The sequence below is a fragment of the Streptomyces sp. NPDC104381 genome (assembly GCF_055583745.1).
The window spans coordinates 170,494-226,579 of record NZ_JBVJNK010000004.1; the positions used below are offsets into that span (position 1 = coordinate 170,494).

The following is a 56,086-nucleotide window of genomic DNA, read 5'->3' on the forward strand; positions in this document are numbered from 1 at the left end:
GGCGTCGCCGGCAACCAGCACCTGGACACCGACGTGTTCAAGTTCGACCCGGCCAAGGCGAAGCAGCTCATCAAGGAAGGCGGCGGCGTTCCGGACAACAAGCTCTGGATCCAGTACAACGCCGACGGCGGGCACAAGGAGTGGGTGACCGCGGTCTGCGAGTCCATCCGCAACTCGACCGGGGTCGACTGCATCCCGGACGCCAAGCCGGACTTCCAGACCGACCTGGAAGCGCGTGACAACGACCAGGTCAAGTCGATGTACCGCGGTGGCTGGGTGGCCGACTACCCGCTGAACGTCAACTTCATGCGTGAGCTGTACGGCACCACGGCGGAGGCCAACAACGGCCGGTTCTCCGACAAGGAGGTCGACGCGGAGTTCAAGAAGGGCGACAACGCGGCGACCCTGGACGACTCGATCAAGGCGTACCAGGAGGCCGAGAAGCTCGTCCTCCAGAAGATGCCGGCGATCCCGCTCTGGAACTACAAGATCAACGGTGGTTACGGGAAGAACGTCGACAACGTCGCCATCGACTTCCGCGGTGACTACGTCATGACCGACGTCACCGTCAAGTAACACACGCCTGAGGGCCCCCACTCGGCCATCAGCCGCCCACACCAGGCAGTAGGTCCCGGGGGCCGCTCTTCCTATCGGTAGAGCGGCCCTTGGGCTGCATTACCCCTAATCGGAGGCAAACATGGGGCGTTATGTCGCGCGGCGACTGCTCCAGATGATCCCGGTCTTCCTCGGTTCGACCATGCTGGTCTTCGCCATGATGTACGCGCTGCCCGGCGATCCCGTGCGCGCGCTCGCAGGCGAGCAGACGGTCGACCCGACGCAGATCGCGGCCATGAAGAAGGACCTGGGTCTCGACCTGCCACTCTGGCACCAGTACTGGAACTACCTCACAGGCCTCTTCCAGGGTGACTTCGGCACACAGATCGCCAGTGGGCGACCGGTGGCCGACATCATCTCGGAATCGTTCCCGGTGACGGTCCGGCTGGCCCTGTTTGCCTTCATCTTCACGGTCGTCGTCGGCATCTCCATGGGTGTCTTCGCCGGTCTGAAGGCCGACACCCTTCGCGACCGCGGACTGCTGGTCCTGACGCTGCTGCTCATCTCGGTGCCCTCCTTCGTACTGGGCTTCCTCGGGCAGTACTTCTTCGCCTTCCAGCTCGGCTGGGTGCAGCCCAACGTCAGCCTGGAAGCGAACTTCAGCGAACTGATCCTGCCCGCCGTCGTACTCGGGTCGCTGTCCCTGGCGTACGTCGCCCGGCTCACCCGTACCTCGGTGGCGGAGAACCTCCGCTCGGACTACATGCGCACCGCGGTGGCCAAGGGGCTGCCGCGCCGGCGCATCATCGGCGTGCACCTGATGCGCAACTCGATGATCCCCGTGGTGACCTTCCTCGGGACCGACCTCGGCTCGCTGCTCGGCGGCGCGGTCATCACCGAGGGCATCTTCAACGTCAAGGGTGTCGGCTCCGCCGTCTTCGACGCGCTCCGGCACCGTGAGGGCGCCACCGTCGTCGGCATCGTGACGCTGATCGTCGTCGTGTACCTCGCCGCCAGCCTGATTGTCGACCTGCTCTACGCGGTCCTGGACCCGAGGATCCGGTATGCCTGAGACGCTCAAGGAAAACACCGCGGACGCGTCCGCCCCGACGGCCGCCGTCCCGGCCCCCGTCGTCGAGGTCGGCAAGGCCCGCAGCCTCTGGTCCGACGCCTGGCACGACCTGCGGCGCAGCCCGCTGTTCGTCATCTCGGCGATCCTGATCGTCTTCCTCCTGGTCATCGCGATATTCCCCGGCCTCTTCACCGGCGCGGACCCGCGCTACGCGGACCTGGCCCACCACTACCTGCAGAAGCCCAAGTGGGGGAACTTCTTCAAGGAGGACTGGTTCGGGTACGACATCCAGGGACGCTCGATCTACGCGCGTGTCATCTACGGTGCCCGTGCCTCGATCACCGTCGCCATCGTCGTCACCGCCCTCGTCACGATCCTGGGCACCCTGGTCGGCATGCTCGCCGGTTACTTCGGCGGCTGGATCGACACGATCCTGTCCCGCGTCACCGACATCTTCTTCGGTGTCCCCTTCATCCTCGGCGCGATGGTCGTCCTGACCTCGTTCGAGGAGCGGCACATCTGGGTCGTCATCCTGGCGCTGGCCTTCCTCGGCTGGACCCAGATCGCCCGTGTGGCGCGTGGCTCGGTGCTGACGATCAAGCAGGCCGACTACGTGATGGCCGCCAAGGCGCTCGGTGCCTCGACCAGCCGCATCCTGCTCCGGCACATCCTGCCCAACGCGATCGCCCCGGTGATCGTCGTCGCGACCATCGCGCTCGGTGGCTACATCTCGGCCGAGGCGAGCCTGTCCTTCCTGGGCATCGGCCTCGCCGAGCCGACCGTGTCGTGGGGTGTGGACATCTCCTCCGGCCAGGAGCAGCTGCGTAACGCTCCGTTCGTCCTGATCATCCCGTCGGTCATGGTGTCGATCACCGTTCTGGCGTTCATCATGCTCGGCGATGCGGTGCGCAACGCCCTCGACCCCAAGCTGCGCTGAGGGAGGCGTACATGACCATCATCGACAAGACGGCGGATGTTCCTGCTCCGCGTGGTTCGGACGACGCGGGCGGCCCGCTGCTCGAAGTCCGCGATCTGCACGTGGAGTTCCACACCCGCGACGGCGTGGCCAAGGCCGTCAACGGCGTCAACTACAGCGTCAGCGCGGGCGAGACCCTCGCCGTGCTCGGCGAGTCCGGCTCCGGCAAGTCCGTGACCGCGCAGGCGATCATGGGCATCCTGGACATGCCCCCGGGCCGCATCCCCAAGGGAGAGATCTTCTTCCGCGGCCAGGACATGCTGAAGATGTCCAACGAGGAGCGCCGGAAGATCCGCGGCCAGAAGATCGCCATGATCTTCCAGGACGCGCTCTCCTCGCTGAACCCGGTCCTCTCCGTGGGCTACCAGCTCGGCGAGATGTTCCGCGTGCACCGCGGCCTCTCCAAGAAGGACGCCAAGGCCAGGTCCATCGAGCTGATGGACCGGGTGCGCATCCCGGCGGCCAAGGAGCGGGTGGGCGACTTCCCGCACCAGTTCTCCGGCGGTATGCGCCAGCGCATCATGATCGCGATGGCGCTGGCCCTGGAGCCCGACCTGATCATCGCCGACGAGCCCACCACGGCGCTCGACGTGACCGTCCAGGCCCAGGTCATGGACCTGCTCGCGGAGCTCCAGCGCGAGTCCAACATGGGTCTGATCCTGATCACGCACGACCTCGGCGTGGTCGCCGACGTCGCCGACAAGATCGCCGTGATGTACGCGGGCCGGATCGTCGAGACCGCTCCGGTCCACGAGATCTACAAGCGCCCCGCGCACCCGTACACCAAGGGCCTGCTGGAGTCGATCCCGCGCCTGGACCAGAAGGGCCAGGAGCTCTACGCGATCAAGGGCCTGCCGCCCAACCTGCTGCACGTGCCGTCCGGCTGCGCCTTCAACCCGCGCTGCACGATGGCGCAGGACATCTGCCGTACGGACATCCCGGCGCTGCGCCCGGTGACCGAGCAGGACGGCACCGAGCTGGTCGGCCGCGGCAGCGCCTGCCACTTCTGGAAGGAGACGATCCATGGCTGAGCTCGACAAGGAGTCCGTGGACGCCACCCCGAACGTCACCGAAGTGGCGACGGTCAACGCGGCCACCGAGACGGAGGCCGTCGCGGCCATCGAGGCCCCGGTCTCGCAGGGCGAGCCGATCCTCCAGGTGCGCAACCTGGTCAAGCACTTCCCGCTGACCCAGGGCATCCTGTTCAAGAAGCAGGTCGGCGCGGTCAAGGCCGTGGACGGCATCTCGTTCGACCTCTATCAGGGCGAGACGCTCGGCATCGTGGGCGAGTCCGGCTGTGGCAAGTCCACGGTCGCCAAGCTCCTGATGACGCTGGAGCGGGCCACCGCCGGCGAGGTCTTCTACAAGGGCCAGGACATCACCAAGCTGTCCGGCCGCGCCCTGAAGGCCGTACGCCGCAACATCCAGATGGTCTTCCAGGACCCGTACACCTCGCTGAACCCGCGCATGACGGTCGGCGACATCATCGGGGAGACCTTCGAGATCCACCCCGAGGTGGCCCCGAAGGGCGACCGGCGCCGCCGGGTGCAGGACCTCCTGGACGTCGTCGGGCTGAACCCGGAGTACATCAACCGGTATCCGCACCAGTTCTCCGGCGGCCAGCGCCAGCGCATCGGGATCGCCCGCGGTCTCGCGCTCAACCCGGAGATCATCATCTGCGACGAGCCGGTCTCCGCGCTCGACGTGTCGGTGCAGGCGCAGGTCATCAACCTGATGGAGAAGCTCCAGGACGAGTTCAACCTCTCCTACCTCTTCATCGCGCACGACCTGTCGATCGTCCGGCACATCTCGGACCGGGTCGGCGTCATGTACCTCGGCAAGATGGCCGAGATCGGTACGGACACGCAGATCTACGACCACCCGACGCACCCCTACACCCAGGCGCTGCTGTCGGCGGTCCCCGTCCCGGACCCCGAGGCCCGTGACGGCCGCGAGCGGATCATCCTCGCCGGTGACGTCCCGTCGCCGGCGAACCCGCCGTCGGGCTGCCGGTTCCGTACGCGGTGCTGGAAGGCCCAGGACAAGTGCGCCACCGAGGTGCCGCTGCTGGCGATCCCCGAGCGCTTCAAAGCCTCGGAGACCCCGGCTGCGCACGAGTCGGCGTGCCACTTCGCCGAGGAGAAGGATGTCGTCCACGCGGCGTAACACCCGGTCAGCACCACCAGGACGCCCGGCCCCCCTCGCGGGGGGCCGGGCGTTCCGGCGTTCCGGCGGACCCGTACGGCGTACGGCGTAGGCCGACATGCGACGCAGTGTCATATGGGGTGATATGAGGCATTAAGCCACTCAAGGGAACCCTAGGAGGCACTCGATGCGCGGAGCCACACAGGCCAGGTGGGCCGCATGCGCCGTCGCCGTCGCCCTCGCGGCCACGGCCTGCGGCGGCGGGGACAGCGGTGGCGGCGGTGGCGCCGACGGGATCGTGAGCTCGTCCTGGGGTGACCCGCAGAACCCGCTGGAGCCGGCGAACACCAACGAGGTGCAGGGCGGCAAGGTCCTCGACATGGTCTTCCGGGGACTCGTGCGGTACGACCCCAAGACCGGCGAGGCCAAGAACGAGATCGCCCAGAAGATCGACACGAAGGACTCGCAGAACTTCACCGTCACGATCAAGGACAACTGGACCTTCAGCAACGGCGAGAAGATCACCGCCAAGTCCTTCGTGGACGCCTGGAACTACGGTGCCGCGCTGAAGAACAACCAGAAGAACGCCTACTTCTTCCAGTACATCGACGGCTACGACAAGGTCCACCCCGAATCGGGCTCCGCGTCCGCCACCACCCTCTCCGGGCTCAAGGTGGTCAACGACACGACCTTCACGGCCAAGCTGTCGCAGAAGTTCTCGCTCTGGCCCGACACCCTCGGCTACGCCGCCTTCGTGCCGCTGCCCAAGGCCTTCTACACCGACCACGACGCCTGGCTCTCCAAGCCCGTCGGGAACGGCCCGTACACCATCGACACGTACGCCAAGGGCTCGTCGATGAACCTGCGCCGGTGGGACGACTACCCCGGCACGGACAAGGCGCAGAACGGCGGCATCGACCTCAAGGTCTACACCGACAACAACACCGCCTACACCGACCTGACCGCGGGCAACCTCGACCTGGTCGACGACGTGCCCGCCTCGCAGCTCAAGAACGTCAAGGCGGACCTGGGCGACCGGTACATCAACACCCCCGCCGGCATCATCCAGACCCTCGCCTTCCCCTTCTACGAGAAGGCCTGGGACACCCCCGGAGCGATCAAGGTCCGCCAGGGTCTGTCGATGGCGATCAACCGTGACCAGATCACCAATCAGATCTTCCAGAAGACGCGCACCCCGGCCTCCGACTGGACCTCGCCGGTCCTCGGCGAGGAGGGCGGCTTCAAGAAGGGCCTCTGCGGCCCCGCCTGCGAGTACGACAAGGCGGAGGCCAAGAAGCTGATCCAGGAGGGCGGCGGCATCCCCGGCGGCCAGCTCAAGATCTCGTACAACGCCGACACCGGCTCCCACAAGGAGTGGGTCGACGCGGTCTGCAACAGCATCAACAACGTCATGGGCAACAACAAGGCGTGCGTCGGCGGGCCCGTCGGCACCTTCGCCGACTTCCGCAGCCAGGTCTCCACGCAGAAGCTGACCGGAGCCTGGCGCGCGGGCTGGCAGATGGACTACCCGCTGATCCAGAACTTCCTCCAGCCGCTCTACTACACCAACGCCCCGTCCAACGACGGGAAGTGGAGCAACCAGAAGTTCGACGACCTGGTCGACAAGGCCAACGCGGAGAGCGACAAGGCCAAGGCCGTGAGCACCTTCCAGGACGCGGAGAAGGTCCTGGTCGAGCAGATGCCCGTCATCCCGCTCTGGTACCAGAACGGCAGCGCGGGCTACTCGGACCGGGTCGAGAACGTCTCGCTGAACCCCTTCAGCGTCCCGGTGTACGACCAGATCAAGGTCAAGTGACCCGCTGAAGCCGGGTGGCCGGTGCGGCAGCCCGCACCGGCCACCCGGCTTTCCGGTCCCTCCGCCCGCTTGCCGGCCCCCGACCCCCGGAGCCCCTCATGGGACGTTATGTGATCCGGCGGCTGCTGCAGATGATCCCGGTCTTCTTCGGCACCACACTGCTGATCTTCCTCATGGTGAACGTGATGGGCGACCCCATCGCCGGCCTCTGCGGCGACCGGCAGTGCGACCCCGCGACCGCCGCCCAGCTGCGCAGCGAGTTCGGCCTCGACAAGCCGGTCTGGCAGCAATACCTGACCTACATGGGCAACGTCTTCACCGGCGACTTCGGCACCGCGTTCAACGGCCAGAAGGTCACCGAGCTGATGGGCACCGCCTTCCCCATCACCATCCGGCTCACCATCGTCGCGATCGTGTTCGAGATCGTCATCGGCATCAGCCTCGGCGTCGTCACCGGCCTGCGCCGCGGCCGGCCCGTGGACACCGGGGTGCTGATCCTGACCCTGGTCGTCATCTCCGTACCGACGTTCGTCACCGGTCTGCTGCTCCAGCTGCTCCTCGGCGTGGAGTGGGGCGTGATCAAGCCGTCCGTCTCCTCGGAGGCCCCCGTCGACGAGCTCATCGTGCCCGGGCTCGTCCTGGCCTCGGTCTCCCTGGCCTACGTCACCCGGCTCACCCGGACCTCCATCGCCGAGAACGCCCGCGCCGACTACGTCCGTACCGCCGTGGCCAAGGGACTTCCCAGGCGGCGGGTCGTGGTCCGGCACCTGCTGCGCAACTCCCTCATCCCCGTCGTCACCTTCATCGGTACGGACGTGGGCGCCCTGATGGGCGGGGCGATCGTCACCGAGCGCATCTTCAACATCCACGGGGTCGGCTACCAGCTCTACCAGGGCATCCTGCGGCAGAACTCCCAGACCGTCGTCGGGTTCGTCACCGTCCTGGTCCTCGTCTTCCTGGCGGCCAACCTGATCGTCGACCTCCTGTACGCCGTACTCGACCCGAGGATCCGCTATGCCTGAGCAGCAGCCGTGGGACGAGACGACGGGCAGCGGAGCGATCTCGGGCGCCGGTGCGGGCGGCGCGATGGACCTCGCGATGGACGAGGGCGTCACCCTGGAGAGCACACCGGGCGGCCCCGAGGGCACCGGGCCCACGGGCAAACCCCGCAGCCTGTGGTCCGACGCCTGGCGCGACCTGCGCCGCAACCCGGTCTTCATCATCTCCGGGCTGGTCATCCTCTTCCTGGTCGTCATCTCGATCTGGCCGTCGCTGATCGCCGACCAGGACCCCCTCAACTGCGACCTCGCCAAGGCCCAGGAGGGCTCCCAGCCCGGGCACCCCTTCGGCTTCGACGGACAGGGCTGCGACGTCTACACCCGCACCGTCTACGGCGCGCGGACCTCGGTGGCCGTCGGCGTCCTCTCCACCCTCGGCGTCTCGCTGCTCGGCGGGGTGCTCGGCGGCCTCGCCGGCTTCTTCGGCGGCGCGTGGGACGCCGTGCTCTCCCGCATCACGGACGTCTTCTTCGGCATCCCGGTGGTCCTCGGCGGGCTGGTCTTCCTGTCCGTCGTCACCAGCTCCACCGTCTGGCCGGTGATCGGCTTCATCGTGCTGCTGGGCTGGCCCCAGATCGCCCGTATCGCCCGTGGCTCCGTCATCACCGCCAAGCAGAACGACTACGTCCAGGCGGCCCGGGCGCTGGGGGCCTCCAACAGCCGGATGATGCTGCGCCACATCACGCCCAACGCGGTCGCGCCGGTCATCGTCGTCGCCACCATCGCCCTCGGCACGTACATCTCGCTGGAGGCGACCCTGTCGTTCCTCGGGGTGGGCCTGAAGCCGCCGGCGGTCTCCTGGGGCATCGACATCTCCGCCGCCTCCCAGTACATCCGCAACGCGCCCCACATGCTGCTCTGGCCGGCCGGAGCACTGGCGATCACGGTGCTCGCCTTCATCATGCTCGGCGACGCGGTGCGCGACGCCCTCGACCCCAAGCTGCGCTGAGGAGCCCGCTGCCATGTTGCTCGAAGTGCGCGATCTGCACGTGGAGTTCCACACCCGGGACGGAGTGGCCAAGGCCGTCAACGGGGTCAACTACTCGGTGTCCGAGGGGGAGACGCTCGCCGTCCTCGGCGAGTCCGGCTCGGGCAAGTCCGTCACCGCCCAGGCGATCATGGGCATCCTCGACATGCCGCCCGGGCGGATCAGCGGCGGCGAGATCCTCTTCAAGGGCCGCGACCTGCTGAAGCTCAAGAACGACGAGCGCCGGCGGATCCGCGGCCAGGAGATGGCCATGATCTTCCAGGACGCGCTGTCCTCGCTGAACCCGGTCCTCAGCGTCGGCGCGCAGCTCGGCGAGATGTTCGTCGTGCACCGGGGGATGTCGCGGGGCGACGCCAGGGCCAAGGCGATCGAGCTGATGGACCGGGTGCGCATCCCGGCGGCCCGGCAGCGGGTGGGCGACTACCCCCACCAGTTCTCCGGCGGCATGCGCCAGCGCATCATGATCGCGATGGCGCTCGCCCTGGAGCCCGACCTGATCATCGCCGACGAACCCACCACCGCCCTCGACGTGACCGTCCAGGCGCAGGTGATGGACCTGCTCGCCGAACTCCAGCGCGAGCTCAACATGGGCCTGATCCTGATCACGCACGACCTCGGCGTGGTCGCCGACGTCGCCGACAAGATCGCCGTGATGTACGCCGGCCGGATCGTCGAGACCTCGCCCGTCCACCCGATCTACGAGGCGCCCGCCCACCCGTACACCAAGGGCCTGCTCAGGTCGATCCCGCGCCTGGACCAGAAGGGCCAGGAGCTCTACGCGATCAAGGGCCTGCCGCCCAACCTGCTGCACATCCCGCCCGGCTGCGCCTTCCACCCGCGCTGCCCGCTGGCCCAGGCCGTGTGCCGTACGGACGTGCCTCCGCTCTACACCGTGGACGAGGAACGCCGGAGCGCCTGCCACTTCTGGAAGGAGACGCTCGATGCACGCTGACGAGACCGGCGGTGGGGGCGGCGGCTCCACCCTCCAGGCCGAGGCGCCCACCCGCCCGTACGCCGGGGGCGACCCGATCCTGGAGGTGCGCGGGCTGGTCAAGCACTACCCGCTGACCCGGGGCATCCTCTTCAAGAAGCAGGTCGGCGCGGTCAAGGCCGTCGACGGTGTGGACTTCGACCTGGCGGCGGGCGAGACACTCGGCATCGTGGGGGAGTCCGGCTGCGGCAAGTCGACCGTCGCCAAGATGCTGGTGCACCTGGAGCCGCCGACCGGGGGCGCGATCCGCTACAAGGGCGAGGACGTCACCAAGCTGTCCGGACGGGCCCTGAAGGCCGTACGCCGCAACATCCAGATGGTGTTCCAGGACCCGTACACCTCGCTCAACCCCCGTATGACCGTCGGCGACATCATCGGGGAGCCGTACGAGATCCATCCCGAGGTGGCGCCCAAGGGGAGCCGGCGGCAGAGGGTGCAGGACCTGCTCGACGTGGTCGGGCTGAACCCGGAGTACATCAACCGGTATCCGCACCAGTTCTCCGGCGGCCAGCGCCAGCGCATCGGGATCGCCCGCGGTCTCGCGCTCAACCCCGAGATCATCGTCGCGGACGAACCGGTCTCCGCGCTGGACGTGTCGGTGCAGGCGCAGGTCGTCAACCTGCTGGACCGGTTGCAGGCGGAGTTCAACCTGAGCTTCGTCTTCATCGCGCACGACCTGTCGATCGTCCGGCACATCTCGGACCGGGTCGGCGTCATGTACCTGGGCCGGATCGTCGAGATCGGCACGGACGAGGAGATCTACGACCACCCGACGCACCCGTACACGCAGGCGCTGCTGTCGGCCGTGCCGGTGCCCGACCCGACGGCCCGTGAGCACCGGGAGCGGATCATCCTCCACGGGGACGTGCCCTCCCCGGCGAACATCCCGTCCGGCTGCCGCTTCCGCACCCGGTGCTGGAAGGCGCAGGAGCGGTGCGAGCTGGAGGTGCCGCTGCTGGCGGTCCCGGCGGTCTTCCGCGAGTCGGAGACACCGGCCCGGCACGACTCGGCGTGCCACTTCGCCGAGGAGAAGCAGGTGGTTCCGCCGGAGGACCTCCGTGACCGGCCGCAGGGGACGCCCGAGGGGGACAAAGAGGGGTGAATGGTCCTCATGACGGTTAACACAGAGGCAACTTGACCGTCGTCACACCGATATACGGACGCCCCACCATGGACAACGTACGGCCGTGCGGGTGCCGTGAACCGGCCGGGGCGTTCATCACGCCGCCCCGGCCGGTTGCAGGTCCCCTTGTCCATCGGCGGACCGCGGTGGAGTATCGCCGGTGTGATACTCACACGGGGAGCCAGAATCACCGGAGCGGTGCTCTGCGCCGTGCTCGCGGCCCTGGTCGCGGCGTGGATCGTGCGGGACCTGCGGGCCGTCGGCGATCCGCCGGCCCTGGTGCGCTACTGGGCCGGCTACACGGACGGATGGCCCAAGGCACTGCCCGCCACCCTGCAGGCCGACCCGGTACTGCTCGTGGTGTACGTCCTCGCCCTGATCGCCGCGCTGCGCTCCTCGGTCGCCGCCTCCACCCTCGTCGTCACCGGACTGGTCACGCTCGCCCTGCGGCTGCCGGGCGTCTGGACCATCGGCTCGTCCTGGACGGACGGGCGGTTCGGCGACGAGCTGCGCACCCGCGCCCTCATCGGAACCTTCGTCGCCCTGGCCGCCGGACTCGCGCTCGTCGTCACCGGGGCCGCCGGCCGCAGGCGGCCCGTCGACCCCTACGAGCCGCTGCCCACCCGGCCAGGACGCGGAGCCGGGACCACGGCCTTCCTGGCGCTGGGCACCTCGGGTGCCGTCCTGATCGCCTGGGAGATCCGCCAGTTCTTCACCCTGCCCGACACGGTCTACCCGGCCTGGTTCATCGGCGGGAAGGGCCTCACGCTCGGGCTCACCGCCGCCCCGCCGGGCTGGAGCAGCGTGGCACTCGGGGTGATCTGCCTCGTGGTGGCGTGGACCGCGCTCTTCCGGGCCGTCCACGCCCGTCCGCTCGGCATGATCGCCGCCGGGTTCCTGCTGGTCTCCGGCGCCTGCGGAATCGCCCGGCTCCTCCACAACTCCTGGCTGGAACACTTCGGTGACGCACCGACCGAGCAACAGCTGGTCATGCTCACCTCGTTCCTCCTCGCCGTGTCCGGAGCGGTGGCCCTGCTCGTCCTGGCCCGCCGGGGCTTCGAGGCCGACGACGGGCGGAACCAGGGGTACGGAGGCTACGGCTACCCCCGGCCCGCGGAGCCGGACTTCGGCCACCGGCGGTCCGGGCCCTCCGCGTACGGCTATCCGCAGAGCGGCGGATCCGGGTACGGCTATCCGCACGGCGGCGGATCGGGGTCCCCGCCGCCGCCCGCGTCCCCGCCGCCCGGCTGGTGAGGGCCGTGCCCCCGGCCGCCGTCACGGCCGCGGCAGCCCCAGGGACCGCCTGAGGAAGTCCACCTGGAGCAGCAGCAGGTTCTCGGCCACCTGCTCCTGCGGGGTCATGTGCGTCACCCCGCTCAGCGGCAGCACCTCGTGCGGGCGTCCGGCGGACAGCAGCGCGGAGGAGAGCCGCAGCGCGTGGGCGACCACCACGTTGTCGTCGGCCATCCCGTGGACGATCATCATCGGCCGCACCTCGTCGGCCGGCTCGGAGAGCCCCTCGTCGGTCACCAGCGAGTTGCGGGCGTAGACCCCGGCCCGGTCGGCCGGATCGCCGAGGTAGCGCTCGGTGTAGTGGGTGTCGTACAGCCGCCAGTCCGTCACCGGTGCGCCCACGACGGCCGCGTGGAAGACATCGGGGCGCCGCAGCACCGCGAGGGCCGAGAGATAACCGCCGTACGACCAGCCGCGCATGGCCACCTTGGAGAGATCCAGCGGGAAGCGCCCGGCGAGGGCGTGCAGCGCCTCGACCTGGTCGTCGAGGGTGAGGGTGAGGTCGTCCCGTACCGCCTTCTCCCAGCCGGGCGAACGGCCCGGCGCGCCCCGGCCGTCCGCGACGATCACCGCGAAACCGTGGTCCGCGAACCACTGGGACGTGAGGTGCGGATTGTGCGCGGCCACCACCCGGCGGCCGTGCGGGCCGCCGTACGGGTCCATGAGGACGGGAAGCGGACCGTCCGACTCCTTGTAGCCGGTGGGGAGCAGCACGGCGCACGGGATGCGCCGTGCGCCCCCCTCGGTCAGATGGACCTTCGCGGTCAGGACCGGCTCCTGGGCGAGGTTCGCCACCTCGGCGATCCGCTTGCCGTCCCGCAGCACCTGTACGGCCGTCCCCGGGCGCTCCGGGGACGCCGAGACCAGCACCGTCACCCCGCCCGCGCGCACCGCCGAGTGGACCCCGACGCCCTCGCTGACGCGCTCCACGCCCAGCTCGTTGACCCGGTACACATGGCTCTGCCCCGTCTCCGGGTCCGCCGCGTCCTCGCCCGCGGTCGCCTGCACCAGGATGTCCGACTCCCCGATGTCCAACACCGCCTGGACGTGCAGCTGGCTGCCGGTCAGCGGCCGGTCGCCGACCGAGAGCACCCGCGCGCCCCCCTCGTCGGCGATCCGCACGAGCCGGCCGTCGGGAGCCCAGGCGGGCACCCCGGTGAACAGATCGAGCCAGACGGCGTCCTCGTCGACATGCACCGTGCGGGTCGCGCCGGTCTCCGTGTCGACGGCCAGATACAGCTGGCTGCGCTGGTCACGGGCCTGCACCAGGAGCAGCGGCGCGCCGTGCGAGGACCAGTGCACCCGGGCGAGGTAGGGGAAGCGGGACCGGTCCCAGACAACCTCGGTGCGGGTCCCGTCCAGGTCCGTCACGAAGAGCCGCACCTCGGCGTTGGCCGTCCCCGCCGCCGGATAGCCGACCTCGGCGGGCTTGCTCCCGGGATGCGCCGGATCGGCGATCCACCAGCGCTGTACGGCGCTGTCGTCGACCCGGGCGACCAGCAGGCGGTCCGACTCCGGCGACCACCAGAAACCGCGGTAGCGGCCGATCTCCTCGGCCGCGACGAACTCCGCAAGGCCGTACGAGACGTGGTCGTCCTCCGGCTCGGCCACCGCCCGGTCACCGTCGCCCTCCGCTCCCACCACGCGCAGCGCGCCCCGGGCCACGTAGGCGATGTGCCGGCCGTCGGGGGAGGGACGGGGGTCGATCACCGGGCCGGGCACCGGCAGGGCACGCGCCGTGCCCGCCCTCAACTCGGCGACGTACGCCTTGCCGGAGAGCGCGAAGGCCGCCAACTCGGCCGTGTCGTCCACCGCGTAGCCCACGATGCCCGCCGAACCCTCCCTGGTCCGCTCGCGCCTGGCCCGCTCCTGCGGGGACAGCTTCTCCGCCGAACCGCCCAGCAGGGCGCCGGGGTCGGCCGCGATCCGCTCCTCGCCCGTCACGGTGTCGAGCACATGGAGCCGGTTCGCCCGGTCCGTGCCGGAGGCCGAGCGGAGGAAGAGCACCCTCGTCCCATCCGGTGAGACGGTGAAGGCCCGGGGTGCGCCGAGAGTGAACCGCTGGGTCCGGGCGTGCTGGCGGGGAAAGGTCAACTTCTGCGAGGTCATGGCCCCGAACCTAGCTCCCGGCGGGCGGTCCGTGCGCCCCTCGTGCTGCTGTGCCCCGATCAATGCGTCGGCACGGATAGTTATGATCCGTAGCGCTCGGTGGGTAAGAACCTGCTGGCTCCATGTGTGCTGCCCGTCCCGACCGTACTGATGGAGGTGAACCGCCGTGGCACTCTCGATTTCGGCGGTGGTGCTGCTGGCGATCGTCGTCTTCCTGCTGATCCGGAAATCCGGACTGAAGGGCGGACACGCGGTGGTCTGCATGTTGCTCGGCTTCTACCTCGCGAGCTCGTCGATCGCCCCGACCATCTCGGAGGTGACGTCGAACGTGGCGGGCATGATCGGGGGGATCAAGTTCTGACCGCCACCCCGCCGGGCGCCCCGGGCTCCGTGGGGCGTTCGGCCGGTGGGGCGGCGTGCTCGTAGGGTGGTCCCATGAAGGACCTCCCCGCCCGCCGTCTGCTCCTCGTGCACGCGCACCCCGACGACGAGTCGATCAACAACGGCGCGACCATGGCCAGGTACGCGGCCGAGGGCGCCCACGTCGCCCTGGTGACGTGCACCCTCGGCGAGGAGGGCGAGGTCATCCCGCCGGACCTCGCACACCTCGCCGCCGACCGTGACGGCGGCCTCGGCGACCACCGCGTCGGTGAACTGGCCGCCGCGATGCGGGAGCTCGGGGTCACCGACCACCGGTTCCTGGGCGGCCCCGGCCGGTTCCGCGACTCCGGGATGATGGGCACCGGGCAGAACCACCGGCCCGGCGCGTTCTGGTCCGCCGGCCTCGACGAGGCCGCCGGTCATCTCGTCCGGGTGATCCGCTCCCTGCGCCCCCAGGTCCTCGTCACGTACGACCCCGACGGCGGCTACGGCCACCCCGACCACATCCAGGCGCACCGGGTCGCGATGCGCGCCGCGGACCTGGCCGCCGATCCCGCGTACGACACCGGCGCCGGAGCCCCGCACACCGTCGCCAAGATCTACTGGAACCGGGTGCCCCGCTCCGTGGCCGAGGAGGCCTTCGCACGGCTGCGCAGGACCGCGCCCGACGCCTTCCCGGGGATCGCCGCGATCGACGACGTACCCGGTGTCGTGGACGACGCGCTGATCACGGCAGAGATCGACGGTTCCGCGTATGCCGCGGCGAAGACCGCCGCGATGCGGGCGCACGCCACCCAGATCGCCGTGGACGGCCCCTTCTTCGCTCTTTCGAACGACCTGGGGCAGCCCGTCTTCACCACCGAGTACTACGAGTTGGCGCGGGGCGTCCCGGGCCGGGACGACGGTTCCCGGGAGCACGACCTCTTCGCGGGCGTGCCGGACGAGGGCCTCGCACCGGGAGCAGAGGCATGAGCGGCAGCAAGAGGCAGCGCGCCACCTCGCACGCGCCCCGCACCAACGCCCCGCCGAGGAGCCCCGAGCCCACCGGCCTCGCCGCGCGGCCCAACCCCGCGCGGATCCCCGTGTACGTGGGCCTGGCGGTGCTGGGTGCGGCGGTCGGACTCGCGGGCACGCTCGTCCAGGCGGCCCTGTTCCCGGGCGGGTTGCTGCTCGCGCTCGCCGCGTCGGCGGGCCTGTTCTACGGCGGCCGGGTGCTGACCGGGACACAGCTCGGGGCGCTGGTGCCCGCGGTGGGCTGGTTCATCGCCGTCGTCGTCCTCCTCGGCGGGCGGCCCGAGGGCGACTACGTCTTCGGACAGGAGCTCGGCCTGGCACTCTTCATGCTCGGAGGGATGGCCGTCGCTGTGATCTGTGCCACGATGTCGCGGCTGCCGTATCCGGCCAACGACACCGGCCGAACCGGCACGTGATGTGGTATGTCCGCTCCCGGACCGACCCTCCGCGCGGTGCCGGGCGCATCCTTGTTCCCCCCGGGCGCGAAGAGTCTTACGGTGGCGGCCAGTATGGTGGTGCGCGCGCCGAGCCGTCCCCTGGCCTGCGGCATGGGGGAAGTACGGGCGGCGGAGCCAATCGGGAGAACCTGCTTTGAGTCGTGAAACTGACAGTTCGTCGTCCGGGCCCCAGGGGCGCGGAGGAGCCGCGTACCCGTCGGGTACGCCGCCGTACGGATCACGCCAGTATCCGTCGCTGCACCCGTCCCAGGACGGGCCGGAGGAGACTCCGGAGCCTGCGGATCCGCCTCAGCCCGAGGAGCCCAGAACCGAGACGACGCTGACGACGCGCATCCGGATCAACATCCCGGGCTCGCGTCCGATCCCGCCTGTCGTCATGCGTACGCCGATGAGCGACACGGATCCGACGGGCGGCCGTCCGGACCCCGAGCGCACCGGCAGCACCCCGCGGCCCGGCGCACCCGCGCCGACGCCCGGTGGCGCGCCGGTCCCCGGCCCGGAGGCGCGTGACCGGGACAGCGGCCAGGGGGCCGACGTCCCCGCCGAGAAGCCGGCCAGGGAGAAGAGCGGCAGCGACTGGTTCGCCCCGCGCAAGGCCCCGGCCCCCGCACCCGGTGCGGGAGCCGCTGCGGCTGCGGGCGCGCCCGGTCCCGGCCAGGGCCCCGGTCCCGGCCAGGGCCCCGGTCCCGGTCAGGGTCCCGGTCCCGGTCAGGGGCCCGGCGGGTCCGGTCCTTCCGGCCCGACCCCGCCGCGCCCGGAGTCCCCGTACTTCTCGGACGGTCCGCAGCAGCCCGGCGACCGGAGCGGCGCCCCCCGTCCGGGCCGCAGCGCGCTCGACGACCTCGACGCCGGTCCGCGGCCCACGCCGAACGCCGGTGTCCGGCCGCCGGGCGGCCCGGGACCCTCGGGGCCCACCACCGGTCCGGCCACCGGGAGTTCGTCGCTCACACCGAACCTCGACCGTCTTCCCGGCGGCGCCGGTCCGGCGGGCCCCGGCGGCCCGTCCGGGCCCCGGCCCGGCGGCCCCGGCGGCGTACCCCCGCGGATGTCGGACGACACCGCGATCCTGACGCCGCAGGCACCCGCGCCCGGCCCCGGGTCCGGCTCGGGCGGACACGTCTCCGGCGACACGCTCACCAGCGGCATCCCCGTGATCCCCGGTGAGCCCCGCTCGGCGTTCCCGGGCGGGCCCGGCGGCACACGGCCCCCCGAGGGCCCCCTGGGCGGCGGTCCTGCGGACACGGGCGCCCCGGCGCCCGCCCCCCGGCCGGCTCCGCAGGCCGCTGCGCCCGCAAAGAAGGGACGCTCCAAGCTCGTCCTGCTGGCCGTGGGCGTCTTCGTGCTGTTCGGTGTGGCCTACGGCGCCGGCCTGCTGATGAACCACTCCGAGGTGCCCAAGGGCACCACCGTGCTCGGCGTCGACATCGGCGGCGGCTCGAAGGAGGAGGCGGTCACCAAGCTGGAGTCCGCCCTCGGCAAGCGCGCTCAGACGCCTCTGAGGCTCTCCGTGGAGGGCAAGGAGGAGAAGCTCGCCCCCGACAAGGCCGGGCTCACCCTGGACAGCCAGGAGACCGTGCGCGAGGCCGCCGGGAGCGACTACAACCCGGTCTCGGTGATCGGCTCCCTGTTCGGCGGGTCGCGCCCCGCCGACCCGGTGATCCCGGTCGACGAGGAGAAGCTGGGGGTCGCGCTGACCGACCTGGCGGGTGTCTCCGGCTCCGCCAACGACGGCACGATCAAGTTCGAGCCGAACAAGGCCGTGGCCGTACCCGGCAAGTCGGGCAAGTCGCTGGACGTCAACCGCTCGATGATCTCCGTCCGCGACGCCTACCGCGCCCAGGTGCAGACCGGTGAGCCCGCCGTCGTCGAACTGCCGGTGGCCGCCACGGAACCCACCATCACCCAGGCCGAACTGGACCGGGCGATGAAGGAGTTCGCCGAACCGGCGATGTCCGGCCTGGTCACCATCAAGGCCGGGCCCAAGCAGATCGACTTCGGTCCCGCGCGGTCCCTGCCGCAGATCCTGTCCATGAAGCCGGTCGACGGCAAGCTGGTCCCCGTCTACGACAGGGCGGCGATCGACAAGCTGCTGGACGGCGTCTTCGACGGCATCATGATCACCAAGGGCGACGGGAAGAAGCACCAGGTCAGTGCGACCGACGTGGCCCAGGCCATGCAGGGCGCGCTGCTCGGCAAGACCCCCGCCGCGCGTACCGTCGCGATCGACCTGAACGGCGAGGGCTGACCGGCCCGCGCACGCCTGTACGACGCCGCCCCCGCCCGGGCCTCCGGGCGGGGGCGGCGTCGTACCGCCCGCCCCTGATCGTGGAGGAGACGGACCATGTCCACCCGGTGGAGTCTGACGATCGACTGCGCCCGTCCCAAGGCGCTGGCGGCCTTCTGGGCCCTGGCGCTCGGGTACGTGGCGAAGCCGCCGCCCGACGGGTTCGGCAGCTGGGAGGAGTGGTTCGTCCACCACGACGTCCCGGAGGAGGAGTGGGACGACGGCGCCTATCTGTCCGATCCGGACGGCGCCGGCCCGGCCCTGTCCTTCCTGAGGGTCCCGGAGCCGAAGACGGCCAAGAACCGGATGCACCTCGATGTGCAGGCGGGCGGCGGCCGTGCCACCCCGTGGGAGACCAGGTGGCCACGGGTGACCACTGCGGTGGAGCGGCTGACGGCCGCCGGCGGCACCGTGATCCAGGTGCACGAGCTCCACGGACGGCCCGACCATGTGGTGATGGCCGACCCGGAGGGCCATGAGTTCTGCGTGCTCTGAACGGCACGCGTGAACGGGACAGGGCCCGGCCGCGGGTGCGGCCGGGCCCTGTCTCCCCCCGGTCTAAGGGAAGGAAACGACCTGGGACGGGATGGTGTCCGTGCCGGATGTGGGGGATCCGGTGTCGTTGATGACGTGTTCGTACTGTCCCTGGCCGCCGAGGGAGACGACGAGCAGGTCGTGGAACTTCACCCCGGGCTTGACCGGGGCCTGGAAGCCGTGCTGCTGGCGGATGGTGGGGTCGACGTTGAAGTAGCAGTAGCTGCCCATGCCCCAGCCCTCGTGGGTGGTGACGTCGTCGGCGACCTTGTAGGCGGCGTAGCCCTTGATGTCGCCGTTCTGGATGGCGGCCTGGTCGGGGGCGTCGTACGCCTTCTCGTTCTGGAAGAAGATCGTCTTCCCGTTCTCGCCGTTCCACTGGACGTCGTACTTGTTGAAGTGTTCGACGAACAGTCCGGTGGCGAGCACGTCGTCACCGTTGACCGTGAGCCCGTAGTCGGACCGGTTGGTCTCCCAGCCGACGCCGTCGCCGTGGTCGGCGCGCCAGAGCCAGGTGTGGTCGATGATCGTGTCGTTGCTGTTGACGACCATGCCGTTGGTGGCCTTGCCAGCACCCGCGCCGCCGACCCGCACGAAGACGTCCTGCAGCGACGTCGGGTTGTCCGCGTGGCTCGCGGACGAGCCCTCGGGGCCGACCTCGATCAGCGACTCGGAGTTGGTCGTCCCGGCGTCGATGAGCAGTCCGGCGAGCTTGACGCCGTCCACGTCACCGACCTTGACGGCGGTGACCCCGTTGTCCGGGATGATCGTGGCGAGGCCGAGACCGAGGGCGACGGTGTTCGCGCGGTCGATGTCGATCGTCTGGTCGACGTGGTAGACACCGGGCGTGAACAGCAGGTGCAGACCCTGGTCCACGGCCGCGTTGATGGTCTCGGCGGTCGCGCCGGGCTTCACCACGTAGAACTGGTCCAGCGGGATGGACTCACCCTGCGGGGTGCCGTTGCCCCAGGACGTGCCCCGCGCGTTGGTGCGCTTGGCGGGGACGAAGACCTTGTAGTCGTCGCCGTCGAGGTAGAGGAACGGCTTCTCGCGGGAGACCGGGGTGTTGTCCAGCGTCGTGTACGGCGGCTCGGGGAAGCTCTGCGCGGGTGCGCCCTCGACGCCCGAGAAGGTCATGTTCCAGACGCCGTTGCCCCAGCCGCCGACCGAGCTGTCGCGGGTGTACCACTGCTGCTGCGAGTAGGGGCCCACCTCGCCGTCGATCTTGCTGTCGGCGATGTAGCCGCCGCTGGCCCAGCCGTAGCCGTCGGGTGCCAGGTTGAGCCCGCCCTTGACGTGCATGCGGCGGAACGGGGCGGCCTGGGAGACCGCCCAGCGGTTGGTGCCGCTGACGGGGTTCAGGGCGAGGTTCTCGGCCGAACGCCAGAAGTTCTGAGTGGCGTTGCCGTCGAACCAGCCCGCGTCCACGGTCACATCACCGTTGAAGGTGGTGTCGTCGGGGTTCAGGCCGAGCCCGGCGATGGAGGTGTAGAAGCCGATCTGGGCGTTGATGTTGTCGTACGTGCCCGGCTTGAACATCAGCGCGTAGCGGTCGGTGCCGAACTGGTTCGACTCCTGCTTCTTGAAGACCTCGTCGACCTTGCCCTGGATGTCAGGGGTGGACGGGTCGAAGACCAGCACGTTGGGGCCGAGGTCGCCCCCGCCGGGCAGCTCCTCGGTCTCGTCGCCGAACGCCGACTGGGCTGTGGGGAAGGCCATGAGCAGCGAAACGGCGAGCGCGGCGAAACCGACAGCCTTGGAACGGCGGTGCCGGCGAGGAGCGGTGGGGGGCGCGGAACTCGTGGGGGGAGCTTGCATGGATGACGTCTCCTGGGTCGTGGTACGGATGCACGACGGAACCTTGAGAGAGGTGAGAGAGCGCTCTCTCGTTTCGCCGATGTAACCGCCGTCGCCCTGGACACGTCAAGAGGTGTGCATCAGGAGCCTCAACTGTTTGCCGTCCGGGCAACAAATGGCGTCGGCCGTACGGCAATTGGGCGACTTTGCGCGCAGTCGGGCCGGACCGTGAGTTCAGAGGGTGACCACGCGCCCGGCGCGGCCCGGTGCGTACGCGATCAGTTCAGCAGCGCCCTGGCGGCCTGGGCGCGGTGGCGGATCGCCTCGGCCGCCGTCGGCTCGATGCCGTCGACGATCTCCGCGTACTCGTCCATCTCCGCCGCCCCGCGCAGGAACTCCCCGCGCTGCACGAGGAGCTGCGCCCGCTCGTAGCGGAGCCTCGCGGGGTGCGAGGGCAGCAGCAGGGAGAGGTCGAGCGCCCACAGCGCCACATCCGTACGCTCGGGGCGGGCCGCCGCCCAGGCCCGGATGTTGTTGAGGATCCGCAGCACCGTCTCCAGCGGCCTGGCGGGCGCGTGTGTCGTCGCCGAGGGCGGCGCTCCGGTCGCCCCGGCCACCATCAGCTCCGCGTCCTCGGCGCTCAGCGGGGCGCCGCCGGCGAAGGGGTCGGCCAGCACCCGCTCGGCCGGGTCGCCGAAACCGACCACGTAATGGCCGGGGAGCGACAGCCCGTAGACGGGGGCACCGGCTCTGCGGGCGACCTCGATCCAGACCACGGACAGCAGGATGGGCAGGCCCCTGCGCCGCCGCAGCACCTGCTGGAGCACCGAGGAGTCCAGCCGCTGGTAGTCCTGGGAGGAGCCCGCGAAACCGCAGCGCTCGCCGAGCAGTTCGGCCAGCGCGGACGCCCACGCGCGGGGGCCGCGCGCTCCGTACGGGAGGAGTCCGGCCAGCCGGTCCAGCTCGATCTGCGCCGCGTCGATGCCGTGGGGGTCGGCGTCCCCGGGCGTCGGAGGGGCCGCCTCCGCGCCCAGCAGCAGGCAGAGCAGCGCGAGGTCGGGCCGTTCGGCGCGGGCCTCCTCGGCGAACCGCCGCCGTCGTTCGGCCGTGCCCGGGTCCTCGGCGCTCATGTGTGACACGTCCCCCTGCTGCTGTCCGCGCTACGCGGGCCGGAAGTGGTGGTAGCTGTGGTGGGTGGCGAAGCCCATGCCGTCGTACAGCGCACGGGCAGCTCCATTGTCCGCCTCCACCTGGAGCCACGCGGCGGAGGCGCCCTCGTCCAGCGCCGCACGGGCCAGCGCCGTCATCACGGCCGTGGCGAGACCGCGGCGCCGTTGGGCCGGGTCCACCTCCACGGCCATGAAGCCAGCCCAGCGGCCGTCCACGACACAGCGCCCGATCGCGGCGGGCGCCCCCGCCGGACCGTCCCCCGGCACGGTGGCGAACAGGACGGAGGGTCCGCTGCCCAGCACCCTCAGCACATGGGGCCCCGGAGTCTCGAAGCGCTGGTACCGGGAGAGCCAGGCGTCGTCCGGCTCCCGGGCCAGCCGTACGGCGGAGATGTCGGCGTCCAGGTCGCCGAGCGGTGCCAGCGCGGCGATCCGCACCTCGGCGGTCACCTCGCGCCGCCAGCCGTGCTCCTCCAGGCCCGCGCAGAGCCGTTCCTGCGTGTCCTCGGCGCCGGTGGCGGTCTGGACGTACGCGGGCAGGTCCCGGTCCTCGTACCAGCGGGTGACGCGGCCGAGGGCCTCGCCGAGCGGGAGTCCCGGATCGCCGAGCGGCAGCACGGAGTTGGCGCGGCGGGTGAATCCGCCGGCCGCGCGCAGCCGCCACTCGCCCAGGAGTTCGCTCTCCACGGGCTGCCAGGCGCGTGCGGTCACCAGGGCCAGTTCCTCGTAGGAGGCGGCGGGGCCGCGGCGGCGTGCCGGGGCCGGGGGCACCACCTTGCCCGCCACCAGCGCGGATTCCGCGATGCGGATGCTCTCGCCGTTCCTCGTCGTGACCGAGAGCACTCCGTCGTCCCACGATGTGAGAACACCGACCGTGTCGGTGAACTTCGCGCCCTCGTCCGGCACGTCGGCGACGCGCCGCACCGACACGCGTTTGCCCACGTCAGCAGGCGTTATGCGAACCTCGAGCCGTCCGCCGATGGTGAATTCCACAGCTCTGTCTGCCCCTCCTGTTCGGATCGTGCCCCGGAACGGAGATACTAGGGGCGGGCATCGACGACGCCGCGCTCCCGCGCGAGAGCCAACGCCCTACCGAGGAGGAACGACAGCGTGACCTACGTCATCGCGCAGCCTTGTGTCGACGTGAAGGACAAGGCCTGCATCGAAGAGTGCCCCGTCGACTGCATCTACGAGGGCTCCAGGTCCTTGTACATCCATCCGGACGAGTGCGTCGACTGTGGAGCCTGTGAGCCGGTGTGCCCGGTCGAGGCCATCTTCTACGAGGACGACACCCCGGAGGAGTGGAAGGACTACTACAAGGCGAACGTCGAGTTCTTCGACGACCTCGGCTCGCCGGGTGGCGCCTCCAAGCTGGGCCTCATCGAGCGCGACCACGCGTTCATCGCCGCGCTGCCGCCGCAGAACCAGTAAGCGGCCGCACGAGCGCCGCCCGGTCCCGTACGGCTTGTCACCGTGCGGGACCGAGGTGTTTTCCGGCCGCCACGGCCCCGTACGAGAAAGCAGAGTTCCGTGTCCGCAGCAGTTCCCGTCTCCTCCCGTCTCCCGGTCTTCCCCTGGGACAAGCTGGCGCCCTACAAGGCGACGGCCGTGGCCCATCCGGACGGCCTCGTGGACCTGTCGGTCGGTACGCCCGTCGACCCGGTGCCCGAGCTGATCCAGCAGGCGCTGATCGGCGCGGCGGACAGCCCCGGCTATCCGACGGTGTGGGGGACCGAGGCGCTGCGTGACGCCCTCACCGGCTGGGTGGAGCGCAGGCTCGGCGCGACCGGGGTGACGCACGGGAACGTGCTGCCGGTCGTCGGCTCCAAGGAACTGGTGGCCTGGCTGCCGACCCAGCTGGGTCTCGGCGCGGGCGACAAGGTCGCCTACCCGCGGCTCGCCTACCCGACGTACGAGGTCGGGGCGCGGCTCTGCGGCGCCGAGCCCGTCGTCTACGACGACCCGACGGAGCTGGACCCGGAGGGGCTGAAGCTGCTCTGGCTCAACTCGCCGTCCAACCCGACGGGCCGCGTCCTGCCGAAGGACGAGCTGATCCGGATCGTCGCCTGGGCCCGCGAGCACGGGGTGCTGGTCTTCAGCGACGAGTGCTACCTGGAGCTCGGCTGGGAGGCCGAGCCCGTCTCCGTACTCCACGCGGACGTCTGCGGCGGTACGTACGAGGGGCTCGTCGCCGTCCACTCGCTCTCCAAGCGCTCCAACCTGGCCGGCTACCGCGCGGCCTTCATCGCGGGTGACGCGGCCGTCCTGGGCGAGCTGCTCCAGATCCGCAAGCACGGCGGGATGATGACGCCGGCCCCGGTCCAGGCGGCGACCGTCGCGGCGCTGGGCGACGACGCGCACGTGGCGGAGCAGCGGGAGCGCTACGCACGGCGGCGCGCGGTGCTGCGGGCGGCGCTGGAGGCCCACGGCTTCCGGATCGAGCACAGCGAGGCGAGCCTCTACCTGTGGGCCACCCGCGACGAGCCCTGCTGGGAGACCGTGGCGCATCTCGCGGAGCTCGGCATCCTGGTGGCCCCGGGCGACTTCTACGGGCCGGCCGGGGACCGCTTCGTACGGGTGGCGCTGACGGCCTCGGACGAGCGGGTGGACGCGGCGGTCAAGCGGCTGTCCTAGCCGGCCGGTACGGCTGGGGCTGTACGTGGGTCGGCTGTACGTCGGGCGGCTGTACGGCGAGGGGCCTCGGGAGTGCGCACTCCCGAGGCCCCTTCGCATGCCTGGCACGGTGGTGCCGTCCGGCGGATCAGCCGATCGGCAGGCCCTTGGTGGGCAGGCCCTTGGTCGGGAGGCTCTTGGTCGGCAGGGTGTCCTCCGACAGCTCGCCGTCGGCCAGGGTGCCGGCCGTCCGGAGGGTCTTGCCCGCGGCGGGCAGGGTCGTGCCGACCACCTTGCCGCCGGTCTCGTTCGCCACCTCGGAGCCCTGCCGGGAGGTGGAGTCCAGCGTGCTGCTGAGCCCGGCGCCGTCGAGCGAGGTGAGGCCGCCGAGCGCGGGGGTCTGCGGGAGCCCCGCGGCACCCGCGGCTCCGGCCGCGCCGACCACGGGGGCCGCGCCTGCGGCGATCAGCAGCGCGGCACGGGCGATCCGGCGGGTCAGGGGGAGGGACATGATGCTCCTTCGACGGGACGTCAACGGTTCTCGGCGGATGCGGAATCCGCCTGTCCGGTGATCGGACGCACTGAACAACCGGTCCGGGGGCGGGGAAGGTTGCGGGGCACCCAGGCAAAGACTGGGTAATGCGTCAGATAATCCGCAATGGAGGAACCCGGGCGAACGACGCATTCGGTGGACGCCTGATGAACCGTCACTTCCCTGTGTGGACAAGGAAATCGGCCCGGACGCCGGGTGCGGGGAAACGGTGGCGGGAGCGGGGGTCCGGCGGACGCCCGACGCCCCGTACGGATGACGGGACGTACTACTGAGCGAGGCGCATTCGGACGGTCGTGGCGCCCGATTCCTTACGCTCCGTCCGCCAGCCCGTGTCGCTGGTCCACACCCGGCCCGCGTACGAGACCTCCGTGATCCGCAGGGTGGCGGCCCGTGCGACCGCCCAGTGGGCGAGCTCCCAGCCGTGCTGCGACGCGCCGCCGTCCCCGGCGCGCACGGGCACCGACACCGTGCCCGCGGCCGAGGAGCCCGCCGACCCGGCGGACGGCAGGACGTCCTCACCGAAGGCGCGCACCAGGTCGGACCGCACCTCGGCCGCGTCCCCCGGGCCCTCGGCGGAGGGCGTCCGCACCGAGCAGGTCAGTGAGGCGGGGGCCCGCCCGGTCAGCGCGGCGGCCAGCAGTGTCGCGTCCGGCTCGTGCTTGGCGTACGCCTGCGGGAACGCGCTCTTCTGCACCCGCTGGGCCGCGACGGTCAGCGGCAGCCGGGAGTAGCCAGGGACCTCGGCGAGGTGCTCGTAGAACTTCCCCGACGCGTAGACCGGGTCCATGACCTGCGCCGGCGTCCCCCATCCCTGCGAGGGGCGCTGCTGGAAGAGCCCGAGCGAGTCCCGGTCGCCGTGGGCGAGGTTGCGCAGCGCGGACTCCTGCAGCGCGGTGGCCAGCGCGATGGTCACCGCGCGCTCCGGCAGCCCGCGTGTGGTGCCCACGGCGGAGATGGTGGCGGCGTTGGCCGCCTGGTCGGGGCTCAGCTCGTACGTACGTCCCTCGCCCCCGTCGGCGGGGCCCACCGTGCAACGGGGTGAGCCCTTGTTGCCGGAGAGGTACTGCACGGCCAGATAGCCGGCCAGCGCCACGAGCACGGCGAAGGCGGCCGCTGCACGGAGGGCGCGGCTGCGGCGGGGAGAGGAGCTGGACCGGGGCACGGGGCCCACCGTACTGGAGGGTAGGGCCGGGGCCGACTGCTCGGTCCCTTAGGCTCGTGGCCATGGATGGACACACGCTCGACCTCGCCCTGGACGGGCCGGAGCTCACCGCCCGGCTGGTCGATTTCCCGTCGGTCAGCGGGCAGGAGAAGGACCTCGCCGACGCCATCGAGGCGGTCCTGCGCCCGCTGCCGCATCTGACCGTCGACCGCCACGGCAACAACATCGTGGCCAGGACGCAGCTGGGCCGTGCCGAGCGCGTCGTGCTCGCCGGGCACATCGACACCGTCCCGATCGCGGACAACGTGCCGTCCAGGCTCGACGACGACGGCGTGCTGTGGGGCTGCGGGACCTCCGACATGAAGTCGGGCGTCGCCGTGCAGCTGCGGATCGCGGCGACGGTGCCGGAGCCCAACCGCGACCTGACGTTCATCTTCTACGACAACGAAGAGGTCGCCGCCGACCTCAACGGCCTCGGGCACGTGGCGGAGGCGCACCCCGAGTGGCTCGACGCGGACTTCGCGGTCCTCCTGGAGGGCTCCAACGGCGAGGTCGAGGGAGGCTGCCAGGGCACTCTCCGCGTCCTTCTGCGGTTCGCGGGCGAGCGCTCCCACTCGGCGCGCGCCTGGATGGGGTCCAACGCGATCCACGCCGCCGCCCCCGCGCTGGCCCGGCTGGCCGCGTACGAGCCGCGCCGCCCGGTCATCGACGGGCTGGAGTACCACGAGGGGCTCAACGCCGTGGGCATCGAGGGAGGCGTCGCCACCAACGTCATCCCGGACGCCTGCACGCTGGTCGTCAACTACCGCTACGCCCCCGACATCACGGCCGAGCAGGCGGAGGCGCACGTCCAGGAGGTCTTCGCGGACTGCGGCGTCGCCGAGTTCGTCGTGGACGACCACACCGGCGCCGCGATGCCCGGGCTCTCGCACCCGGCGGCCAAGGCGTTCATGGACGCGGTCGGCGGTGTCGCACGGCCCAAGTTCGGCTGGACGGACGTGGCCCGTTTCGGCTCCCTGGGCATCCCCGCGGTGAACTACGGTCCCGGCGACCCGCTGTACGCCCACAAGCGCGACGAGCACGTGCGCGTCGAGCGGATCACGCACTGCGAGGAGCGCCTCCGCTCCTGGCTCACCAGCTGACTCACGGCATTCCCCTGTACGTAACCTCGGCCGATCTACGCTGAAGCGAGACACGCACATCGCAGGTCGGCGGAGGGAGCAGGTCATGGGCAACCCGGAGGACGCACGGATCCCCGAGGGCGCGCAGATTCCCGAGGGCGCGGTGAAGCCCGAGGAGCAGCGACTGGGTCCGGTACTGCGGCGCAGGGACCAGGTCCAGCCGGGCACGACCGATCAGCGGCTGCTGGATTCCGAGGGCGACTCGGAGTGGGTCCACACCGATCCCTGGCGGGTCATGCGGATCCAGTCCGAGTTCGTCGAGGGGTTCGGCGCGCTGGCGGAACTTCCCAGCGCCATCAGCGTCTTCGGCTCGGCCCGCACCCCGGCGGGCGGACCGGACTACGAGGCCGGCGTGAAGATCGGCAAGGCGCTCGTCGAGGCGGGCTTCGCCGTCATCACGGGCGGCGGCCCCGGCGCGATGGAGGCGGCGAACAAGGGGGCCAGGGAGGCCAAGGGCGTCTCGGTCGGGCTGGGCATCGAGCTGCCCTTCGAGTCCGGGCTGAATCCACATGTCGACATCGGCGTCAACTTCCGCTACTTCTTCGTCCGGAAGACGATGTTCGTGAAGTACGCCCAGGGCTTCGTCGTCCTGCCGGGCGGTCTGGGCACGCTGGACGAGCTCTTCGAGGCGCTGACCCTGGTGCAGACCGGCAAGGTCACGCGCTTCCCGATCGTCCTGTTCGGTACGGCGTACTGGGGCGGCCTGGTCGACTGGCTGCGGAACACCGTGGTCGCGGGCGGCAAGGCGTCCGAGCACGACCTCATGCTGTTCCACGTCACCGACGACGTGGACGAGGCGGTCCGGCTCGTGACGAAGGAAGTCGGCCGGTAGACGAGGTGCGGGTGGGGGCACCCGCCCCCACCCGCCGCCGTGAGGCGGCGGGGCGGGCCTACGCGAGGCCGCGCCGGGCGACCGCCGGCGGCCGGTGTCCCGCGATGGACGCCACCATGTCCAGGACCTGCCGGGTCTCGGCCACCTCGTGCACCCGGTACACCTGCGCCCCCAGCCACGCCGACACGGCCGTCGTCGCGAGCGTCCCGATCACGCGTTCCTTGACCGGCTTGTCGAGGGTCTCACCGACGAAGTCCTTGTTGGAGAGCGAGACGAGGACGGGCCAGCCCGTGGCCGTCATCTCCTCCAGCCGGCGCGTCGCCTCCAGGGAGTGCCGGGTGTTCTTCCCGAAGTCGTGCCCCGGGTCGATCATGATCCCGTCCGGCCTGACCCCGAGCTCCACGGCCCGCTCGGCGAGCCCCAGGGTGACCCGCAGGATGTCCGCCATCACGTCGTCGTACGCCACCCGGTGCGGCCGGGTACGGGGCTCCGCGCCGCCCGCGTGCGTGCACACGAGGCCCGCTCCGTACCGCGCGGCCACGGCCGCCAGCTCGGGGTCGACGCCGCCCCACGCGTCGTTCAGCAGGTCCGCCCCGGCCTCGCAGACGGCCTCGCCCACGTCGTGCCGCCAGGTGTCCACGCTGATCACGACGTCCGGGTGGCGGCGGCGCACCTCGGCGACGAAGCCGACCGTGCGGCGCGCCTCCTCCTGGGCCGTGACCTCCTCGCCGGGACCCGCCTTCACCCCGCCGATGTCGATGATCGCGGCGCCCTCGGCGACGGCCTGCTCGACCCGGGAGAGCGCCGGCTCGTCGCGGAACGTCGCTCCCTGGTCGTAGAAGGAATCGGGGGTCCGGTTCACGATCGCCATGATCACCGGCTCGTGCGGCCCGAACTCCCGCCGCCCCAGCCTGAGCGCCCCGCTTCGCATTCCTGCATCCTCCCTGTTGGCCCGCCTGCGACCCTAACTGTCGGTGCCGCATGGCACGATCTGACCTGGACAGGTATTCCGCCCCCAGGGAGATGCGCGTGTTCTGGTTCTTGCTGCTGACGATGGTCGTGGTCGTGGCCGCGGTCACCCTGGCGGTGGTCGGTGGAGGCGGGAGCGCGGTGCTGCAGGAGGTCGAGCCCGAGCGGCTCACCGACCCGCTGCCCGCGAACCGCCCCGTCGGCCGTGCCGATGTCGAGGCCATGCGGCTGCCCATGGCCGTCCGCGGGTACCGCATGACCGATGTGGACGAGGCCCTCGGCAGGCTGGGGGCCGAGCTCGCCGAGCGGGACGCCCACATCGCCGAGATGGAGTCGGCGCTCGCCGGGGCCCAGGCGACCGCGGTGAACGGCCCGGACCTGTTCAAGCGGCCCGGCGAGGCACCCGCCGACGACGGACGGCAGGACGGGGAGGACGGGCGATGAGCGGGGCCGAGCCGGCCGAGGACGGGCGTCCGCGCTGCCCCTGGGGCCTGTCCACGGATGACTACCTCGTCTACCACGACACCGAGTGGGGCCGCCCCGTCCACGGCGACGACGCCCTCTTCGAACGGCTCTGCCTGGAGGCGTTCCAGTCGGGGCTGTCCTGGCTGACGATCCTGCGCCGCCGCGAGGGCTTCCGCAGCGCGTTCGCCGGATTCAAGATCTCCGCCGTGGCGGAGTTCACCGACGCCGACCGGGAGCGTCTCCTCGCCGACGCCGGCATCATCCGCAACCGCGCGAAGATCGACGCCACCCTCGCCAACGCCAAGGTGCTGGCCGGCTGGGGCGAGGGCGAGCTGGACGCGCTCATCTGGTCGTTCGCACCGGACCCGGCCACGCGGCCGGCCCCCGAGGTCCTCGCCGACGTGCCGGCGGTCACCCCGGAGTCCACCGCGCTGGCCAAGGAGCTCAAGAAGCGGTCCATCCGCTTCGTCGGCCCCACGACCGCGTACGCCCTGATGCAGGCCTGCGGGCTCGTCGACGACCATCTGGCCGACTGCGTGGCCCGGGGCGGCGGCCGGTAGGGCGTGATCTGGAAGTCCCGCCCGCCGCCGCCCTGCCCACTACCTGCCGAGGTACTTCGGCGGCTGCTTGGCGAGGAACGCCTCGACGGCGATCGTGTGGTCCTGCGACGCGCCCGCCCTCGTCTGGAGTTCGTCCTCCTTCTCCAGCGCCTCGGTGAGCGTGTGCCCGGCGCCGTACGCCATGGACGCCTTCAGGGCCGCGTAGGCGACGGTCGGTCCGTCCGCCAGGGCGCGGGCCACCGCGTGCGCCTCCTTCGCCAGGTCGGCCGCGGGCACCACCTTGTTCACCAGGCCGAGCTCGTACGCCTCCTGGGCGGAGATCGAGCGCGGGAAGAACAGCAGGTCGGCGGCGCGGCTCGGGCCGATCAGCCGCGGCAGCGTCCAGGAGACGCCCGAGTCGGCGGTCAGCGCGACACCGGCGAAGGACGTGTTGAAGGAGGCGGTGTCGGCGACCACGCGGTAGTCGGCGGCGAGCGCGAAGCCGAAGCCCGCACCGGCGGCGACCCCGTTGACCCCCGCGACGACCGGCTTCTCCATCTCGGTGAGGGCGCGGACGATGGGGTTGTAGTGCTCACGCACCGTGCTCAGCGCGTTGCCGCCGTCCGACTCGCGGGCCTCGGCGAGCTTGGCGACGTGCTCCTTGAGGTCCTGGCCGACGCAGAAGGCGCGCCCGGTGGCGGTGAGCAGAACCGCGCGCACGGCGGAGTCGTCCGCGACCCTCAGCAGCGCGTCGCGGAGCGCGACCTTCGCCGCGGTGTTCATGGCGTTCATCGCGTCGGGGCGATTGATCGTGATCGTCGCGAGCCCGTCGCTCACGTCGGTGAGCACCGTGTCAGCCGTGTCGGCCATGTGCAGGGTCTCCTTACGGGTCCGGCGTCGTGCCTGTCCAGGCAAGCATGGCGGACTCCGGGCGCACGGGACATGTGACCTGCGTCTAACGATTGGACTTCGGCTGGGGGCCGAGGGTGGCGCAGTATCGCAGCCGGATCGCCGAATTGAGTGGTTTTGAGAGAGCGCGTTGCGCAAGCGATGCCGACCGATGTTGGTCATCGGGGTCTCTGATGCGGGATAATGCGGAGGAAGCATTGTGTTCGACGCCGGTGAGGCAGCGCCTGTCATGGGGCCGCCGGCTGCGATGAGCTGGTTTCAGGAAGGGGAACGAGCATGGCGGCCATGAAGCCGCGGACGGGCGACGGCCCGCTCGAGGTGACAAAGGAGGGGCGGGGCATCGTCATGCGCGTTCCGCTCGAAGGCGGCGGTCGGCTTGTCGTCGAGCTGACTCCGGACGAGGCCGATGCACTCGGTGACGCGCTGAAGAAGGTCGTCGGCTGAGGCGGAGGCGCCCACACTTCACCACTGCCCCGGCACGGACTCCGTGCCGGGGCAGTGGTGCGTCGGGGGCCGGGCCGGGCGGCGTGGAGCCGGAGTGCTCAGCCGCGCCGTACCGCGCACAGCAGGCCGTCGCCCACCGGCAGCAGCGTCGCCATGAGCTCCTGGCTCTCGCGCACGGCCCGCAGCAGTTCGCGCAGGCGCAGCACCTCGGCCGGCTGTGCGGCCGAGTCGATCGTGCGGCCGTCGGCGAAGACGCCCTCGAAACAGACCAGGCCGCCCGGTCGTAGCAGGCGCAACGATTCAGCGAGACAGTCCAGACTCTCCAGGCGGTCGCCGTCGCAGAAGACGAGGTCGTATCCGCCGTCCGCGAGCCGGGGCAGTACGTCGAGGGCGCGGCCCGGGATGAAGCGGGCCCGGTTGGTGGCGAAGCCCGCGGCCCGGAAGGCCTCCCGGGCGAACTGCTGGCGCTCGGGCTCCGGGTCGACGGTGGTCAGTACGCCGTCCGGACGCATGCCCTGCAGCAGATAGATACCGGACACGCCGGTTCCGGTGCCGATCTCGGCCACGGCCTTGGCGTCCGCGGTGGCAGCGAGCAGGCGCAGTGCCGCGCCGGTGCCTGACGACACCGGGCGGAGCCCCGTCTCCTGGGCCCGGTCCCGGGCCCAGAGCAGAGCTTCTTCCTCGGCGACAAAGGCGTCGGCGAATGCCCAGCTCGTCTGCCGGTTGGCGGTAATGACCCTCTCCTGTCCCCGTAGTTGGCGCAACGGTGACTGTATCCGCTGGACCCGGGAACCCGCAGATGGGACCAGGCGTTATGAAGGGGCAGGGGAGAACACGCGGACCGGGCCCTGCGGCCTGGCCCGGAATGTGCCCCTTGCTCCCGGGGACACCGGGACACCAGCAGGTAAAAAGGCTTATCCGGAGCTAACGGGCGAGGTGGCTATGGTAGGGGCTCCACTGGACACCACCAGAGCCGATAGGGGAGGTGCGGCTGCGCCTGTGGATCGGAGAGGTGCGCTGCGGCGCCTTCTCAGGTCGGCGGGTGAGCCGAAATCCGTGACCGACACCGCTGACCGTTCTTCCAACGATTCCGCACCGACCGCGACCTTCGCCTCAGATGCGGATTCTCAGGCGTGGACCCCGCCCACATGGGAAGAGATCGTCAGCACGCACAGCGCCCGGGTGTACCGCCTGGCCTACCGGCTGACGGGTAACCAGCACGACGCCGAGGACCTCACCCAGGAAGTCTTCGTCCGTGTCTTCCGGTCGCTGTCGACCTACACGCCGGGCACTTTCGAGGGCTGGCTGCACAGGATCACGACGAATCTCTTCCTGGACATGGTCCGCCGCAAGCAGCGGATCCGTTTCGACTCGCTCGGCGACGACGCGGCCGAGAGGCTGCCCAGCCGTGAGCCCTCCCCGCAGCAGGTCTTCAACGACACGCACTTCGACGCGGACGTCCAGCAGGCGCTGGACACACTCGCGCCCGAGTTCCGTGCGGCGGTGGTGCTCTGCGACATCGAGGGCCTCTCGTACGAGGAGATCGCCGCCACGCTGGGCGTCAAGCTCGGGACGGTGCGCAGCCGTATCCACCGTGGCCGCTCGCACCTGCGCAAGGCGCTCAAGCACCGTTCGCCCGAGGCCCGCGCCGAGCAGCGTTCCCTCGCGGACGCGGTCCTGGCAGGGGAGGGCGGCACGGCGTGAGTGGCACAGGTCCGACCCCCGCGGAGCAGCATCTGGGGGACCGGCTCGCCGCGCTTGTCGACGGTGAGCTCAAACACGATGCCCGGGAGCGGGTCCTGGCCCATCTGGCGACCTGTTCCAGGTGCAAGGCCGAGGCCGACGCCCAGCGGCGGCTGAAGAGCGCCTTCGCGACATCCGCGGCGCCTTCGCCCTCCGAGGGCTTCCTCGCCAGGCTGCAGGGCCTCCCCGGGGGCCCCGGCGGCGGTGACGACGGCCCGGGCGACGGGCCGCCCGGTCGCCGGCGCTTCGGGGACGGGGTCTTCCCCGTGGCCCACCCCGGAGGGCCCGGCGAGCAGGCACGCTCCCCGCTGGACGGCTTCGGCTATCTCCCCACCGCCCACGGTTCGACCGCCGTACTGCCGGGCGGCGCGTCCGGTTCGGGCTTCCGCATCCACGACGTGGCCCGGGAGGCCGACCGCTCACCCTGGCGCGCCCGGCGCTTCGCGTTCGTCGCGGCCAGCGCGGTCTCGCTCGCGGCCATCGCGCTGGGAGGCTCCCTCCCGCTCGACCACACCCCCGACTCACCGCTCAGCGCCGAGGGCACGGGCAGCGCCGTGACCCCGCTCGACGCCGAGGAGCGGACCGGCACCGCCAGTGCGGCGGCCAGCCGCAGCGGTGGCGGTGCCCTCGCCGCCGGAGAGGGGCAGGACCCCCGGCCGAGCGCCGCGCCGTCCTCGTCCGCCCGGCCGGTGCCGGCCTCCGCGCCCTCGCTGCTGAGCACCTCGGCCCTCACCGGGGGCGCGTTCGCCTTCCCCGTGCTGAACGTGACCGTGCCGCCGCTGATACGCCCGACCGACGCCGGCCCGCTGTACTCGCCGGGGCCCGGCGCGAGCGCGGACCCGAAGCCGTCCGCACCGTCCGCGACGGCCTCCGCCCCGCCGCCGTACGACCGCGCGATGCCGCTCACCCCGCTGCGCTGAGCAGGACCCTGCGCGCGGATTCGCAAACCTGGTTGAATTCCGGGAGGGACGCCTCTGTGGGGCGTGCAAGGGCCAGTGGCGGGGAGAGCATGGACGACGGGAAGCCCAGCGGGCCGAAGACGAAGTGGTGGAGCCGTCCCTCTGCGGAGCGGCACCGTCCGGCCGGGCAGGAGGACGCGTCGCCCGTCGCCGACCCGGCCCCGGGTGGGCACGGCGGCGAGACGGCGGCCGGGGGACCGGCCGCGCCCATGGGTGCGGCTGGAGTGCGGCCCACGGACGAAGGCGACTTCACCCCGGCCCCGCCGGCCCCCCGGCCGCAGACCCCCGCGCCGTCGGGCGTGGAACCGGCGACACCCATGCGCCCGGACACCGCGCCGTCGGACACGGGGCCCACGGACACCCGGGTCACGGACACCGCGCCCACGGACACCCGGCCCGCGGACATTTCACCCCCCGCTGCCGCCTCAGCCGCGCCGGTGGAGACCGCGCCCGCCGCTGCCGCCCCCGCCGACACCGCGCCCCCCGCGCCCGCGCACCGTACGGGGCCGCTGCACGCGCCCGACGAGTACAGCACCCCGCCGTACGGCGGCCCGGGGCCCTGGGCGCCCGCGCCGCCCGTGCAGCGTCCCGTGGCCACCCCGGCCCACGGGACGCCCGTACCGCCGCCGTACGCGGGGACCAACGGGCACGGCGTGGCCGCGCACCTCCCCGCCCCGGTGCCCGCTCCGGCCGCCCCGGGGCACGCCGAGGGCTGGGCGCCACCGCCGCCGGCCCCGGCGCACACCGTGCCGCCCCAGCACACGGCCGTACAGGGTCAGCAGAGTCCGCAGCAGCCCTCGCAGTGGCTGCGGTACGACCCCTGGGGCGCGCCCCAGCAGCCGTTGAGCCATCCCGGCCCGGACGCCCCGCCGCGCAAGGGCCGCCCAGGGTCGCTCCTCGTCGGGGCCGCGCTGCTCGCCCTCGTGGCGGGTGGGATCGGCGGCGGCATCGGCGCGTACGTCGAGCGCAACGGCGGGCTGACCACGGTCGAGCTGCCCCAGGCCGGCCGGGACAGCGGCGGCCGGGCGCCCGACAGCGTCGCCGGGATCGCCTCCAGCGCCCTTCCCAGCGTGGTCACCCTGCATGTCAACGGCACCGCCGAGTCCGGCACGGGCACCGGCTTCGTCCTCGACGACAGGGGCCACATCCTGACCAACAACCACGTGGTCGCCCCGGCCGGCTCCACCGGCGACATCACCGTCACGTTCAGCGGCGGCGAGAGCGCCCCGGCCGAGATCGTCGGCAAGGACAGCGGCTACGACCTGGCCGTCGTCAAGGTGACCGGCGTCTCGGGCCTCAAGCCGCTGCCGCTCGGCAATTCCGACAACGTGCAGGTGGGCGACCCGGTGGTGGCCATCGGCGCGCCCTTCGACCTGTCCAACACGGTGACCTCCGGCATCATCAGCGCCAAGCAGCGGCCCATCACCGCGGGCGGTGAGAAGGGCGACGGGACCGACGTCAGTTACGTCGACGCGCTGCAGACCGACGCGCCGATCAACCCGGGCAACTCCGGAGGCCCCCTGGTCGACACCGAGGCCCGGGTCATCGGCATCAACAGCGCCATCCGCGCCGCCGACAGCGGGTCCGGTCTCGACGGCGGCCAGTCCGGCTCCATCGGCCTCGGCTTCGCGATACCGATCAACCAGGGCAAGCGGGTCGCCGAGGAACTGATCAACACCGGCAAGGCCACCCACCCCGTGATCGGCGTCACGCTGGACATGGAGTTCACCGGCGACGGCGCCAAGGTCGGAGGCAAGGTGGCCGACGGCGGGGCGGCCGTCACCGAGGGCGGCCCGGCCGACAAGGCGGGTATCAGGCAGGGCGACATCATCACCGAGGTGGAGGGCCAGCGGGTGCACAGCGGCGAGGAACTCATCGTCAAGATCCGCGCCCATCGGCCCGGTGACCGGCTCCGGCTCGTCCTGACCCGCGGTGGCAAAGACCTGTCCATGACTTTGACGCTCGGGTCGGCGAGCGGTACCTGACGGCCACCGGCAGGTACCGCGCGGACAGCTTCGCCGGGTACCGTGGAGCGGTCCGGGCCCCCTGACCTGGCGGCGGAGACCACGCGGAGACCACGCAGAGAACACGAGGAGCAGCAAGGTGTTCAATGACATAGGCGCACTCGAGCTGCTGACGCTCGTGGTTCTCGCCGTGCTCGTATTCGGCCCGGAGAAGCTGCCCAAGGTCATCCAGGACGTCACGCGCACCATCCGCAAGATCCGTGAGTTCTCGGACAGTGCCAAGGAAGACATCCGCTCCGAGCTCGGACCGCAGTTCAAGGACTTCGAGTTCGAGGACCTCAACCCCAAGACGTTCGTCCGCAAGCAGCTCATGGACGGCAACGACGACCTGGGGCTCAAGGAGATCCGCGAGAGCTTCGACCTGCGCAAGGAGATGGCCGAGGTCACCGACGCGGTGAACGGCCGCGAGAGCGCCACGTCCACGGGCACGGCCGCCGCCGCGGCAGCGGGTGGAGCCGCCGCTCCGGACCTACTCAAGAAGTCCTCCCCGGACCTCCTGAAGAAGCCCGCTCAGCCGGCCGCGGACGAACGCCCGCCCTTCGACGCAGACGCCACCTGAGCCCGTCAATCCCGACTCGTCCGGACGGTATGGCTATTCTCCATCTGTCCGGTTGCGAGTTTGCCCATGCCCACGGGGGGAGGGCCGCTCCGGATCATGGAAGATCGAGGAGGCGGCCGGGCAGATGGAGACGACGAGTCGGGCAGGGGCGGATGGTGCGCCCAGCACAGTCACCGCCGAGGGGGTGCCGGCGACCCGGCGTACTGTCGACGGCTATCTCAAGGCGCCGTTCCCCTGGTACGGGCTGGACGAGGCCTTCACGGGGCCGCGCTGGCTGATGCACGTCACCGCCGCGGCGGACGACACGGTGCAGCACGGTTCCACCGGGCACGGTGAGGAGCCCGTCGTACGGGCGGACGCGGGAGCCGAGAAGGCCCGCTTCGCGGTGGTCGTGACCGTGGGCAGCAGCCCCGTGCGGCACAGCGACGACGGTACGGGTGTCCTGGACGCGACCACGGTCTCGTCGGCGGCCTGGCTGGCGGGCTCCGGCCTGCTGGACTGCACCTGGCCCCCGCAGATGGACCACACCCTGCGTGGCGAATGGCTGAACCAGCAGATCGAAACCGCGTTCGAGCTCGCGGACGATCTGGGCCGGGAGCCCTGGTCGACGCTGTCCCTTCCGGTGGACGGCGTGCCGGTGGACTTCCACTACCGCGAGTCCGAGTTCGGCTGGGTGCTCGCGGGATCGGCCCCGGAAGGGGTGCACATCGGCGCCTACGGGCGCGGCATGAGCGCCTACGGCCTGGGATTCGCGGTGATCGGCGACATCGCCTCGTACGAGAACGACAACGACAGCGAGGCCGTGACCGAGCACGTGAACCCGGACGAGGGCGACAGCCGGAGCTAGCAGCCGGCGACGCAGCGCGGCGACACGCGAACGGGTGGGGGCGGCCTCCTCAGGAGGCCGCCCCCACCCGTACGACGCTCAGAACTTGTTGCGCGGGGTGAGCCCCAGCGACATGCCCGACAGGCCGCGCTGACGGCCGCTCAGCTTCTCCGCGATGGAGCGCAGCGCGGAGCCCGCGGGGGAGTCCGGGTCGGACAGGACGACGGGCTTGCCCTCGTCGCCGCCCTCACGCAGCCGTACGTCGATCGGGATGGCCCCGAGGACCGGCACCTCGGCGCCGACCGTCTTCGTCAGCCCGTCGGCGACCCGCTGTCCGCCTCCCGCGCCGAACACGTCGACGATCTCGTCGCAGTGCGGGCACGGCATGCCCGACATGTTCTCGACGACACCGACGATCTTCTGGTGGGTCTGCACGGCGATGGAGCCGGCCCGCTCCGCCACCTCGGCGGCGGCCTGCTGCGGGGTCGTGACGACCAGGATCTCGGCGTTCGGGACGAGCTGCGCCACGGAGATCGCGATGTCACCGGTGCCCGGCGGGAGGTCCAGCAGCAGGACGTCCAGGTCGCCCCAGTACACATCGGCGAGGAACTGCTGGAGCGCGCGGTGCAGCATCGGTCCGCGCCACACCACCGGGGCGTTGCCCGGCGTGAACATGCCGATGGAGATCACCTTCACGCCGTGCGAGGACGGCGGCATGATCATGTTCTCGACCTGGGTGGGCGTGCCGTCGGCGCCGAGCATCCGGGGCACGCTGTGCCCGTAGATGTCCGCGTCGACCACGCCGACCTTGAGGCCGTCGGCCGCCATCGCGGCCGCGAGGTTCACCGTCACCGAGGACTTGCCGACGCCGCCCTTGCCGGACGCCACCGCGTAGACCCGGGTCAGCGAGCCCGGCTTGGCGAACGGCACCTCCCGCTCGGCCGTGCCGCCGCGCAGCGACGAGGCGAGCTCCTTGCGCTGCTCGTCACTCATCACGTCGAGCGTGACCTCGACCCGCGACACGCCCTCGACGCGGGCCACCGCGTCGGTCACGTTCTTGGTGATCGTCTCGCGCATCGGGCAGCCGGAAACCGTGAGATAGACGGTGACAGCGACTACACCGTCAGGATCGATCTCGACCGACTTCACCATGCCCAGTTCGGTGATCGGTCGGTGGATCTCCGGGTCGTTCACTGTCGCCAGTGCTTCGCGCACCGCGTCTTCCGTAGCCATACGGACGATGGTACGGCGCCGGGGGCTACGCGCGGGTAGCCCCTCAGCGGTCACCTTCGTCACTCTCGGCCCCCGGGAGGATCCGGCGCTCCTCCATGTCCTTCACCATGGCCTCCAGCTCCGAGCGGATCCAGTCCCGGGTGGCGACCTCCCCGAGGCCCATCCGGAGCGCGGCGATCTCCCGGCTGAGGAACTCGGTGTCCGCGATGGAGCGCTCGTTCTGCTTGCGGTCCTGCTCGTGGGTGACCCGGTCCCGGTCGTCCTGGCGGTTCTGCGCGAGGAGGATCAGGGGCGCGGCGTAGGAGGCCTGGAGGGAGAGCATCAGCGTCAGGAAGATGAACGGGTACTGGTCGAAGCGCAGTTCCCGGGGCGCGAAGATGTTCCACACCACCCACACGATGATGATCAGGGTCATCCAGACGATGAACCGCCCGGTGCCCAGGAAGCGGGCGATGCGCTCGGAGAACCGGCCGAACGCCTCGGGGTCGTACTCGGGCAGCAGCCGGCGCCGCGGTGCCTTCGGCTGGTCGAGCCGGGGACGCGGCGGGCGCACGATGCCCGAGGCGCCCGTCGGCACGGCCCTCGCGCGGTCCTCAGCGGCCACCGGTGATCTCCTCCTCACCCAGGAAGTCCGTCTCGCGCCAGTCCTCGGGGAGCAGGTGGTCCAGCACGTCGTCGACGGTCACCGCGCCCAGCAGCGAGCCGCTCTCGTCCACCACGGGCACCGAGACCATGTTGTACGCGGCCAGATAGCTGGTCACGGCGGGCAGCGGGGTGTCCGGCGCCAGGGGCACCAGATCGCTGTCGACGATGGAGCTGACCAGCGTGTACGGCGGGTCCCGCAGCAGCCGCTGGAAGTGCACGGTGCCCAGGTACTTGCCGGTCGGCGTCTCGTCCGGCGACCGGCAGACGTACACCTGGGCGGCCAGCGCGGGGGAGAGGTCCTGCTGGCGGACCCGGGCCAGCGCGTCCGCGACGGTCGCGTCCGGCCGCAGGATGATCGGCTCGGTCGTCATCAGACCGCCCGCGGTCCGCTCCTCGTACGACAGCAGACGCCGCACGTCGGCGGCGTCGTCCGGCCGCATCAGGGCCAGCAGCCGTTCCTTGTCCGCCTCCGGCAGCTCCGAGAGCAGGTCGGCCGCGTCGTCCGGGTCCATCGCCTCCAGGACGTCTGCGGCGCGGTCCTCCGCCAGCTTGCCGAGGATCTCCACCTGGTCGTCACCGGGGAGCTCCTCCAGGACGTCCGCGAGCCGCTCGTCGTCCAGGGCCGCCGCGACCTCGGCGCGGCGCTTGGGCGTCAGGTGGTGCAGGGCGTTGGCGACGTCGGTGGGGCGCAGCCGCTCGAAGGTCGCCACCAGGCTCTCGGCGCCCTGCCCCTGCTCCTCCAGCGAGAAGCCGCTGATCGCCGACCACTCCACCGTCAGCGTCTCGCCCTTGCGGCGCAGCGCTCCGCCGCGTCCCTTGCGTACGAAGAACTTGTCGATCTCCCAGTCGCGGCGGGCCGGGAGCTGCTGGATGGCGACGTCGAGGACGGTCACCTCCTCGTCGGTCTCCTTGAGGCGCACCCGCCGGTCGAGGAACTCACCGAGGACGAGTCGCTCGGTCGGGCGCTGTTCGAAGCGCCGCATGTTGACCACGCCCGTGGTGATGACCTGGCCGGACTCGACCCCGGTCACCCGGGTCATCGGCAGGAAGATGCGCCGCCGGCTCACGACCTCGACGACCATGCCGAGCAGCCGTGGCGGCTTGCCGCCCACCCGGAGCATCGCCACCAGGTCGCGGACCCGGCCCACCTGATCGCCGTTCGGGTCGAACACCGGTACGCCGGTGAGGTGGGAGACGAAAACCCTGGGAGTCACTGCCGCCATCCTGTGCGCCTCCCTCGGTCCCTCACGTCCTCCTTCGCCGTGATCAGGCTAGCCCGTACCGGTCCGCGACGCCTTGGCGGGCCGTCCGTACGGCGCTCTGCCGAACGGCGTACGCGGCACGGGTACGCTGCCGTCTGCCAACCCCAGACACACAGATGAGAGGCAGTGCGCCCGTGACCTCTTCCGCCCCGGCCGTCCGGGCCCATCACCGGACCGCTCTCGCCGTGGTGCTCAGCGCGGGGCTGACCGTCGCGCTCACGGCCTGTGCGGGGGAGGACCCCGACGAGGGGACCAACGGTGTCGGCAAGCTGACGGCCGCGCAGATCGAGAAGAAGGCGCTCGCCGCGGCCGACGCCGCCGAGGCGGTACGGCTGACGGGCAAGCTGGTCAGCAAGGGCGGGACGTACAGCCTGAACATGCAGCTCAGCGGCAAGGGCGGCACGGGCTCGGTCACGTCGAGCAGGAACACCTTCGCGCTGCTGCGCATCGGGGACGAGCTCTTCCTCAAGGCCGACGCCGGCTTCTGGAAGGACGAGAAGTCCGACGACGAGAACGACCAGGCCGCCGACAAGCTCGGCGGCAAGTACGTGAAGGTGCCCGAGGACGACCCCACCTATCAGCAGCTGCGCGGCTTCACGGAGAAGGAGACGCTGCTCGACGGGATGCTCTCCCTGCACGGGAAGGTCAACAAGGGCGACCGGGGCACGGTCGGCGGGGTGCGCACCGTGCAGATCATGGGGGGAAAGGGTGAGGGCGGCGCACTGGACGTCTCCCTCAAGGGCACCCCGTACCCCCTGCGGGTGGCGCGTGGCGGTGGCGGCGGCACCGTCTCCCTCGCCGACTGGGGCAAGGCCTTCTCGCTGGAGGCGCCGGCCGAGGACGACACCGTCGACTACGGCGGCGAGCTGCCCAGGTCCTCCGGCTGACGGAGCCGGGGTCAGCGCTTCCCGCGGCGCTTCAGCAGCAGCCGGGGGAGCGCGGCGGGGGCCGTGCGCCGCGTGGTCGCCGGGGTCGGCAGCGGCGTGGCGGCCAGCGAACCGTCCGGCAGGTCCGTGCGGGAGTCGCCGGGCGTCAGCCGGACGACCCGGCACTCACGGGCCCAGCGCTCCGTCAGCCGCTCGGCGTCAGGGGCGTTCAGCCGCTTGCCCTTGAGCTCGGCGACGGCCGCCTCCCACTCCTCGGAGTGCGGCTCCAGCACCGTGACGGCGGCGGACCAGGCCACGAGCCTGCCGCCCTTGTCCTTGCTGCGTACGGTCACCTCGGCGGTGGCGCCGGCGTCCAGCCCGGCGGGTAGTGGCTGCTCCCCGGGGCCGTCCCCGACGAGCACGGCCGCACCCTCGTGCCACACGTGCCACAGCGCCCGGGAGGGGCCGGTGCCCCGCACCCAGATCAGGCCGGACTTCTTGGTGGCCTCCTCGACGAGAGCCCGGGCAAGCAACACGTCAGCAGCAGTCATGCCCGCAGCCTATTAGAGCCAGCCGTTGCGCTTGAGGGTGCGGTGGATGGAGAAGCAGACGACGCCGATGAGCGCGAGGACCATCGGATAGCCGTACGTCCAGCGGAGTTCCGGCATGTGCTTGAAGTTCATGCCGTAGACCCCGCAGATCATCGTCGGTACGGCGATGATCGCCGCCCAGGAGGTGATCTTGCGCATGTCCTCGTTCTGCGTGACGGTCGCCTGCGCCAGGTTGGCCTGGAGGATCGAGTTCAGCAGCTCGTCGAAGCCGATGACCTCCTCGTGCACACGGGCCAGGTGGTCGGCGACGTCACGGAAGTACTTCTGGATGTCGGGGTCGATCAGCCGCATCGGGCGCTCGCTCAGGAGCTGCATCGGCCGCAGCAGCGGCGACACCGCGCGCTTGAACTCCAGCACCTCGCGCTTCAGCTGGTAGATCCGGCCCGCGTCCGACCCGCGCGAACCACCCTTCGCAGGGGTGGAGAACACGTCGATCTCCACCTCGTCGATGTCGTCCTGCACCGAGGCCGCCACCGCGATGTAGCCGTCCACGACATGGTCGGCGATGGAGTGGAGCACCGCGGAGGGGCCCTTGGAGAGCAGCTCCGGGTCCTCCTGGAGGCGGTGGCGCAGGGCGCGCAGCGAACCCTGCCCGCCGTGCCGGACCGTGATCACGAAGTCCCGTCCGGTGAAGCACATCACCTCACCGGTCTCGACGACCTCGCTGGTCGCGGTCAGTTCGGCGTGCTCGACGTAGTGGATCGTCTTGAAGACGGTGAACAGCGTGTCGTCGTACCGCTCCAGCTTAGGCCGCTGATGGGCGTGGACCGCGTCCTCGACGGCGAGCGGGTGGAGGCCGAACTCCCTTGCGATACCGGCGAATTCCTCCTCGGTCGGCTCGTGCAGGCCGATCCAGGCGAAGCCGCCCTCCTCCCGTACGCGCAGCATCGCCTCACGCGGTGTCAGGCAGGAGGCCTCGGTGAGCCGGCGGCCGTCCCGGTAGACCGCGCAGTCGACGACGGCGCTGGAGGCGGACGGGTCACGGGTGGTGTCGTAGCTGTTGTACGGGGTGTTGCTCTTGCGCAGGGACGGGCGCACGGCGGCGCGCAGGTCACGGATCATCGACATGGCTGGCTCCTCTTCACGGAGGGCCGTCGGGTGGGCACGTGGAACAGCCCGGAATGGGGACGTGCGCTCACGTCCGCAAAGCGGGCGGCACCGCGCGGGCACGATGACGGCGTTCGCTACAGACAGGCAAAAACGCGGGGCTCTTCCGGTGCGCGAACTGCCGTGGTGACGGCCTGGGAGGGCGTCAGGCCACAGAAGGAAGGCGTCGTGCGGAAGGGCGGTTGGTACTGCACGGTCGACTTGGATCCACCGCAGCCCCACCTCCTCCGGCCGGTCCCCCGTGGGGGATCACGTGTTGCCAGGACTGAGAGCGACGCTTCTGCGTGCTGTCCCGGCCGACGCCTCAGGCTATCAGCCAGGTGAGGAGCCAATCCCTTCCTTTGCCCGTTCGGGACGCGTTCTATGCTCGCGGCATGGGAGAAATTCTTGATCTGGTCGAGGCCCGGCTCCGTACGGCGCTGGGGGAGCCGGACGCACGCGCCGATGTGACGTTCCTCGGCACGGACCGCATCGAGGTGCTCCGCTTCATCGACGGGGACGTGGTGCGCTACGCCACACTCGGCATGTCCGGGCAGCCGATGGCCGACCCGACCTCGCCGCTGGCCGACCCCGTGAAGGGGCCGCGCGCCGAACTGGTCCTGTCCGTACGGGTGGGGCTCGCCGACACCGATCAGGTGCTGCGGCCGCTGGCGGTGCTGGCGGCCTCCCCTCAGGTCGAGGGCCTGATCGTGGCTCCGGGGGCGTCACTGGACCTCGGGCAGCCGCTGTGGACCGGGGCGCCCTTCAGCTCCGTACTGGTCGCGGAGCCGGGCGGCCTGGTCGAGGACCTGGAGCTGGACGAGCCGATGGAACCGGTGCGCTTCCTGCCGCTGCTGCCGATGACGCACAACGAGGCGGCCTGGAAGCGGGTCCGGGGCGCGCAGGAGCTCCAGGAGCGCTGGCTCTCGCAGGGCACCGACCTGCGGGACCCGCTGCGGACGTCCGTACCGCTGGACTGAACCGCCGGACCGAACCGCCGGGCAGACGGAAGCCCCGCCGCGCGGCCAGGAGGGGGAGCCGCGGGCGGGGCCGGTCCGGGGAGGGGCCGGCTCAGTCGGCGAAGACCGTGACGCTGTCCTCCGCGGCGTGCCGGGGCTCCAGCTCCCGCGCCTCGTGCGTGAGAGCCGCGCGCCTGACCCAGACGACCACGGCGCCGACGAGGGCCGCGACGGCGGCGACGACGAACGGCGTGTGGATGTCGCTCCACTCCTCGATCTTCGGGGCGAGGTAGGGAGCCGCGGCGGCGGCGAACCAGCGGACGAAGTTGTAGCCGGCGCTCGCCACCGGGCGCGGCGCGTCCGAGACGCCGAGGGCCAGCTCGGTGTAGACGGTGTTGTTCATGCCGATGAAGGCGCCGGAGACGATGGTGCAGACGATGGCCGTCGTGTGGTCGCCGTAGCCGAGGACCACCAGGTCCACGGCGAGCAGCACCAGGGAGCCGCCGACCACCTTCAGCGAGCCGAAGCGCCGCTGGAGGCGCGGTGCGACGAGCACCGAGAAGACGGCGAGCAGCAGGCCCCAGGCGAAGAACACCGCACCCGACCAGTACGGCGACATGTTCAGCACGAACGGTGTGAAGGCCAGGATCGTGAAGAACGCGTAGTTGTAGAAGAACGCCGAGGTGGCCACCGAGGCGAGCCCGCCGTGGCCGAGCGCCTTGATCGGGTCGAGCAGCGAGGTCTTACGGGCCGGCCTGGGCTGCTCCTTGAGGAACGCGGTGATGCAGAGGAAGCCGATCGCCATCAGGGCGGCGGTGCCGAAGAACGGGTAGCGCCAGCTGGCGTCGCCGAGCAGGGCGCCGACCAGGGGCCCGCACGCCATGCCGAGGCCGAGCGCCGACTCGTACAGCAGGATGGCGGCCGCGCTGCCGCCCGCGGCGGCGCCGACGATCACCGCGAGGGCGGTCGACACGAACAGGGCGTTGCCCAGGCCCCATCCCGCCCGGAAGCCGACCAGTTCGGCGACGGACGAGGAGGTGCCGGAGAGCGCGGCGAAGACGACGACCAGCGCCAGGCCGGCCAGCAGGGTCTTGCGCCCGCCGATGCGGCTGGAGACGAAGCCGGTCACGAGCATCGCCACGGCGGTGATCAGGAAGTACGAGGTGAACAGCAGGGACACCTGGCTGGGCGTGGCCTCCAGCCCCTTGGCGATGGACGGCAGGATCGGGTCCACCAGGCCGATCCCCATGAAGGCCACGACCGAGGCGCCCGCCGTGGCCCAGACGGCCTTCGGCTGACGCAGGATGCTGGTCGCTCCCTCGTCGAACGGATCCTCTGCCGGCATGGGTTCTCTCGCTCTCCACTAGGTCGTTGCGTTATACACAGAATAAGTTAGGCACTCTAATAAGTGCAACCCGCATCTATCTTCCCCGGTCAGAGCCGCGCTGCGGACGGGTGATCGTCCTTGACGCGGCGACGACCGGAGAGGACCGTTGGGCGGTATGAGGGGCGAACCCAGTTGCCCGAAGTGCGGTGGCCGGGTCAGGGCGCCCGGCCTGTTCGCCGATGCCTGGCAGTGCTCCACGCACGGCCAGGTGCACCCGATGCAGCCGGTGGTCCCGCCCAGCGTCGAGGCGCTGGGCGTGGTGGTGCACCGGGCCCGGGTGCCGGTGTGGATGCCCTGGCCCCTCCCGGTGGGCTGGCTGTTCACGGGCGCGGCGTACGCGGGCGACGACCGCAGCGGCGGCCGGGCCACCGCCGTCGCGTGCTCGGGCCCCGGCCCGCTCGGCGGCATGGGGGAGCTGCTCCTCGTCGCGGAGGAGCTCGGTGTGGGACTCGGCGCGCGCTACGCGGGCATCGACGGCCCCGACCCCGGTTCCGGCCTGGCGATCGACGCGGCACCGGACGCCAAGGTGCTCGCGGCGGGGCGCCCCACCCCGCTCTGGCACGTCAAGAACGCCCCCGCCGACCGTGCGGTCTTCGCCGGCGAGGCACGCGGCCTCTGGCTCTGGGCGATCATCTGGCCCGAGCAGTCCGGGCTCCTGATGTACGACGAACTGGTGCTGACCGACCTGCGCGACGCGGGCGGAGAAGTGGACCTCCTGCCGTGCGGGGCGCTCACGCCCCGGCTGCTCACACCGCCCTGACCCGGCGCCACGGGGGCCGGAGGGGTGACGCGCGCCGGTTATCCTTGAGCGTCCCCTGTCCGTCCCCAGCCCTGGAGTCCGCGTCGTGCGCATCGATCTGCACACCCACTCCACCGCGTCGGACGGCACGGACACCCCCGCCGAGCTGGTGGCCAACGCCGCGGCGGCGGGCCTCGACGTCGTCGCCCTCACCGACCACGACACGGTCGGCGGTCACGCCGAGGCGACGGCCGCGCTCCCCGAAGGCCTCACCCTCGTCACCGGCGCCGAGCTCTCCTGCCGCGTCGACGGCATCAGCCTGCACATGCTGGCCTACCTCTTCGACCCGTCCGAACCCGAACTGGCCCGCGAGCGCGAGCTCGTCCGGGACGACCGGGTGCCGCGGGCGCGGTCCATGGTGCGGAGCCTCCAGGAGCTGGGCGTCCCGATCACCTGGGAGCAGGTCGCGCGGATCGCCGGGGACGGCTCGATCGGCCGCCCGCACGTCGCCACCGCGCTCGTGGAGCTCGGAGTCGTCGACACCGTCTCCGACGCCTTCACCCCGGCCTGGCTGGGCAACGGCGGGCGCGCGTACGCCGAGAAGCACGAACTCGACCCGTTCGACGCGATCCGGCTGGTCAAGGCCGCGGGCGGCGTCACCGTCTTCGCCCATCCGCTCGCCGTCAAGCGCGGCGCGGTGGTCCCGGAGAGCGTGATCGCGCGGCTGGCCGCCGCCGGCCTGGACGGCATCGAGGTCGACCACATGGACCACGACGATCCCACCAGGGCCCGGCTGCGGGGACTCGCCGCCGAGCTGGGGCTGCTGCCCACCGGGTCCAGCGACTACCACGGCTCCCGCAAGACCGTCCGGCTCGGGGAGTACACCACCGACCCCGAGATCTACGGCGAGATCACCCGGCGCGCCACGGGAGCCTTCCCCGTGCCGGGCGCCGGCGGACCCGTCCCCGCGTAACGGGGCTTCTCCTCACCCTCTTCCCCGTCGCACCCCGTGCGGCCGGCGTCCTACTGACGCGCCGGCGCGCGCGTCCCCCTGTCCGGCCCGCTCCACTCTCCTCTCTCGCAAGGCTCACCGTGTTCGACATCGCTGTCTTCGGATCCCTTTTTCTCACCCTTTTTGTGATTATGGATCCGCCCGGAATCACCCCGATCTTCCTGGCCCTCACCGCGGGCCGCCCCGCCAAGGTGCAGCGCGGAATGGCCCTCCAGGCCGTCGCCGTCGCGTTCGGCGTGATCGCCGTCTTCGGCCTGCTGGGCCAGCAGATCCTCGACTATCTGCATGTCTCCGTCCCCGCGCTGATGATCGCGGGCGGGCTGCTCCTGCTGCTCATCGCACTCGACCTGCTCACCGGAAAGACGGACGAGCCGACCCAGACCAAGGACGTCAACGTCGCCCTCGTGCCGCTCGGCATGCCGCTGCTCGCCGGGCCCGGTGCGATCGTCTCCGTGATCCTCGCGGTGCAGCACGCCGACAGCATGCGCGGCCAGATCTCGGTCTGGACGGCGATCGTCGCCATGCACGTCGTGCTCTGGCTGACGATGCGTTACTCGCTGCTGATCATCCGGGTCATCAAGGACGGCGGCGTCGTGCTGGTCACCAGGCTCGCCGGGATGATGCTGTCGGCCATCGCCGTACAGCAGATCATCAACGGCGTCACCCAGGTCATCCAGAACGCCTGACCCTGCCCCGGACACCACAGCGCCCCCGCACGGGCTCTCCGTGCGGGGGCGCTTCGTCTTCAGCTCGTCATACGCCCGAAATCAGCGACGCCAAGCAAGGCAAGGTGTTACGAAGCCGACGTGTCGGCCGGCCGGATGTAGATGCGCTGGCCCATTGCCGCGGCCTGCTGCACGATCCGGTTGACGGAGGCGGCGTCCACGACGGTGCTGTCCACGGCGGTACCGTCGACATCGTCGAGTCGCATGATCTCGAAGCGCATATGGCTTCCCTTCGTCTGATCCTCCTGCTGGAGAACTACTGGGCGGACGGGCTCGCCGTCCACAAGGATGGGGAGCGCAGGACGCCCAGGTCCCGTGCCCCTCGGGGGGTACAACGACGTGACCGGTGCGAACATTCCCTACGCTAAGGAAATTTTTTGGATGCCTAAGTACCCGTCGGTAATCAGCCATGCGCGGACGATGAGGCCCGCATGAACCACCCGGACACAGGGGCGGACGAGGGCGCGGGCATCCGCGAACAGCTGGACCGCACCAACGCGCTGCTCCAGCGCGTACTCGCCGAGGTGTCGAAGACCCCCTCCACCCACGCGATCTTCGTGGACGCGGGCTATGTCTACGCGGCGGCCGGCCTGCTCGTCACCGGCACCGAGGACCGCCGGTCCTTCGACCTGGATGCGGAGGGGCTGATCGAGGCCTTCATCGACAAGGCCCGCACGATCTTCGCGGACAGCAGGCTGCTGCGCGTGTACTGGTACGACGGGGCAAGGCGCCGGATCCACACCGTCGAGCAGCAGTCCATCGCCGAACTCCCCGACGTCAAGGTCAGGCTGGGCAACCTCAACGCCAACAACCAGCAGAAGGGCGTCGACTCACTCATCCGCACCGACCTGGAGTCGCTCGCCCGGCACCGCGCCATCAGTGACGCGGCACTCGTCGGCGGCGACGAGGACCTGGTCTCGGCCGTCGAGGCCGCCCAGGGCTACGGCGCCCGCGTCCACCTCTGGGGCATCGAGGCGGGCGAGGGCCGCAACCAGGCCGAGCCGCTGCTCTGGGAGGTCGACAGCCAGCGCACCTTCGACCTCGACTTCTGCCGCCCGTACGTGACCCGGCGCTCCGTCACGATGTACGACGACGAGAGCCCGGCGCCCGCCCGCGAGGACGTCCGCTTCGTCGGCGCGCAGATCGCCGCGGGCTGGCTCTCCTCACGCGGCCGGGACGCCCTCGCCGACCTGCTGCCCGGTCACCCCTATCTGCCGGGCTCGGTCGACCAGGACCTCCTCGTCGAGGCCGAACGGCTCCTCCAGCACTCGCTGCGCGGTCACGCCCATCTGCGCAGGGCGCTGCGCGACGGCTTCTGGCAGCACCTCCAGGCGCAGTACTGACGGTGGGGTCGGCTAATCTCACGCACACATGTGCGAGGGGGAGGACCCGAGTTGAGCAGGAACCACAGATTCATCACCGCCGCGCTGGTACCCACGCTGACCCTGGGGATGGTCGGCATGGGCACCACGGCCGCGACGGTGCTGGTGACCGCGCCCGCGGCCGTCGCCGCCCAGTCCGGGCGGTGGAGCGAGCCGGTGGCGTTCACCATCCCCCACGAGGTCGTGGAAACCGTCGATGTGCGGACCACGGCGGACGGCAGGGTCGTCGCCCTCTGGTACCGGACCGTGGACGAGACCCAGCAGCTCGAACTGACCGTCGCCGTCCGTCCCGCCGCGAGCGCCGAGTGGGGGCCCACCACCGTGCTGGACGTCCTGCCGGCAGGACGCGAGAGCGTCTCGCTCGTGACGGCCCCGGACGGTTCGGCCACCGTCACCTGGGTGAACGACCTGGGAAGCAGTTCCGTGCTGCGCACGGCGACGCTCGGCAAGGGCGCCATCTCGTGGCCCGCCGCCACGGACATCGCGACGGACACCGTCATCGGCGAGGTCGCCTTCGCCGGGACCCCGTCCGGCAGGAGCGTGGCCGTGTGGCGCAAGAGCGAGGGCCGGAACAGCCTGCTGTACGTCTCCGAGCGCTCCGGCCCCGACGGGCGGTGGTCGGCGCCGGCCGTGCTGGTCGCCGCCGACGCCTACTGGCCGCAGGCCGTCGTCTCCGCCGACGGTGACGTCACCGTCGCCTGGATGCACAACGTCGAGACGGGCAGCACGGTGAAGAGCGTCGGCAAGTCCGCCGACGCCACCGGATGGAGCGCCCCCGCCGAGCTCTCCCCGCCCGGCGGAGGCGGTGCGCCGCGCCTCTCACGAGGGGCGGACGGGACCATGGCCGTGGCCTGGGTCCGGCACAGCGAGGGAGCGGACACGCCGGATGTCGTCGCGGCCGTCAGACAGCCCGGTGGCAGCGAGTGGGGTGCGCTCCACGCGATCCCGGCGGGAGACGCCGCCCAGATCGAGGAGCCCCTGGTCGGACCGGACGGTGAGGTGACCCTCGTCTGGGTCGACCACGACGGGGAGTTCGGCCTGCGGACGTCCACCCGCTCGGCGGTGACGGGCGTCTGGTCGGAGACCAGGACGCTGTCCACCGCCTACGTGCCCGAGCAGTTCGACGCGCATATCGGCGCCGACGGGACCGTCCAGGTGGGCTGGGCGCAGGACGCCGTCCCCTCGCAGGGCGACGGCCGGCTCTTCTACACCGCCGCCCGCACCGACGGGGTCTGGACCCCGGCCACGAGGCTCGGCACGGTGCCCTCCGACTACGCCGAAGGGGCGGTCGCCGTCGGTCCCGACGGCAACGCGACAGCGGTCTGGGCACAGGGCTACCAGCTGTGGACGGCCGGTACCGGGCTGAAGGCCCCCGCTCCGCCCGCCACGCGCAGGGACTATGCCGGCGCGGACGGCTTCCCCGACCTGTACGCGCGGTCCGCGACCGGTGCGCTGCTCGTCTACAAGGGGAACGCCTCCCACGTCGTGTCCGCCAAGGCCGACGGTGGCACCTGGCCCACCACCTCCACCCTCATTCCGTTCGGTGACCTCGACGGCGACGGATGCAACGACACCCTCGTGCGCGACGGCGCGGGCGCGCTGCACCGCTACACACCGGACTGCGGGGACGTCGTCACCCCTGGATCGCCCTCCGCCCAGGTGGGCACCGGCTGGACCGGATTCGACGGCTTCTCCTACTCCGGGGACCTCGACGGTGACGGACGCCCCGACCTGATCGTCCGCCAGATCTCGACCGGAGACCTGTACATGTACGCCGGAACCGAGGCGGGCAGGCTCACACGGGTGGGAAAGATCGGCACCGGATGGAAGTCCCTGACCATCGTCGGTGCGGGTGACCTCAACAAGGACGGGATCGGTGACCTCCTCGCCCGTACCGCCGCCGGTGACCTGTACCGATACGACGGGAACGGCTCGGGCGGTGTCCGGTCCGGCGTCAAGATCGGCACCGGCTGGAACGGTATGGCGGACATCGTCGGCATCGGCGACCTCACCGCTGACGGTACGGACGACATCGTCGCCCGTACCACCGCCGGTGACCTGTACCGATACGACGGGAACGGCTCCGGTGGCGTCCGGTCCGGCGTCAAGATCGGCACCGGTTGGAAGTCCTTCACCCAGGTGGGCTGAGCGAGCGGTTCTCCCGGGGCGTCACGAACCCGCCCCGGGAGACGCGTCCGGGCTCCTACTCCGCCCGCGTGCCGTTCCAGAACGAGACGAGGGCCGCGGCGGTCTCCAGCGGCCGGGCCGTGTTGGGGGAGTGCTCGGCGCCCTCGATCACGGTGCGGTGGGCGCCCAGCCGCCGCGCCATGTCGTCGATCAGCGGCACCGGCCACACGTCGTCGCGCTCACCGGAGATCACGTGGACGGGAAGGGCGAGCGCGGCGAGCTCGTCCACCCGGTCCGGCTCGGACGACAGCTGCGCGCCCGTGGCGATCAGCTGCGCGGGGTCGTGGCGCAGCCAGCGGCGGCGCAGATCCTCGCCGTCGCCGGTGTCCACGTCCTCGGGCGGGTCCATCGCGCGCATCATCTGCCAGACCTCGTCCATGCTCCAGCGGCCCAGCGCGTCGCCGAGCAGCCGGGCCTTCTTCTGCTGGGCGGGGTCGATCTCGGCGGGGCCGGAGGACATCAGGGTCAGCGAACGGAAGGGCGCGGCGTCCAGCAGCACCGCCGCGCGGGCGATCTGGCCGCCCAGGGAGTGCCCGAGCAGATGGATGCCGCCGGGCGCCGGGAGCTCGTCCTCGGCAGCCGCCTGGGCCAGCACATCCCGGGCCAACTCGGCCTGGGCGTAAGGGTTCTGGCGGCCCGCCCCGTCGGTCTCGTACTGCCCCCGCCCGTCGACGGACAGCACCCGGAACCCGGCCTCGGCGAGCGGTTCGAGCAGCGCGATGAAGTCCTCCTTGCTGCCGGTGTACCCGGGCAGCAGGAGAGCGGTGGAGTGCGCGCCCGTGGGTGGCGCGGCATCCAGCACGGCGAAGTCCCCACGCGCGGTACGCAGTACGCGGGCACGGGCACAGGGGGGCGGGGTGAAGGTGGGCGGCCGGCTCATGCGCCCGAGGGTATCGCCGGAGCCCGGCCCCCGCCCGGGCAGCCATGCGACAGACGTACGGACAGCCGGACGTAGGGGCGGGCGGGCAGCGCGGACAGACGTACGGCCCCGGCCCCCGCAGCGCGGGAACCGGGGCCGTACGTCTGTGATCGTGCCCGGTGGATCAGCCCTCGGCGGACTCGGCAGCCGTGGCCGCCGCGCGGGACCGGCGCCTGCGCGGCTTCGCCGGGGCCTCGTCGGCCGCCACCGTCCCGGTCACCGCGGCCGTCTCCGCCTTCTCCGCGGCGGCGGCGCGCGGCCGACGACGGCGCGGCTTGGTCTCACCGGTGTCCTCGGCGGTCGCCGTGGAGGCCACCGCCTCGGTCTTCGGCTTGGTCGCGGCGCGCGGACGGCGACGCTTGGTCTCGGTCACCGGCTCCGAGGCCGGGGCGATCTGGAAGTCGACCTCGTCGGCCGGCTTCACGACCCGGGTGCGGCGGCGCGGCTTGGTGGCCACGGGCTCCGCCACGGCGGCGACCGCCACGGTCTGGAAGTCGACGACCGGTTCGGCGGCGGGCGCCGGCGCGACGTCGGTCCTCGTGGCCGTGGCCGTGGCCGTGGTCGTGGCACGCGAACGGCGGCGGCGCGGCTTGGTCTCCGCGGCCGGCTCGGCCTCGGCCACGACGGTGGGCTCGGCGACCGGGGCCGGGGTCTCGGCCACGGCCACCGCGCCCTCGGTCACGGCCTCGGGGGCCGCTCCACGGGTACGGCGCCGACGGCGCGGGGTGCGGGGCTCGGGCGCGTCCTCACCGGCCGCCTCGGCGGCGGGCGCGGGCACGGTCGCGGCGGCGGCCTCGTCGAGGGCGCTGCCGCCCCGCGTGCGGCGGCGCTGACGCGGCGTACGCGGCGGGCGCTCCTCGCGGGGCGCCGGGGCCGAGGCGGCGGACTTGCGGCCGCGGCCACCGGTCTCGCCGAGATCCTCGATCTCCTCCGCGCGCAGACCCGCACGGGTCCGCTCGGTGCGCGGCAGGACACCCTTGGTGCCGGCCGGGATGTTGAGGTCCTCGTACAGGTGCGGGGACGTGGAGTACGTCTCCGGCGGGTCCGGGAACTTCAGGTCCAGGGCCTTGTTGATCAGCTGCCAGCGCGGGATGTCGTCCCAGTCGACCAGCGTGATCGCGATGCCCTTGGCGCCCGCGCGGCCGGTACGGCCGATGCGGTGGAGGTACGTCTTCTCGTCCTCCGGCGACTGGTAGTTGATGACATGGGTCACACCCTCGACGTCGATGCCGCGCGCGGCGACATCGGTGCAGACGAGGACGTCGACCTTGCCGTTGCGGAAGGCGCGCAGCGCCTGCTCACGGGCGCCCTGCCCGAGGTCGCCGTGGACCGCGCCGGACGCGAAGCCGCGCTTCTCCAGCTGCTCCGCGATGTCGGCGGCCGTCCGCTTCGTACGGCAGAAGATCATCGCCAGCCCGCGGCCCTCGGCCTGCAGGATGCGCGAGACCATCTCGGGCTTGTCCATGTTGTGCGCGCGGTAGACGTGCTGGACCGTGTTCTTGACGGTCGTGCCCTCGTCGTCGGGCGACGTGGCGTTGATGTGCGTCGGCTGCGACATGTAGCGGCGCGCGAGGCTGATGACGGCACCGGGCATGGTGGCCGAGAACAGCATCGTCTGGCGCCTCGCCGGCAGCATCGTGATGATCCGCTCGACGTCGGGCAGGAAGCCCAGGTCGAGCATCTCGTCGGCCTCGTCCAGGACGAGGACACGGATGTGCGAGAGGTCGAGCTTGCGCTGGCCCGCCAGGTCGAGCAGGCGCCCCGGGGTGCCGACGACCACGTCGACGCCCTTCTTGAGGGCCTCGACCTGGGGCTCGTACGCCCGGCCGCCGTAGATCGCGAGAACGCGGACGTTACGCACCTTGCCGGCGGTCAGCAGGTCGTTGGTGACCTGCTGGCACAGCTCGCGGGTGGGAACGACGATCAGGGCCTGCGGCGCGTCCGTCAGCTGCTCGGGCGCGGCGCGGCCGGCCTCGACGTCGGCGGGGACGGTCACACGCTCCAGGAGCGGGAGGCCGAAGCCGAGCGTCTTGCCGGTGCCGGTCTTGGCCTGGCCGATGACGTCGGATCCGGAGAGCGCCACGGGGAGCGTCATCTCCTGGATGGGGAAGGGGGACGTGATGCCGACCGCCTCGAGGGCTTCGGCCGTCTCGGTAAGGATTCCGAGGTCGCGGAACGTAGTCAGGGTGCTGCCTCTTCTGTGAGACGCGGACCGAGGCGAACGCTGGGGGTCGTACCGTGCCGGGGTTGGTCATCCGGCCGTGGAGGGGCCGGGTGGCGCGGGACCACTGCCGACGCTCGAGCGCTCGTGCCGCTGAGGGGTCCCCTCCTCTGCGGTCGTACGTGGTGTACGCCCCGCGTGGAGGGCTGTCGGGTCGGAGCCGATCGGGCCACCGACCGGGCATCCTCATTCAAGGTCGCGCTCCTGGCACACGAAAATGCTCAGTAAGCGCAATACCACTGTACCCCGGATCCGCGCATGTGTGTTGGGCGAATTCATCGGAACGGTGTGATGTCTCCTGCTGACCAGGCCCTTCCGTACCCGACGGAGCGGGCTATTCTGCGCTGCATGGAGACGCCTGACAACGCCACTGAAGCACCCGTCGAAGCACCCGCACCGACCGGGATCGCCGCCCAGGACTGGGCCACCGCGTCCGCCGACCCGCAGTACCGCGCAGCGGTCGTGGATCTGCTCGGCGCACTCGCCTACGGGGAGCTCGCGGCCTTCGAGCGGCTCGCCGAGGACGCGAAACTCGCGCCGACACTCGACGACAAGGCGGCACTGGCGAAGATGGCGTCCGCCGAGTTCCACCATTTCGAGCAGCTGACCGACCGGCTCACCGCCGTCGACGAGCCGCCGACCGCCGCCATGGAGCCGTTCGCCAAGGCGCTGGACGACTTCCACCGCCAGACGGCCCCGTCGGACTGGCTGGAAGGCCTGGTCAAGGCGTACGTCGGCGACTCGATCGCCAGTGACTTCTACCGCGAGATCGCCGCACGCCTCGACGCGGACACCCGTTCCCTCGTCCTGTCCGTGCTCGACGACACCGGCCACGGGAACTTCGCGGTCGAGAAGGTGCGGGCCGCGATCGAGGCGGATCCCCGCGTCGGCGGCAGGCTCGCCCTCTGGGCACGCAGGCTGATGGGCGAGGCCCTCTCGCAGGCGCAGCGCGTCGTCGCGGACCGCGACGCCCTGTCCACCATGCTCGTGGGCGGCGTGGCGGACGGCTTCGACCTGGCCGAGGTGGGCCGGATGTTCTCCCGGATCACCGAGGCGCACACCAAGCGGATGGCCGCGCTGGGCCTCGCGGCCTGATCAGCGGCCTACTGGGCCGCGGCCGACCGCACCGGGCGGCTGCCGCGCGGGCGGATCAGCAGGGACAGGGTCACCGCCGCGACGAGCACGGCGCCGGTGACCGTCGTCAGGGCATGGCCGGAGCCCACCGTCGACTGCGTCAGATACGCGCCGAACAGGGCGCCCAGTCCTCCCGTGACGAACACCACGCGGAGGGACGGGAGCCGGCCGGGCAGC

Annotated in this window: 55 protein-coding genes (2 of these 55 running past the window's edge); 36 read left to right on the top strand and 19 right to left on the bottom strand. The window is 71.3% G+C overall.

The window, feature by feature from the left end:
• From ACZ607_RS14555 to ACZ607_RS14605, 11 genes are all read left to right on the top strand, one after another.
• On the top strand, positions 1-576 hold the 3' portion of the coding sequence (locus tag ACZ607_RS14555; RefSeq protein WP_382708608.1) for a peptide ABC transporter substrate-binding protein. The gene continues 1,047 nt to the left of window position 1, outside the view; the window shows 576 of its 1,623 coding nt (coding positions 1,048-1,623); its start codon lies beyond the left edge, outside the window; the stop codon is at positions 574-576.
• Positions 577-697: 121 nt separating this feature from the next.
• Entirely contained in the window at positions 698-1,627 is a 930-nt protein-coding gene (locus ACZ607_RS14560; protein WP_129265297.1) for an ABC transporter permease, read from the top strand.
• Positions 1,620-2,564, top strand: coding sequence for an ABC transporter permease (locus ACZ607_RS14565; protein WP_382708606.1), 945 nt, complete (start codon positions 1,620-1,622; stop codon positions 2,562-2,564). Before ACZ607_RS14560 ends, ACZ607_RS14565 begins: the two co-directional genes overlap by 8 nt.
• Positions 2,565-2,575: 11 nt before the next feature.
• The gene (locus tag ACZ607_RS14570) at positions 2,576-3,634 is read left to right on the top strand and encodes an ABC transporter ATP-binding protein (RefSeq protein WP_382708603.1); all 1,059 of its coding nucleotides are present in this window, start codon (positions 2,576-2,578) and stop codon (positions 3,632-3,634) included.
• Positions 3,627-4,769, top strand: coding sequence for an ABC transporter ATP-binding protein (locus ACZ607_RS14575; protein WP_469735067.1), 1,143 nt, complete (start codon positions 3,627-3,629; stop codon positions 4,767-4,769). Before ACZ607_RS14570 ends, ACZ607_RS14575 begins: the two co-directional genes overlap by 8 nt.
• 166 nt (positions 4,770-4,935) lie before the next feature.
• Positions 4,936-6,564: a peptide ABC transporter substrate-binding protein gene (locus ACZ607_RS14580; RefSeq protein WP_469735068.1), complete on the top strand. Its 1,629-nt coding sequence runs from the start codon at positions 4,936-4,938 to the stop codon at positions 6,562-6,564.
• Positions 6,565-6,662: 98 nt separating this feature from the next.
• Entirely contained in the window at positions 6,663-7,586 is a 924-nt protein-coding gene (locus tag ACZ607_RS14585) for an ABC transporter permease (protein WP_469735069.1), read from the top strand.
• Positions 7,579-8,571: an ABC transporter permease gene (locus ACZ607_RS14590; RefSeq protein ID WP_469735070.1), complete on the top strand. Its 993-nt coding sequence runs from the start codon at positions 7,579-7,581 to the stop codon at positions 8,569-8,571. The genes ACZ607_RS14585 and ACZ607_RS14590 overlap by 8 nt, the downstream gene beginning before the upstream one ends.
• Positions 8,572-8,584: 13 nt before the next feature.
• Positions 8,585-9,562 carry an ABC transporter ATP-binding protein gene (locus tag ACZ607_RS14595; protein WP_469735071.1) on the top strand — a complete coding sequence of 326 codons (978 nt, stop codon included), beginning with the start codon at positions 8,585-8,587 and terminating at the stop codon, positions 9,560-9,562.
• Positions 9,552-10,703, top strand: a complete 1,152-nt coding sequence (locus ACZ607_RS14600) for an ABC transporter ATP-binding protein (RefSeq protein WP_469735072.1) — start codon at positions 9,552-9,554, stop codon at positions 10,701-10,703. The genes ACZ607_RS14595 and ACZ607_RS14600 overlap by 11 nt, the downstream gene beginning before the upstream one ends.
• A gap of 183 nt (positions 10,704-10,886) precedes the next feature.
• Positions 10,887-11,978 carry a hypothetical protein gene (locus ACZ607_RS14605; RefSeq protein WP_469735073.1) on the top strand — a complete coding sequence of 364 codons (1,092 nt, stop codon included), beginning with the start codon at positions 10,887-10,889 and terminating at the stop codon, positions 11,976-11,978.
• Between the two features lie 21 nt (positions 11,979-11,999).
• Here ACZ607_RS14605 and ACZ607_RS14610 read toward each other — a convergent pair whose 3' ends face one another.
• Positions 12,000-14,126, bottom strand: a complete 2,127-nt coding sequence (locus ACZ607_RS14610; protein ID WP_469735074.1) for a S9 family peptidase — start codon at positions 14,124-14,126, stop codon at positions 12,000-12,002.
• A 166-nt stretch (positions 14,127-14,292) separates the two neighbouring features.
• On the opposite strand from ACZ607_RS14610, the gene ACZ607_RS14615 reads away from it, so the two are divergent.
• The 5 genes from ACZ607_RS14615 (at position 14,293) to ACZ607_RS14635 (ending at position 18,758) form a co-directional block, all read left to right on the top strand.
• The gene (locus tag ACZ607_RS14615; protein ID WP_014154257.1) at positions 14,293-14,487 is read left to right on the top strand and encodes a hypothetical protein; all 195 of its coding nucleotides are present in this window, start codon (positions 14,293-14,295) and stop codon (positions 14,485-14,487) included.
• 74 nt (positions 14,488-14,561) lie between these two features.
• Positions 14,562-15,479: an N-acetyl-1-D-myo-inositol-2-amino-2-deoxy-alpha-D-glucopyranoside deacetylase gene (mshB, locus tag ACZ607_RS14620; protein WP_469735075.1), complete on the top strand. Its 918-nt coding sequence runs from the start codon at positions 14,562-14,564 to the stop codon at positions 15,477-15,479.
• Positions 15,476-15,937, top strand: coding sequence for a DUF6113 family protein (locus tag ACZ607_RS14625; protein ID WP_469735076.1), 462 nt, complete (start codon positions 15,476-15,478; stop codon positions 15,935-15,937). Before mshB ends, ACZ607_RS14625 begins: the two co-directional genes overlap by 4 nt.
• A gap of 175 nt (positions 15,938-16,112) precedes the next feature.
• Positions 16,113-18,224: a peptidoglycan binding domain-containing protein gene (locus ACZ607_RS14630; protein ID WP_469735077.1), complete on the top strand. Its 2,112-nt coding sequence runs from the start codon at positions 16,113-16,115 to the stop codon at positions 18,222-18,224.
• Between the two features lie 96 nt (positions 18,225-18,320).
• The gene (locus tag ACZ607_RS14635) at positions 18,321-18,758 is read left to right on the top strand and encodes a VOC family protein (RefSeq protein WP_469735078.1); all 438 of its coding nucleotides are present in this window, start codon (positions 18,321-18,323) and stop codon (positions 18,756-18,758) included.
• A gap of 63 nt (positions 18,759-18,821) precedes the next feature.
• On the opposite strand, the gene ACZ607_RS14640 is transcribed toward ACZ607_RS14635, so the two are convergent.
• The 3 genes from ACZ607_RS14640 to ACZ607_RS14650 all read right to left on the bottom strand — a co-directional run bounded on the left by ACZ607_RS14640 (position 18,822) and on the right by ACZ607_RS14650 (position 22,756).
• Positions 18,822-20,615 carry a coagulation factor 5/8 type domain-containing protein gene (locus ACZ607_RS14640; protein WP_469735079.1) on the bottom strand — a complete coding sequence of 598 codons (1,794 nt, stop codon included), beginning with the start codon at positions 20,613-20,615 and terminating at the stop codon, positions 18,822-18,824.
• Positions 20,616-20,872: 257 nt separating this feature from the next.
• Positions 20,873-21,724: a transglutaminase-like domain-containing protein gene (locus ACZ607_RS14645; RefSeq protein WP_469735080.1), complete on the bottom strand. Its 852-nt coding sequence runs from the start codon at positions 21,722-21,724 to the stop codon at positions 20,873-20,875.
• Positions 21,725-21,754: 30 nt separating this feature from the next.
• Positions 21,755-22,756 carry a GNAT family N-acetyltransferase gene (locus tag ACZ607_RS14650; RefSeq protein WP_469735081.1) on the bottom strand — a complete coding sequence of 334 codons (1,002 nt, stop codon included), beginning with the start codon at positions 22,754-22,756 and terminating at the stop codon, positions 21,755-21,757.
• 117 nt (positions 22,757-22,873) lie between these two features.
• Between ACZ607_RS14650 and fdxA the strand changes: the two genes are divergently transcribed.
• Positions 22,874-23,194 carry a ferredoxin gene (gene fdxA / locus ACZ607_RS14655; protein ID WP_014154250.1) on the top strand — a complete coding sequence of 107 codons (321 nt, stop codon included), beginning with the start codon at positions 22,874-22,876 and terminating at the stop codon, positions 23,192-23,194.
• 99 nt (positions 23,195-23,293) lie between these two features.
• The gene (gene dapC, locus ACZ607_RS14660) at positions 23,294-24,397 is read left to right on the top strand and encodes a succinyldiaminopimelate transaminase (protein WP_469735082.1); all 1,104 of its coding nucleotides are present in this window, start codon (positions 23,294-23,296) and stop codon (positions 24,395-24,397) included.
• Between the two features lie 127 nt (positions 24,398-24,524).
• On the opposite strand, the gene ACZ607_RS14665 is transcribed toward dapC, so the two are convergent.
• Together ACZ607_RS14665 and ACZ607_RS14670 are read right to left on the bottom strand one after the other, a co-directional pair.
• Entirely contained in the window at positions 24,525-24,887 is a 363-nt protein-coding gene (locus ACZ607_RS14665) for an ATP-binding protein (RefSeq protein WP_469735083.1), read from the bottom strand.
• 307 nt (positions 24,888-25,194) lie between these two features.
• Complete coding sequence (locus tag ACZ607_RS14670; RefSeq protein ID WP_469735084.1) at positions 25,195-26,091, bottom strand: VldE C-terminal domain-containing protein; 897 nt, start codon at positions 26,089-26,091, stop codon at positions 25,195-25,197.
• A 62-nt stretch (positions 26,092-26,153) separates the two neighbouring features.
• Between ACZ607_RS14670 and dapE the strand changes: the two genes are divergently transcribed.
• Positions 26,154-27,233 (top strand): succinyl-diaminopimelate desuccinylase, encoded by a 1,080-nt coding sequence (gene dapE, locus ACZ607_RS14675; protein WP_469735085.1) that lies wholly within the window; start codon positions 26,154-26,156, stop codon positions 27,231-27,233.
• A gap of 85 nt (positions 27,234-27,318) precedes the next feature.
• Positions 27,319-28,104 carry an LOG family protein gene (locus ACZ607_RS14680; protein WP_469735086.1) on the top strand — a complete coding sequence of 262 codons (786 nt, stop codon included), beginning with the start codon at positions 27,319-27,321 and terminating at the stop codon, positions 28,102-28,104.
• Between the two features lie 58 nt (positions 28,105-28,162).
• Here ACZ607_RS14680 and folP read toward each other — a convergent pair whose 3' ends face one another.
• Positions 28,163-29,035 (bottom strand): dihydropteroate synthase, encoded by an 873-nt coding sequence (gene folP, locus ACZ607_RS14685; RefSeq protein WP_469735087.1) that lies wholly within the window; start codon positions 29,033-29,035, stop codon positions 28,163-28,165.
• Positions 29,036-29,127: 92 nt separating this feature from the next.
• On the opposite strand from folP, the gene ACZ607_RS14690 reads away from it, so the two are divergent.
• Both ACZ607_RS14690 and ACZ607_RS14695 read left to right on the top strand, forming a co-directional pair.
• The gene (locus tag ACZ607_RS14690) at positions 29,128-29,517 is read left to right on the top strand and encodes a DivIVA domain-containing protein (protein ID WP_469735576.1); all 390 of its coding nucleotides are present in this window, start codon (positions 29,128-29,130) and stop codon (positions 29,515-29,517) included.
• Complete coding sequence (locus ACZ607_RS14695; RefSeq protein WP_469735088.1) at positions 29,514-30,098, top strand: DNA-3-methyladenine glycosylase I; 585 nt, start codon at positions 29,514-29,516, stop codon at positions 30,096-30,098. Before ACZ607_RS14690 ends, ACZ607_RS14695 begins: the two co-directional genes overlap by 4 nt.
• A 39-nt stretch (positions 30,099-30,137) precedes the next feature.
• On the opposite strand, the gene chcB is transcribed toward ACZ607_RS14695, so the two are convergent.
• A complete protein-coding gene (gene chcB / locus ACZ607_RS14700; RefSeq protein ID WP_469735089.1) occupies positions 30,138-30,947 on the bottom strand; it encodes a 2-cyclohexenylcarbonyl CoA isomerase in 810 nt (269 codons plus the stop codon).
• A 315-nt stretch (positions 30,948-31,262) separates the two neighbouring features.
• Between chcB and ACZ607_RS14705 the strand changes: the two genes are divergently transcribed.
• On the top strand, positions 31,263-31,430 hold the full coding sequence (locus ACZ607_RS14705; protein ID WP_003966491.1) for a DUF3117 domain-containing protein: 168 nt from the start codon (positions 31,263-31,265) through the stop codon (positions 31,428-31,430).
• Between the two features lie 98 nt (positions 31,431-31,528).
• Here ACZ607_RS14705 and ACZ607_RS14710 read toward each other — a convergent pair whose 3' ends face one another.
• Complete coding sequence (locus ACZ607_RS14710) at positions 31,529-32,194, bottom strand: O-methyltransferase (protein WP_078850520.1); 666 nt, start codon at positions 32,192-32,194, stop codon at positions 31,529-31,531.
• A 178-nt stretch (positions 32,195-32,372) separates the two neighbouring features.
• On the opposite strand from ACZ607_RS14710, the gene sigE reads away from it, so the two are divergent.
• From sigE to ACZ607_RS14735, 5 genes are all read left to right on the top strand, one after another.
• A complete protein-coding gene (gene sigE, locus ACZ607_RS14715; RefSeq protein ID WP_469735090.1) occupies positions 32,373-33,134 on the top strand; it encodes an RNA polymerase sigma factor SigE in 762 nt (253 codons plus the stop codon).
• Entirely contained in the window at positions 33,131-34,093 is a 963-nt protein-coding gene (locus ACZ607_RS14720) for an anti-sigma factor family protein (protein ID WP_469735091.1), read from the top strand. The genes sigE and ACZ607_RS14720 overlap by 4 nt, the downstream gene beginning before the upstream one ends.
• A gap of 89 nt (positions 34,094-34,182) precedes the next feature.
• A complete protein-coding gene (locus ACZ607_RS14725) occupies positions 34,183-36,117 on the top strand; it encodes a S1C family serine protease (protein ID WP_469735092.1) in 1,935 nt (644 codons plus the stop codon).
• Between the two features lie 118 nt (positions 36,118-36,235).
• Positions 36,236-36,715: a sec-independent translocase gene (locus tag ACZ607_RS14730; protein ID WP_469735093.1), complete on the top strand. Its 480-nt coding sequence runs from the start codon at positions 36,236-36,238 to the stop codon at positions 36,713-36,715.
• Positions 36,716-36,839: 124 nt separating this feature from the next.
• Positions 36,840-37,562, top strand: a complete 723-nt coding sequence (locus tag ACZ607_RS14735; RefSeq protein ID WP_469735094.1) for a hypothetical protein — start codon at positions 36,840-36,842, stop codon at positions 37,560-37,562.
• Positions 37,563-37,640: 78 nt separating this feature from the next.
• Here ACZ607_RS14735 and ACZ607_RS14740 read toward each other — a convergent pair whose 3' ends face one another.
• Genes ACZ607_RS14740 through ACZ607_RS14750 form a run of 3 tightly spaced genes read right to left on the bottom strand, consistent with a single transcriptional unit; the run spans position 37,641 to position 40,642 of the window.
• Entirely contained in the window at positions 37,641-38,774 is a 1,134-nt protein-coding gene (locus ACZ607_RS14740; protein ID WP_469735095.1) for an Mrp/NBP35 family ATP-binding protein, read from the bottom strand.
• A 43-nt stretch (positions 38,775-38,817) separates the two neighbouring features.
• Entirely contained in the window at positions 38,818-39,378 is a 561-nt protein-coding gene (locus ACZ607_RS14745) for a DUF1003 domain-containing protein (protein ID WP_469735096.1), read from the bottom strand.
• Positions 39,368-40,642 (bottom strand): magnesium transporter MgtE N-terminal domain-containing protein, encoded by a 1,275-nt coding sequence (locus ACZ607_RS14750; RefSeq protein WP_469735097.1) that lies wholly within the window; start codon positions 40,640-40,642, stop codon positions 39,368-39,370. The genes ACZ607_RS14745 and ACZ607_RS14750 overlap by 11 nt, the downstream gene beginning before the upstream one ends.
• A 173-nt stretch (positions 40,643-40,815) precedes the next feature.
• Between ACZ607_RS14750 and ACZ607_RS14755 the strand changes: the two genes are divergently transcribed.
• Positions 40,816-41,568 carry a hypothetical protein gene (locus ACZ607_RS14755; RefSeq protein WP_469735098.1) on the top strand — a complete coding sequence of 251 codons (753 nt, stop codon included), beginning with the start codon at positions 40,816-40,818 and terminating at the stop codon, positions 41,566-41,568.
• 11 nt (positions 41,569-41,579) lie between these two features.
• Here the strand turns inward: ACZ607_RS14755 and ACZ607_RS14760 are convergent, their stop codons facing one another.
• Positions 41,580-42,098, bottom strand: coding sequence for a hypothetical protein (locus ACZ607_RS14760; protein WP_469735099.1), 519 nt, complete (start codon positions 42,096-42,098; stop codon positions 41,580-41,582).
• 12 nt (positions 42,099-42,110) lie between these two features.
• Positions 42,111-43,226, bottom strand: a complete 1,116-nt coding sequence (locus ACZ607_RS14765; RefSeq protein WP_469735100.1) for a magnesium and cobalt transport protein CorA — start codon at positions 43,224-43,226, stop codon at positions 42,111-42,113.
• A gap of 413 nt (positions 43,227-43,639) precedes the next feature.
• Here ACZ607_RS14765 and ACZ607_RS14770 point away from each other — a divergent pair, with 413 nt between their 5' ends.
• Positions 43,640-44,224 (top strand): suppressor of fused domain protein, encoded by a 585-nt coding sequence (locus tag ACZ607_RS14770; RefSeq protein ID WP_469735101.1) that lies wholly within the window; start codon positions 43,640-43,642, stop codon positions 44,222-44,224.
• Positions 44,225-44,315: 91 nt separating this feature from the next.
• On the opposite strand, the gene ACZ607_RS14775 is transcribed toward ACZ607_RS14770, so the two are convergent.
• The gene (locus ACZ607_RS14775) at positions 44,316-45,548 is read right to left on the bottom strand and encodes an MFS transporter (protein ID WP_469735102.1); all 1,233 of its coding nucleotides are present in this window, start codon (positions 45,546-45,548) and stop codon (positions 44,316-44,318) included.
• Between the two features lie 157 nt (positions 45,549-45,705).
• Between ACZ607_RS14775 and ACZ607_RS14780 the strand changes: the two genes are divergently transcribed.
• The 3 genes from ACZ607_RS14780 to ACZ607_RS14790 all read left to right on the top strand — a co-directional run bounded on the left by ACZ607_RS14780 (position 45,706) and on the right by ACZ607_RS14790 (position 48,027).
• Positions 45,706-46,350 (top strand): DUF6758 family protein, encoded by a 645-nt coding sequence (locus tag ACZ607_RS14780; protein ID WP_469735103.1) that lies wholly within the window; start codon positions 45,706-45,708, stop codon positions 46,348-46,350.
• 85 nt (positions 46,351-46,435) lie between these two features.
• Positions 46,436-47,302, top strand: a complete 867-nt coding sequence (locus tag ACZ607_RS14785; protein ID WP_469735104.1) for a PHP domain-containing protein — start codon at positions 46,436-46,438, stop codon at positions 47,300-47,302.
• A 119-nt stretch (positions 47,303-47,421) separates the two neighbouring features.
• Complete coding sequence (locus ACZ607_RS14790; protein ID WP_469735105.1) at positions 47,422-48,027, top strand: MarC family protein; 606 nt, start codon at positions 47,422-47,424, stop codon at positions 48,025-48,027.
• Positions 48,028-48,134: 107 nt separating this feature from the next.
• Here ACZ607_RS14790 and ACZ607_RS14795 read toward each other — a convergent pair whose 3' ends face one another.
• Entirely contained in the window at positions 48,135-48,287 is a 153-nt protein-coding gene (locus ACZ607_RS14795) for a hypothetical protein (protein ID WP_014154223.1), read from the bottom strand.
• 210 nt (positions 48,288-48,497) lie between these two features.
• Between ACZ607_RS14795 and ACZ607_RS14800 the strand changes: the two genes are divergently transcribed.
• Complete coding sequence (locus ACZ607_RS14800; protein ID WP_469735106.1) at positions 48,498-49,409, top strand: NYN domain-containing protein; 912 nt, start codon at positions 48,498-48,500, stop codon at positions 49,407-49,409.
• Positions 49,410-49,460: 51 nt separating this feature from the next.
• Entirely contained in the window at positions 49,461-51,596 is a 2,136-nt protein-coding gene (locus ACZ607_RS14805) for an FG-GAP repeat domain-containing protein (RefSeq protein ID WP_469735107.1), read from the top strand.
• 55 nt (positions 51,597-51,651) lie between these two features.
• Here ACZ607_RS14805 and ACZ607_RS14810 read toward each other — a convergent pair whose 3' ends face one another.
• Together ACZ607_RS14810 and ACZ607_RS14815 are read right to left on the bottom strand one after the other, a co-directional pair.
• Positions 51,652-52,515, bottom strand: a complete 864-nt coding sequence (locus tag ACZ607_RS14810) for an alpha/beta fold hydrolase (protein ID WP_469735108.1) — start codon at positions 52,513-52,515, stop codon at positions 51,652-51,654.
• Positions 52,516-52,678: 163 nt separating this feature from the next.
• A complete protein-coding gene (locus ACZ607_RS14815) occupies positions 52,679-54,649 on the bottom strand; it encodes a DEAD/DEAH box helicase (RefSeq protein WP_469735109.1) in 1,971 nt (656 codons plus the stop codon).
• A 474-nt stretch (positions 54,650-55,123) separates the two neighbouring features.
• Here ACZ607_RS14815 and ACZ607_RS14820 point away from each other — a divergent pair, with 474 nt between their 5' ends.
• Positions 55,124-55,870 carry a ferritin-like fold-containing protein gene (locus ACZ607_RS14820; protein ID WP_469735110.1) on the top strand — a complete coding sequence of 249 codons (747 nt, stop codon included), beginning with the start codon at positions 55,124-55,126 and terminating at the stop codon, positions 55,868-55,870.
• 8 nt (positions 55,871-55,878) lie between these two features.
• Here ACZ607_RS14820 and ACZ607_RS14825 read toward each other — a convergent pair whose 3' ends face one another.
• Positions 55,879-56,086 carry the 3' portion of a hypothetical protein gene (locus ACZ607_RS14825; RefSeq protein WP_469735111.1) on the bottom strand. The gene runs 65 nt beyond the window's last position, so only the last 208 of its 273 coding nucleotides appear in the window; the start codon falls outside the window, past its right edge — the gene reads right to left on this strand; its stop codon occupies positions 55,879-55,881.

Coding starts and splice junctions, on each gene's coding strand:
- ACZ607_RS14585 (WP_469735069.1), top strand. CDS start 6,663: ATGGGACGTTATGTGATCCGGCGGCTGCTGCAGATGATCCCGGTCTTC.
- ACZ607_RS14680 (WP_469735086.1), top strand. CDS start 27,319: ATGGGCAACCCGGAGGACGCACGGATCCCCGAGGGCGCGCAGATTCCC.
- ACZ607_RS14610 (WP_469735074.1), bottom strand. CDS start 14,126: ATGACCTCGCAGAAGTTGACCTTTCCCCGCCAGCACGCCCGGACCCAG.
- ACZ607_RS14775 (WP_469735102.1), bottom strand. CDS start 45,548: ATGCCGGCAGAGGATCCGTTCGACGAGGGAGCGACCAGCATCCTGCGT.
- ACZ607_RS14735 (WP_469735094.1), top strand. CDS start 36,840: ATGGAGACGACGAGTCGGGCAGGGGCGGATGGTGCGCCCAGCACAGTC.
- ACZ607_RS14760 (WP_469735099.1), bottom strand. CDS start 42,098: ATGACTGCTGCTGACGTGTTGCTTGCCCGGGCTCTCGTCGAGGAGGCC.
- ACZ607_RS14750 (WP_469735097.1), bottom strand. CDS start 40,642: ATGGCGGCAGTGACTCCCAGGGTTTTCGTCTCCCACCTCACCGGCGTA.
- mshB (WP_469735075.1), top strand. CDS start 14,562: ATGAAGGACCTCCCCGCCCGCCGTCTGCTCCTCGTGCACGCGCACCCC.
- ACZ607_RS14770 (WP_469735101.1), top strand. CDS start 43,640: ATGGGAGAAATTCTTGATCTGGTCGAGGCCCGGCTCCGTACGGCGCTG.
- ACZ607_RS14780 (WP_469735103.1), top strand. CDS start 45,706: ATGAGGGGCGAACCCAGTTGCCCGAAGTGCGGTGGCCGGGTCAGGGCG.
- folP (WP_469735087.1), bottom strand. CDS start 29,035: ATGCGAAGCGGGGCGCTCAGGCTGGGGCGGCGGGAGTTCGGGCCGCAC.
- ACZ607_RS14580 (WP_469735068.1), top strand. CDS start 4,936: ATGCGCGGAGCCACACAGGCCAGGTGGGCCGCATGCGCCGTCGCCGTC.
- ACZ607_RS14690 (WP_469735576.1), top strand. CDS start 29,128: ATGCGCGTGTTCTGGTTCTTGCTGCTGACGATGGTCGTGGTCGTGGCC.
- ACZ607_RS14560 (WP_129265297.1), top strand. CDS start 698: ATGGGGCGTTATGTCGCGCGGCGACTGCTCCAGATGATCCCGGTCTTC.
- ACZ607_RS14800 (WP_469735106.1), top strand. CDS start 48,498: ATGAACCACCCGGACACAGGGGCGGACGAGGGCGCGGGCATCCGCGAA.
- ACZ607_RS14625 (WP_469735076.1), top strand. CDS start 15,476: ATGAGCGGCAGCAAGAGGCAGCGCGCCACCTCGCACGCGCCCCGCACC.
- dapE (WP_469735085.1), top strand. CDS start 26,154: ATGGATGGACACACGCTCGACCTCGCCCTGGACGGGCCGGAGCTCACC.
- ACZ607_RS14565 (WP_382708606.1), top strand. CDS start 1,620: ATGCCTGAGACGCTCAAGGAAAACACCGCGGACGCGTCCGCCCCGACG.
- ACZ607_RS14815 (WP_469735109.1), bottom strand. CDS start 54,649: ATGACGCTCCCCGTGGCGCTCTCCGGATCCGACGTCATCGGCCAGGCC.
- ACZ607_RS14795 (WP_014154223.1), bottom strand. CDS start 48,287: ATGCGCTTCGAGATCATGCGACTCGACGATGTCGACGGTACCGCCGTG.
- ACZ607_RS14695 (WP_469735088.1), top strand. CDS start 29,514: ATGAGCGGGGCCGAGCCGGCCGAGGACGGGCGTCCGCGCTGCCCCTGG.
- ACZ607_RS14635 (WP_469735078.1), top strand. CDS start 18,321: ATGTCCACCCGGTGGAGTCTGACGATCGACTGCGCCCGTCCCAAGGCG.
- ACZ607_RS14725 (WP_469735092.1), top strand. CDS start 34,183: ATGGACGACGGGAAGCCCAGCGGGCCGAAGACGAAGTGGTGGAGCCGT.
- ACZ607_RS14820 (WP_469735110.1), top strand. CDS start 55,124: ATGGAGACGCCTGACAACGCCACTGAAGCACCCGTCGAAGCACCCGCA.
- ACZ607_RS14570 (WP_382708603.1), top strand. CDS start 2,576: ATGACCATCATCGACAAGACGGCGGATGTTCCTGCTCCGCGTGGTTCG.
- ACZ607_RS14765 (WP_469735100.1), bottom strand. CDS start 43,226: ATGTCGATGATCCGTGACCTGCGCGCCGCCGTGCGCCCGTCCCTGCGC.
- ACZ607_RS14810 (WP_469735108.1), bottom strand. CDS start 52,515: ATGAGCCGGCCGCCCACCTTCACCCCGCCCCCCTGTGCCCGTGCCCGC.
- ACZ607_RS14705 (WP_003966491.1), top strand. CDS start 31,263: ATGGCGGCCATGAAGCCGCGGACGGGCGACGGCCCGCTCGAGGTGACA.
- ACZ607_RS14600 (WP_469735072.1), top strand. CDS start 9,552: ATGCACGCTGACGAGACCGGCGGTGGGGGCGGCGGCTCCACCCTCCAG.
- ACZ607_RS14740 (WP_469735095.1), bottom strand. CDS start 38,774: ATGGCTACGGAAGACGCGGTGCGCGAAGCACTGGCGACAGTGAACGAC.
- sigE (WP_469735090.1), top strand. CDS start 32,373: ATGGTAGGGGCTCCACTGGACACCACCAGAGCCGATAGGGGAGGTGCG.
- chcB (WP_469735089.1), bottom strand. CDS start 30,947: ATGGCCGACACGGCTGACACGGTGCTCACCGACGTGAGCGACGGGCTC.
- ACZ607_RS14575 (WP_469735067.1), top strand. CDS start 3,627: ATGGCTGAGCTCGACAAGGAGTCCGTGGACGCCACCCCGAACGTCACC.
- ACZ607_RS14590 (WP_469735070.1), top strand. CDS start 7,579: ATGCCTGAGCAGCAGCCGTGGGACGAGACGACGGGCAGCGGAGCGATC.
- ACZ607_RS14595 (WP_469735071.1), top strand. CDS start 8,585: ATGTTGCTCGAAGTGCGCGATCTGCACGTGGAGTTCCACACCCGGGAC.
- ACZ607_RS14645 (WP_469735080.1), bottom strand. CDS start 21,724: ATGAGCGCCGAGGACCCGGGCACGGCCGAACGACGGCGGCGGTTCGCC.
- ACZ607_RS14640 (WP_469735079.1), bottom strand. CDS start 20,615: ATGCAAGCTCCCCCCACGAGTTCCGCGCCCCCCACCGCTCCTCGCCGG.
- ACZ607_RS14665 (WP_469735083.1), bottom strand. CDS start 24,887: ATGTCCCTCCCCCTGACCCGCCGGATCGCCCGTGCCGCGCTGCTGATC.